This is a genomic window from Paenibacillus lacisoli, assembly GCF_030580655.1.
Classification (GTDB): domain Bacteria; phylum Bacillota; class Bacilli; order Paenibacillales; family Paenibacillaceae; genus Paenibacillus; species Paenibacillus lacisoli.
Map to the genome: position 1 here is coordinate 173,015 of NZ_JAUQTB010000002.1, position 57,671 is coordinate 230,685.

The 57,671-nt window shown below is 49.9% G+C and carries 54 protein-coding genes (3 of these 54 only partly in view); 11 read left to right on the forward strand and 43 right to left on the reverse strand.

All coding sequences use genetic code 11. The features are described 5' to 3' along the window. On the reverse strand, nt 1-12 hold the 5' end (the start) of the coding sequence (locus tag Q5741_RS04580) for a hypothetical protein (RefSeq protein ID WP_305022887.1). The gene continues 192 nt to the left of window position 1, outside the view; only the first 12 of its 204 coding nucleotides appear in the window; its start codon is at nt 10-12; its stop codon lies beyond the left edge, outside the window. Next, nucleotides 1-668, reverse strand: the 5' portion of a protein-coding gene (locus tag Q5741_RS04585) for an SOS response-associated peptidase (RefSeq protein WP_305022888.1). It extends 1 nt beyond the left edge of the window; 668 of the gene's 669 nt are visible here — the first part of the coding sequence; it begins with the start codon at nt 666-668; only part of the stop codon is in view: it crosses the left edge, with 2 bases visible at nt 1-2. The genes Q5741_RS04580 and Q5741_RS04585 overlap by 13 nt, the downstream gene beginning before the upstream one ends. Before the next feature lie 145 nt (nt 669-813). Continuing rightward, nucleotides 814-1,707 (reverse strand): phosphogluconate dehydrogenase (NAD(+)-dependent, decarboxylating), encoded by an 894-nt coding sequence (gnd, locus tag Q5741_RS04590; RefSeq protein WP_305022889.1) that lies wholly within the window; start codon nt 1,705-1,707, stop codon nt 814-816. Nucleotides 1,708-1,796: 89 nt separating this feature from the next. Further along, the gene (zwf, locus tag Q5741_RS04595; RefSeq protein ID WP_305022890.1) at nt 1,797-3,299 is read right to left on the reverse strand and encodes a glucose-6-phosphate dehydrogenase; all 1,503 of its coding nucleotides are present in this window, start codon (nt 3,297-3,299) and stop codon (nt 1,797-1,799) included. Between the two features lie 298 nt (nt 3,300-3,597). On the opposite strand from zwf, the gene Q5741_RS04600 reads away from it, so the two are divergent. From Q5741_RS04600 to Q5741_RS04610, 3 genes are all read left to right on the forward strand, one after another. Next, the gene (locus Q5741_RS04600) at nt 3,598-3,921 is read left to right on the forward strand and encodes a winged helix-turn-helix transcriptional regulator (protein ID WP_305022891.1); all 324 of its coding nucleotides are present in this window, start codon (nt 3,598-3,600) and stop codon (nt 3,919-3,921) included. Nucleotides 3,922-4,120: 199 nt separating this feature from the next. Then, nucleotides 4,121-4,420: a hypothetical protein gene (locus Q5741_RS04605; protein ID WP_305022892.1), complete on the forward strand. Its 300-nt coding sequence runs from the start codon at nt 4,121-4,123 to the stop codon at nt 4,418-4,420. Between the two features lie 226 nt (nt 4,421-4,646). Further along, entirely contained in the window at nt 4,647-4,991 is a 345-nt protein-coding gene (locus tag Q5741_RS04610; RefSeq protein WP_305022893.1) for a DUF3243 domain-containing protein, read from the forward strand. Nucleotides 4,992-5,075: 84 nt separating this feature from the next. Here the strand turns inward: Q5741_RS04610 and Q5741_RS04615 are convergent, their stop codons facing one another. The 13 genes from Q5741_RS04615 to Q5741_RS04675 form a co-directional block, all read right to left on the reverse strand. Further along, nucleotides 5,076-6,659 (reverse strand): sensor domain-containing diguanylate cyclase, encoded by a 1,584-nt coding sequence (locus Q5741_RS04615; protein ID WP_305022894.1) that lies wholly within the window; start codon nt 6,657-6,659, stop codon nt 5,076-5,078. A 156-nt stretch (nt 6,660-6,815) separates the two neighbouring features. Then, on the reverse strand, nt 6,816-7,742 hold the full coding sequence (locus Q5741_RS04620) for an NAD(P)/FAD-dependent oxidoreductase (protein WP_305022895.1): 927 nt from the start codon (nt 7,740-7,742) through the stop codon (nt 6,816-6,818). A gap of 168 nt (nt 7,743-7,910) precedes the next feature. After that, nucleotides 7,911-8,894 carry a quinone oxidoreductase family protein gene (locus Q5741_RS04625; RefSeq protein ID WP_305023326.1) on the reverse strand — a complete coding sequence of 328 codons (984 nt, stop codon included), beginning with the start codon at nt 8,892-8,894 and terminating at the stop codon, nt 7,911-7,913. 154 nt (nt 8,895-9,048) lie between these two features. Continuing rightward, the gene (locus Q5741_RS04630) at nt 9,049-9,651 is read right to left on the reverse strand and encodes a nitroreductase family protein (RefSeq protein WP_305022896.1); all 603 of its coding nucleotides are present in this window, start codon (nt 9,649-9,651) and stop codon (nt 9,049-9,051) included. A gap of 216 nt (nt 9,652-9,867) precedes the next feature. Then, nucleotides 9,868-10,095, reverse strand: a complete 228-nt coding sequence (locus Q5741_RS04635) for a hypothetical protein (protein WP_305022897.1) — start codon at nt 10,093-10,095, stop codon at nt 9,868-9,870. Nucleotides 10,096-10,183: 88 nt separating this feature from the next. Continuing rightward, complete coding sequence (locus Q5741_RS04640; protein ID WP_407074321.1) at nt 10,184-11,146, reverse strand: metal ABC transporter substrate-binding protein; 963 nt, start codon at nt 11,144-11,146, stop codon at nt 10,184-10,186. A 7-nt stretch (nt 11,147-11,153) separates the two neighbouring features. Continuing rightward, nucleotides 11,154-12,029, reverse strand: coding sequence for a metal ABC transporter permease (locus tag Q5741_RS04645; RefSeq protein ID WP_305022899.1), 876 nt, complete (start codon nt 12,027-12,029; stop codon nt 11,154-11,156). After that, a complete protein-coding gene (locus Q5741_RS04650; RefSeq protein ID WP_305022900.1) occupies nt 11,975-12,676 on the reverse strand; it encodes a metal ABC transporter ATP-binding protein in 702 nt (233 codons plus the stop codon). The genes Q5741_RS04645 and Q5741_RS04650 overlap by 55 nt, the downstream gene beginning before the upstream one ends. A gap of 414 nt (nt 12,677-13,090) precedes the next feature. Further along, nucleotides 13,091-14,392 carry an aldehyde dehydrogenase gene (locus Q5741_RS04655; RefSeq protein ID WP_305022901.1) on the reverse strand — a complete coding sequence of 434 codons (1,302 nt, stop codon included), beginning with the start codon at nt 14,390-14,392 and terminating at the stop codon, nt 13,091-13,093. Nucleotides 14,393-14,547: 155 nt separating this feature from the next. Then, nucleotides 14,548-15,396: an acyl-[acyl-carrier-protein] thioesterase gene (locus Q5741_RS04660; protein WP_305022902.1), complete on the reverse strand. Its 849-nt coding sequence runs from the start codon at nt 15,394-15,396 to the stop codon at nt 14,548-14,550. A 33-nt stretch (nt 15,397-15,429) separates the two neighbouring features. Continuing rightward, nucleotides 15,430-15,930, reverse strand: coding sequence for a metallophosphoesterase family protein (locus Q5741_RS04665; RefSeq protein ID WP_305022903.1), 501 nt, complete (start codon nt 15,928-15,930; stop codon nt 15,430-15,432). A gap of 38 nt (nt 15,931-15,968) precedes the next feature. Beyond that, on the reverse strand, nt 15,969-16,412 hold the full coding sequence (locus tag Q5741_RS04670; RefSeq protein ID WP_305022905.1) for an Rrf2 family transcriptional regulator: 444 nt from the start codon (nt 16,410-16,412) through the stop codon (nt 15,969-15,971). Between the two features lie 89 nt (nt 16,413-16,501). After that, nucleotides 16,502-16,888, reverse strand: coding sequence for a DivIVA domain-containing protein (locus tag Q5741_RS04675; RefSeq protein ID WP_305022906.1), 387 nt, complete (start codon nt 16,886-16,888; stop codon nt 16,502-16,504). Nucleotides 16,889-17,177: 289 nt separating this feature from the next. Between Q5741_RS04675 and Q5741_RS04680 the strand changes: the two genes are divergently transcribed. Beyond that, a complete protein-coding gene (locus Q5741_RS04680; protein WP_305022907.1) occupies nt 17,178-17,747 on the forward strand; it encodes a TraR/DksA C4-type zinc finger protein in 570 nt (189 codons plus the stop codon). A gap of 128 nt (nt 17,748-17,875) precedes the next feature. Here Q5741_RS04680 and Q5741_RS04685 read toward each other — a convergent pair whose 3' ends face one another. The 9 genes from Q5741_RS04685 to hrpB form a co-directional block, all read right to left on the reverse strand. Then, the gene (locus tag Q5741_RS04685; RefSeq protein ID WP_305022908.1) at nt 17,876-18,880 is read right to left on the reverse strand and encodes a Gfo/Idh/MocA family protein; all 1,005 of its coding nucleotides are present in this window, start codon (nt 18,878-18,880) and stop codon (nt 17,876-17,878) included. Nucleotides 18,881-18,906: 26 nt separating this feature from the next. Next, entirely contained in the window at nt 18,907-19,269 is a 363-nt protein-coding gene (locus Q5741_RS04690; RefSeq protein ID WP_305022909.1) for a helix-turn-helix transcriptional regulator, read from the reverse strand. A gap of 321 nt (nt 19,270-19,590) precedes the next feature. Beyond that, nucleotides 19,591-20,778: an acyltransferase gene (locus Q5741_RS04695; protein WP_305022910.1), complete on the reverse strand. Its 1,188-nt coding sequence runs from the start codon at nt 20,776-20,778 to the stop codon at nt 19,591-19,593. Nucleotides 20,779-20,986: 208 nt separating this feature from the next. After that, nucleotides 20,987-25,510, reverse strand: a complete 4,524-nt coding sequence (locus tag Q5741_RS04700) for an alpha/beta hydrolase-fold protein (protein WP_305022911.1) — start codon at nt 25,508-25,510, stop codon at nt 20,987-20,989. 204 nt (nt 25,511-25,714) lie between these two features. Further along, a complete protein-coding gene (locus Q5741_RS04705) occupies nt 25,715-26,749 on the reverse strand; it encodes a LacI family DNA-binding transcriptional regulator (RefSeq protein ID WP_305022912.1) in 1,035 nt (344 codons plus the stop codon). Nucleotides 26,750-26,855: 106 nt separating this feature from the next. Further along, the gene (locus tag Q5741_RS04710) at nt 26,856-27,167 is read right to left on the reverse strand and encodes a heavy metal-binding domain-containing protein (protein ID WP_305022913.1); all 312 of its coding nucleotides are present in this window, start codon (nt 27,165-27,167) and stop codon (nt 26,856-26,858) included. A gap of 103 nt (nt 27,168-27,270) precedes the next feature. Further along, nucleotides 27,271-28,047 (reverse strand): pirin family protein, encoded by a 777-nt coding sequence (locus tag Q5741_RS04715; protein ID WP_305022914.1) that lies wholly within the window; start codon nt 28,045-28,047, stop codon nt 27,271-27,273. A gap of 148 nt (nt 28,048-28,195) precedes the next feature. After that, a complete protein-coding gene (locus Q5741_RS04720) occupies nt 28,196-28,834 on the reverse strand; it encodes a general stress protein (protein WP_305022915.1) in 639 nt (212 codons plus the stop codon). A gap of 98 nt (nt 28,835-28,932) precedes the next feature. Beyond that, complete coding sequence (gene hrpB / locus Q5741_RS04725) at nt 28,933-31,434, reverse strand: ATP-dependent helicase HrpB (protein ID WP_305022916.1); 2,502 nt, start codon at nt 31,432-31,434, stop codon at nt 28,933-28,935. A 156-nt stretch (nt 31,435-31,590) separates the two neighbouring features. Between hrpB and gluQRS the strand changes: the two genes are divergently transcribed. Continuing rightward, on the forward strand, nt 31,591-32,577 hold the full coding sequence (gene gluQRS / locus Q5741_RS04730; protein ID WP_305023327.1) for a tRNA glutamyl-Q(34) synthetase GluQRS: 987 nt from the start codon (nt 31,591-31,593) through the stop codon (nt 32,575-32,577). On the opposite strand, the gene Q5741_RS04735 is transcribed toward gluQRS, so the two are convergent. The 11 genes from Q5741_RS04735 to Q5741_RS04785 all read right to left on the reverse strand — a co-directional run bounded on the left by Q5741_RS04735 (nt 32,574) and on the right by Q5741_RS04785 (nt 44,891). Then, the gene (locus Q5741_RS04735) at nt 32,574-32,954 is read right to left on the reverse strand and encodes a DnaJ family domain-containing protein (protein ID WP_305023328.1); all 381 of its coding nucleotides are present in this window, start codon (nt 32,952-32,954) and stop codon (nt 32,574-32,576) included. The genes gluQRS and Q5741_RS04735 overlap by 4 nt on opposite strands. 173 nt (nt 32,955-33,127) lie before the next feature. After that, complete coding sequence (locus tag Q5741_RS04740) at nt 33,128-33,934, reverse strand: SDR family oxidoreductase (protein ID WP_305022917.1); 807 nt, start codon at nt 33,932-33,934, stop codon at nt 33,128-33,130. Nucleotides 33,935-34,137: 203 nt separating this feature from the next. Further along, on the reverse strand, nt 34,138-34,509 hold the full coding sequence (locus Q5741_RS04745) for a winged helix-turn-helix transcriptional regulator (RefSeq protein ID WP_305022918.1): 372 nt from the start codon (nt 34,507-34,509) through the stop codon (nt 34,138-34,140). A gap of 194 nt (nt 34,510-34,703) precedes the next feature. Further along, nucleotides 34,704-35,519 carry a hypothetical protein gene (locus tag Q5741_RS04750; protein ID WP_305022919.1) on the reverse strand — a complete coding sequence of 272 codons (816 nt, stop codon included), beginning with the start codon at nt 35,517-35,519 and terminating at the stop codon, nt 34,704-34,706. After that, complete coding sequence (locus tag Q5741_RS04755; RefSeq protein ID WP_305022920.1) at nt 35,519-36,271, reverse strand: vWA domain-containing protein; 753 nt, start codon at nt 36,269-36,271, stop codon at nt 35,519-35,521. The genes Q5741_RS04750 and Q5741_RS04755 overlap by 1 nt, the downstream gene beginning before the upstream one ends. A gap of 34 nt (nt 36,272-36,305) precedes the next feature. After that, nucleotides 36,306-38,417, reverse strand: coding sequence for a protein kinase family protein (locus Q5741_RS04760; RefSeq protein WP_305022921.1), 2,112 nt, complete (start codon nt 38,415-38,417; stop codon nt 36,306-36,308). A gap of 183 nt (nt 38,418-38,600) precedes the next feature. After that, complete coding sequence (locus tag Q5741_RS04765; protein WP_305022922.1) at nt 38,601-38,876, reverse strand: WXG100 family type VII secretion target; 276 nt, start codon at nt 38,874-38,876, stop codon at nt 38,601-38,603. A gap of 271 nt (nt 38,877-39,147) precedes the next feature. Beyond that, nucleotides 39,148-39,678, reverse strand: a complete 531-nt coding sequence (locus Q5741_RS04770) for a WXG100 family type VII secretion target (RefSeq protein ID WP_305022923.1) — start codon at nt 39,676-39,678, stop codon at nt 39,148-39,150. A 17-nt stretch (nt 39,679-39,695) separates the two neighbouring features. Further along, nucleotides 39,696-40,514, reverse strand: a complete 819-nt coding sequence (locus Q5741_RS04775; protein ID WP_305022924.1) for a hypothetical protein — start codon at nt 40,512-40,514, stop codon at nt 39,696-39,698. Between the two features lie 16 nt (nt 40,515-40,530). Then, a complete protein-coding gene (gene essC / locus Q5741_RS04780; protein ID WP_305022925.1) occupies nt 40,531-44,508 on the reverse strand; it encodes a type VII secretion protein EssC in 3,978 nt (1,325 codons plus the stop codon). A gap of 62 nt (nt 44,509-44,570) precedes the next feature. Beyond that, complete coding sequence (locus Q5741_RS04785) at nt 44,571-44,891, reverse strand: hypothetical protein (RefSeq protein WP_305022926.1); 321 nt, start codon at nt 44,889-44,891, stop codon at nt 44,571-44,573. 500 nt (nt 44,892-45,391) lie between these two features. Between Q5741_RS04785 and Q5741_RS04790 the strand changes: the two genes are divergently transcribed. After that, nucleotides 45,392-45,631, forward strand: a complete 240-nt coding sequence (locus Q5741_RS04790) for a hypothetical protein (RefSeq protein ID WP_305022927.1) — start codon at nt 45,392-45,394, stop codon at nt 45,629-45,631. 515 nt (nt 45,632-46,146) lie between these two features. Here the strand turns inward: Q5741_RS04790 and Q5741_RS04795 are convergent. From Q5741_RS04795 to Q5741_RS04815, 5 genes are all read right to left on the reverse strand, one after another. Next, the gene (locus Q5741_RS04795; protein WP_305022928.1) at nt 46,147-46,605 is read right to left on the reverse strand and encodes a GNAT family N-acetyltransferase; all 459 of its coding nucleotides are present in this window, start codon (nt 46,603-46,605) and stop codon (nt 46,147-46,149) included. Between the two features lie 220 nt (nt 46,606-46,825). Then, nucleotides 46,826-47,164, reverse strand: a complete 339-nt coding sequence (locus Q5741_RS04800) for a L,D-transpeptidase (RefSeq protein ID WP_305022929.1) — start codon at nt 47,162-47,164, stop codon at nt 46,826-46,828. A gap of 65 nt (nt 47,165-47,229) precedes the next feature. Further along, nucleotides 47,230-48,291 (reverse strand): ribosome small subunit-dependent GTPase A, encoded by a 1,062-nt coding sequence (gene rsgA, locus Q5741_RS04805; RefSeq protein ID WP_305022930.1) that lies wholly within the window; start codon nt 48,289-48,291, stop codon nt 47,230-47,232. Between the two features lie 425 nt (nt 48,292-48,716). Then, a complete protein-coding gene (locus Q5741_RS04810) occupies nt 48,717-49,313 on the reverse strand; it encodes a DUF2087 domain-containing protein (RefSeq protein WP_305022931.1) in 597 nt (198 codons plus the stop codon). Nucleotides 49,314-49,489: 176 nt separating this feature from the next. Beyond that, nucleotides 49,490-52,129: a glycosyl hydrolase gene (locus tag Q5741_RS04815; protein WP_305022932.1), complete on the reverse strand. Its 2,640-nt coding sequence runs from the start codon at nt 52,127-52,129 to the stop codon at nt 49,490-49,492. Nucleotides 52,130-52,548: 419 nt separating this feature from the next. On the opposite strand from Q5741_RS04815, the gene Q5741_RS04820 reads away from it, so the two are divergent. The 3 genes from Q5741_RS04820 (at nt 52,549) to Q5741_RS04830 (ending at nt 54,669) form a co-directional block, all read left to right on the forward strand. Next, on the forward strand, nt 52,549-53,532 hold the full coding sequence (locus Q5741_RS04820) for a YpdA family putative bacillithiol disulfide reductase (RefSeq protein WP_305022933.1): 984 nt from the start codon (nt 52,549-52,551) through the stop codon (nt 53,530-53,532). Nucleotides 53,533-53,576: 44 nt separating this feature from the next. Continuing rightward, the gene (locus Q5741_RS04825) at nt 53,577-54,020 is read left to right on the forward strand and encodes a DUF441 domain-containing protein (protein WP_305022934.1); all 444 of its coding nucleotides are present in this window, start codon (nt 53,577-53,579) and stop codon (nt 54,018-54,020) included. Between the two features lie 133 nt (nt 54,021-54,153). Then, nucleotides 54,154-54,669, forward strand: coding sequence for an ADP-heptose synthase (locus Q5741_RS04830; protein WP_305022935.1), 516 nt, complete (start codon nt 54,154-54,156; stop codon nt 54,667-54,669). A 78-nt stretch (nt 54,670-54,747) separates the two neighbouring features. On the opposite strand, the gene Q5741_RS04835 is transcribed toward Q5741_RS04830, so the two are convergent. After that, nucleotides 54,748-55,059 carry a HesB/YadR/YfhF family protein gene (locus Q5741_RS04835; protein ID WP_305022936.1) on the reverse strand — a complete coding sequence of 104 codons (312 nt, stop codon included), beginning with the start codon at nt 55,057-55,059 and terminating at the stop codon, nt 54,748-54,750. Nucleotides 55,060-55,604: 545 nt separating this feature from the next. Here Q5741_RS04835 and Q5741_RS04840 point away from each other — a divergent pair. After that, nucleotides 55,605-57,362, forward strand: coding sequence for an ABC transporter ATP-binding protein (locus tag Q5741_RS04840; protein WP_305022937.1), 1,758 nt, complete (start codon nt 55,605-55,607; stop codon nt 57,360-57,362). Between the two features lies 1 nt (nt 57,363). Next, on the forward strand, nt 57,364-57,671 hold the 5' end (the start) of the coding sequence (locus Q5741_RS04845) for an ABC transporter ATP-binding protein (RefSeq protein ID WP_305022938.1). 1,795 nt of this gene lie beyond the right edge of the window; 308 of the gene's 2,103 nt are visible here — the first part of the coding sequence; its start codon is at nt 57,364-57,366; the stop codon falls past the right edge of the window.

Genomic DNA, 57,671 nt, shown 5'->3' on the forward strand with positions numbered 1-57,671 from the left:
TATTTTACCCAAGCCTGTTTTAAATCCATCTCCTGTACACATTCCTCATGATCATGGCTGTCATTCTCGACGAGCGGTGTTACCGGGTACAGTCTCATCGGTTGTTCATCACTCCGCAGCAGCGGCAGCAGCTCCTCAAGAGAGTCTACAGCAGGATTGAGCCACTGTTCCAGCTCCCTGCCCTGAAGAATGGCCGGCATCCGCGTATTAAATTCCGCAATGACCGGATTAGCCGGCGCCATGAGCATCGTACAGGTCCGCATCGGCTCCTTTCGGCTGTCATACCAGACCTCATAAAGGCCAGCGATGGCGAACATACCGCCGTCAGGCCGAACCGCACGTGTCATATAACTGCGTTTACCCTGCCAGCGCCGGTAATACAAACCGTCACAAGGGATGATGCAGCGGCGCGTCTCCACCATTTTGCGATAGGTCGGATTACGGTGTACGGTCTGCAGGTCTGCATGGACACAATCCTTACCCCAATAGGGCACAAACCCCCAACGGAACTCGTCCAGCACCCGTTCCCCTTCCTGATGCATAATCATCGGAATATGCTGAGTCGGACTCATGTTGTAACGGGTTTTGTAATAATACATGGACCGGCGGATGCCGAACTCCTTGCGGATATCATCCAGATCGGCTGAGAGTGAATAGCGGTTGCACATAAGCACTGCCTCCTTTTTCCACATATTGTGCGTCATGAAAGACGATTTCATACAGGAATGGAGAGCCATGCCAGCGCGCCAGACATGGAAAAATCCCCGGAAGCCTAAGCCAAGCGGGGATTTTCACCTTTTTTACTTATCGTTATTACTTCTTCTCAACAGCGTGTCCACCAAACTCGTTACGCAGAGCTGCTACAACTTTACCGTTGAACGTATCTGTGTCAAGGGAACGATAACGCATCAGCAGGGACATAGCGATAACCGGAGTAGCGGCTTGCAGATCAAGCGCCTCTTCAATTGTCCATTTGCCTTCGCCGGAAGAGTGCATAACCCCTTTGATTTCGTCCAGGTTTGCATCCTTGGAGAATGCACGCTCTGTCAGTTCCATCAGCCAAGAACGAACAACGGAACCGTTGTTCCATACGCGTGCTACTGCTTCGTAGTCGAAGTCGAAGTTACTCTTCTCAAGAACTTCAAATCCTTCCCCGATTGCTGCCATCATGCCGTATTCGACACCGTTGTGAACCATTTTGAGGTAGTGACCGCTGCCGGCTTTACCTGCATACAGGTAACCATTCTCAACAGCTGTGTCGCGGAAGATTGGCTCAACGATAGCCCAAGCTTCAGCATCGCCGCCGATCATGTAGCAAGCGCCGTTACGAGCGCCTTCCATACCGCCGGAAGTACCTACGTCCATGAAACTGATGCCGGATGGTTTCAGTGCTTCATAACGAGCGATGGATTCTTTGTAGTGGGAGTTACCTGCTTCGATGATGATGTCACCTTCAGACAGGAACGGTTTTACTTGCTCAATAACATTATCAACAATTCCGTGAGGAACCATGATCCATACAATTTTAGGAGATTGCAGAGCGCTGGTCATTTCTTCAATGCTGGAAGTTCCTTTAGCGCCGTATGCTGCCATTTCTTCAACAGCGGAAGGGTTCACGTCAAATGCCACCACTTCGTGTTTGTTGTCGATCAGGTTTTTACCAAGGTTCAAGCCCATTTTTCCAAGTCCGATTAGTCCGAGTTGCATGTTGTTATGCCTCCTACTTTGTCTTTGATTCATTTGTTTAAAGCTTTGTATATAATCAGGTTACTACGACGAGCGGTTCCGGCTCTAAATTAAACGTGGATTGCCACGTTCGCAGCAGAGGCCTTCTTCTCGTCAAGCCACCAGGTAAAACCATTTTCAGCAACCAGGTTGTCCGAAGCTTCAGGACCGTTGGAGCCTGCAGGATAGTGATGCAGGGTTACGCGGTTAGCTTCAAAAGCTTCCAGTACAGGTTGTACCCACTGCCAGGACAATTCAACCTCGTTCCAGTGTGCGAAGAAGGTGGAATCACCGCGTAGAGCATCAAAGATCAGACGCTCATAAGCTTCAGGTACGTCTTTCTGGCTGGCGGAGAAGTTCATGTTGATCGTTCCGATTTTACCGTCGTTGAACGGATTTTTGCTGTTCAGTTGAAGACTTACGCCTTCGTCCGGTCCGATATTAATAACCAGCAGGTTAGGAACAATCTCTTCTTGATTGGCTGCATAAGGATTATTCGCCGCATCTTTGAATTGAACTACGATGCGAGTCGACTTCTCATGCATGCGTTTGCCTGTGCGAATGTAGAATGGAACGCCTTTCCATTGCTCGTCATCAATCCACAAGCGTGCTGCTACAAATGTATCGTTATGAGAATCTGGTCCAATACCTGGCTCGGAAGTGTATCCAGGAACCTGAGTTCCTTTCATTTCACCGGCACTGTATTGGCCGCGAATGATGTCAGTCTGGATACTTTTCTCATCCAGCGGACGCAGAGCTTCAATAACCTTGCGCTTGGAAGCGCGGATATCCTTCGCAGTAACCTGCTTCGGTTCGCTCATCGCCGTCATCATCAGCATTTGCAGCATGTGATTCTGAATCATGTCACGGATGGCACCAGAAGTGTCATAGTATCCGGCACGATCTTCAACACCCACCGTTTCGGAAGCTGTAATTTGAACGTTCGCAATGTGTTTGTTGTTCCAGATGCCCTGCATCAGCGGGTTCGCAAATTTCAGAGCTTCCAGGTTCTGTACCATCGGCTTACCGAGATAATGGTCAATACGGAAAATTTCATCTTCCTCAAATGCTTTGCTGAGGTTGGTGTTCAGCTCGCGGGCCGATTCGAGGTCATGGCCAAACGGCTTCTCGATGATCAGACGCTTCCAGCCTGTAGTATCACCAAGCCCGCTCTCATTGATGTTCAATGCAATGACATCGAAAAATTCCGGTGCTACCGACAGGTAGAACAAACGGTTCTGAGGAATGTTCAGTTCTTCTTCACGGGCAGTTACCAGGTCAAGCAGCTTCTTATAATCTTCAGGATGAGCATTGTTCAGCGAGCAATAACGGAAAGCATTAACGAACTGTTCACGCTGTGCAGTGTCATCAGACAGGCGTCTGGAGAAATCAGTCAGTGACTGATCCACATTGCTTTGAAATTGAGCATCAGACAGCTCTCTGCGGCCAAGACCGATTACAGAAAATGAAGCCGGGATTTTTCCATCCACGTACAGGTTATATAGGGCGGGATAAATCTTTCTTTTAGCAAGATCCCCCGTCGCACCAAACAATACAAAAGTCATTGAGTCCATGCGTTATTCCTTCTTCCCAGAGAGTTAAGGTTATTTTTAGTTACCCGATAAAATATCGTAACCATATTACACCCATTGGCACAAATTCGTCAACAAAAAAATGTCTATTTTGTGAAAAAAATATCGAACTTTTCATGATAGCGTTTTATCCTTTAATGATAGCGCTTTATATGTTATTATTTGTGGGGTGAATTCCATTTTCTTGAAAATGATACTGCATGGCAATCTTTTTCGTTTGAAGTTATAATAAGGTAACCTGTTAACAAAAGATAACCAAAATGAATAGAGGGAAAAGACGATGGATGGCGACAAGCAGCAGTCAAAACTCATGTGCCGCAAGGTCGAACAATCGTACCAAATGATCAGCAAAAAATGGGCGCTGCCCATTATCCACAGCCTGATGGACGAACCCAAGCGCTTCAGCGAGATTAACGCCTATATTCCTGATCTTAGTAAGCGTATGCTTAACGAACGGATCAAGGAGCTTGAGGAATTGGGTATCATCATCCGCAATGTGATCGCAGAGCGTCCTGTTCGTACCGAATATTCCTTAACCCGTAAGGGCAAGGAGCTTGGCAATGCTCTGAACAATGTCGTGGAATGGGCCGAGAAATGGTTATGAAACCTGTAATGCAATGACATTTATCACCCGCCTCTTGTTCTACAGCTTGCCGCCGTTTTTTTTCGTGTAAGTTGTCATTATTTCGAGAAACAAATACCGGTTACCGTATTGACAAATGGATTTCACCATATACGGTTGACCATTTGACGGCGGTCTATGCGCCACCAAGCATCTCACCAAAGATTGGAATGAAGACATTATGGCATTTGGAATTAACCGGGAGGAATTAGATACGTGGAAACAAAACGTTGCCTCAGGCCAAATTGCATTTCTGACTCATTACTGGATGGATGAACGGTTTCCGGGTGTTACTTCCGTGACGAAGGTGGGCTGTGCCGATCTGGATAAATTAACGGCCTGGTGCCTCGAGCACAAGCTGGATCCCCGCTATATCCATAAACGTAATGCATACCCTCATTTCGACCTGATGGGCAGCAAGCAGCGGGAGGTTCTGCTGCAGGAAGGCATGATGCATCAAATCGATCGTTTCCGACTCTGATATGGCTTAGTCATGCTGTTCCGATGGATAAATCTTATATCGGTTTGTGAAGCCAAAGTTTCAAGCTCTGCCGCAAGGTTAATAACATAACAGATTGCAATACAGAATGATTGAGTCCAATTGATTCATCAACGAAGAGTACATCGAGACCAATTGGCACATTCTATATCGTAATTTCCGAAAGTGAAACTATCATCTGTCATGATATTAAAGGAGGAGAATGAAAATGGCTGAACAACAACATGTGGTGAATAAAGACGGGGAAGTTGATTTGAACAAGGTGGATAACACCATCGAGCGCATGGATGCCGGTCGCAAAGACGAAATCTTGCAGAGCTTTGACGAATTCAAATCCTATCTGAACAAACGGATCGCGATCGGTGAGAGTATCGGTCTGGGCGAAGAGCAGCTGGCTAAGGTAGCCCAGAAGGTTGCAGGCTATCTTGCTGCTAATGAAGAGCCTCGTAACCGTGAGGAGAAAGTACTTCAGGAACTGTGGAAGGTCGGAACCGAAGAAGAACAGCATAAGCTGGCTCATCTTCTGGTTAAACTGGCTCAAGCTGCTGATTAAGTCGGTTTATATAATAATAAAATTTTGCAGCATTTCAAAAAGGATGTTCCCATGGGAACATCCTTTTTGAGCAGGCTTCTTCAGCTATGCATGGACTTGATGGTCATAGATCGTAGTCCGGTTCCGTCCAGCCGCCTTGGAGGCATACATAGCCTGATCCGCAGCATGAATCAGCGCCTCCATTTCCAGCCCGTCCTGAGGGTACATGGCAACCCCTAATGATATGGTTACGGGTTTACCTGCAGGTCCCTTCTGTTGTTCGATTGCCTTGCGAAGCTTCTCCGCAGCCTTGAGCCCACAGCTTCGCTCCTCGCACGGCAAAAGCAGGGCAAATTCTTCGCCACCATAACGGAACGACAGCTGCCCTTTTACCGAATTTTTCACCATTACCTCGGCCAGCGTACGGAGAACATCATCGCCGATCAGATGACCGTACGTGTCATTGACAATCTTAAAGCGGTCAATATCCAGTAAAATAAGCGCAAACGGCCGGTCTGAGTCCGTCCATTCCTTTAGCACAACGTCAAACGTTTTACGGTTGGCTAAGCCTGTAAGCCCGTCAATCCGGTTCTCGGTCTTCAGCAGTTCGATTTGGGTATCAATTTGTGTAAATGCGGAGCGCATACTCTCGTATAACAAATTCACTTCATAGGTTCTAGAATAGATTTCCGGCATAGAAACCGTATTTTCTTTGCGGCTGCCCGTCGCTTGACTTGAATATTCGGCCAGCTGATGCAGCGGTTTGGAAATGCGGTGTGCTACCCACCAGCCCACAAGCATAATTAAACCCAGGAACGGCAGGGATTGCAAAATAAGGCGGATCCGCAGCTGGTATAAAGGTTTATCAATGACGGATACAGGCGTCTGCGCGATGATCCCCCATCCGGTAACATTCTCAAAGGCATAACCGGCAAAAAAGGGAACCCCTTTGGTATTTAATATCTGTAAATACCCGCTCTGTCCCATCGTTACCCGGCGTACAGCTTCATTGCTGATGACATCTTCGCCGATACGGGAACTGTCAGGGTGGTAGATCAGGCGTCCACTGGAATCCACCACATATACATAAGAACCATTGCCAAAAAAGTGTTCCTCCAGTGTCCGGTTGAGCGAGTTGTTTTCCTCCAGATAGATGGTCCCGCCAACAAACCCTTTGTAGCGATCCTCGTTGTCCAGAATTGGTACCGAAACCAGAATGATCAGACGGCCTGTCTTAGATATATAAGGCTTGGATACATAGGGACGCTTCGACAGGTTTGCTTCCTCACTTGCTTTGGAGTTTAGCTTTCCGCCAACTGACACCCCCGTCGTCCCCGGTGTTATAGCCTTGATAATCCGCTGATTGTCTACGACAAATAATGAATTGAAATACTGCTTGTTACCCATAAAGAGGTCCCCAAGGTATTCTTCCCGGATCTCTCCATCCCGCTTGGCGACGGCAGCGATGGATTCCAGATTCTCCTGCATGGTATCGAGCAGCTCGGCCGTATTGGCCGAAACCTTCTGGGCATATTGGTAATTACTTACCAGATAACTGGATACAAGGGAGTTGCGGTTCCCTTCAATGGCAGCCATCAGGCTGATAATAAGCGCTAATATGACAGCACTGACGACCAGCAGGCTGATAATCAGCCGTAATGTCAGTAACTTCGGCCTATAGGAATGCAAGGTAGCACCTCATCTATCTCATAATCGTAATTGTACACAGCTTCTCTGGCAAAAGATTCGACATCTTATGACAGCTTTCCTTTAGATGTTTCAAAAAAGAACAGTTTCCGGGGAAACTGTTCTCCATTATACCTGATTTGTACGCATTATGGGATACTAAGACTTCATGCTCTCCTTCATTTTGGTTAATGTCTTATGAATCCAGATCGCCGACATATTTCCTTCGCCCATGGCTACAGTCGCCTGCTCGGAGTGAGCCCCGATATCGCCTGCCGCCCATACCCCTTCAACATTTGTCATTTTGCTGCGGGCATTTGTTTCAATATGCTTATTATGAAGCAGATCCACACCCAGCTGCTCTGCCAGCTCGCTGTGGACGTGGTTGTGACCGAAAGCGATGAATCCCTGTTCCGCATCCAATCGGCGTCCTGAAGCCAAGGTCAGCCCGCTGATCTGGCCGTCTCCCTCTGTCAGCACTTCCCGGATGGGGTCTTCGATATACTCAATCCCGGCTTCGTTCAGAGAGTGCATCAAGTCATCAGGGATCTCAGTTCCCTCGTGATTGACATAGATGAGCTCCTGGGTCCGGGCCGAGAGAATGAGGGCCATATGGGCTCCAGCTTTGCCGGATCCCATCACAACGGTACGCTTACCTTCGATCTCATAACCGTCACAGTCCGGGCACACATAGACTGACAAGCCCAGCGTCTCGACCAGGCCGGGAAGCGGCGGAAATCGGTCGGTAAGCCCTGTTGCCAGCAGCAGTGTGGCCGACGTGTACTGTGCACCGGATTCTAGACTGATGACGAAGCCATCACCTTCTTTTGCCGCCTTAACCGCCTTGCCTTCGACGAATTCAATGTTATGCTTCAGCGCCTGCTCTTTCCCTCTGCGCCGCAGCTCAGGTCCGGAAATTCCGTCAGGAAATCCGAGAATATTATGATAATTTCGGCTGAGCGTAGATCTTCCATAACCCGAGTCAATCACGAGCACTTTGTGAACGGTATATCTCCCCAGTTGGATAGCTGCCTGAAGTCCTGCAATTCCTCCGCCGATGATAATGCAATCATATTGGTAAGGCATGGTTTTCCTCCATTCTCTGTACTTACTATTTTCTTGTAACACAATTTATGTAAACATCTGAACGGTTTTCAAACTTTTCCGCGGACTAGTTTCATATTTTTTATTGTGTTCCAGCATTTCATGTGCAATTTATCTCTTCCCGTCTCACACAAGTCTTTCCATCTGGAATTAGGTGTTCTCCATATACAATAAAACCTTTCCCGTGCTATTCCTGCTTTCGATAAATTGATGGGCTAACGGAGCATCTTTCAAGGAAAATTTCTGACTGATTTTAATCGTAACCTGCCCATTTTCTAACATCCGGAATACTTGTAATGAAGTATCCCTAAGTACTTCTGGCTGCTCTTTCCTTGTTGTTCCCAGGCTAAACCCAAGAACAGAACGACAACTTGAATGGAGTTCACTTGTTTGGAATTGTCCATATGCTCCGCTTGAATTCCCGAATACAACCAAGCGTCCATATTTAGATAGACAATTCATGCTTTGCTCTGATATTTTTCCGCCAATGGAGTCCAATATAATATTGACACCCTTACCATGGGTTAATTCATTCACTTTTTGTGAAAAGTTCTCATTGGTATAGCAAATCACTGCATCGGCACCCGCATCTAACGCCACAGAAATTTTTGAATTGTTACCTACAGTTCCAATGACCGTTTTTGCACCTAACGCTTTTGCAACTTGAATAGCTGTTGTTCCTACTCCCCCAGAGGCAGAATGAATAAGAACCTGTTCCCCAACTTGTATTTTAGCTACGTCAGCAAGCAGTTTATAAGACAAAAATGTAACAATACCACATGAACCCGCAACCTCAAAACTAATAGAATCAGGAATCGCAAAAGTTAAATTTTCATCTGCAGCCATGTACTCTGCATAAGAACCGTTTTGAGGAAACGCCAACACTCGTTGACCTACAGACAAGGAAGTTACTTCATCTCCAACTTGTTCAATGATTCCCGATGCCTCCAGTCCAGGAATAAATGGAAGTTTCCCTTGCCCTTTGTTGCCATATCTCGTTTTAACATCAGCAAAATTAACACTGGTCACCATTACACGAATCAAGACTTGTTTTGGACGTATTGAAGGGATCTCAACGTCGACATATTTCATATTTTCGATTGATCCAAACTGTTCGACAATAATGGCTTTAATATCAATCACCCTCTTGTTTCATTCTATAAAACGAAGTTCCATTTCTGTTTCGATTATATACTAATTGTGGAAATCAACAAACTTTTTCTTTTTCGATTTTTAAAGGAGGACAGCAAAAAAACGCCCCGGGCTTGGCCCGAAGCGTTATGATTTGTTACTTCTTGATTTTGACACGCTCTTCAATCGGCTGGAATTCCTTCTCACCTGGTTCGAAGGTAGGTTTACCGAACGGCATTTGAGCGATAAGACGCCAGTTTTCGGGAATGCTCCACTCCAGCTTCACCTTCTCATCAATGAGAGGGTTATAATGCTGCAGGGATGCTCCCAGGCCTTCCTGCTCAAGCAGGGTCCATACAACCAGCTGAAGCATGCCGTTGGACTGATTAGCCCAAATCGGGAAATTATCGGCATAGGAAGCGTAATCCTGCTGAAGCTGGGCAATGACATTGTTGTCTTCAAAGAACAAAATCGTTCCGTAGCCGCTGCGGAAGCTTTCCATTTTATCAGCAGTTGATTTAAAAGCCTCTGCGTTCCCTACAATATCCCGAAGGATGTCTTCTGTAAAGCTCCACAATTTGTCATGCTGTTCACCCAGAAGTACAACCGCACGGGAAGTCTGGGAGTTGAAAGAGGTCGGTGTATATTTCACCGCTTCTTCCACAATTTCCTGAATACGTGCGTCAGATACCGTAATATCCTTGCTGATTCCGTAGTAAGAACGTCTTTCTTTCAGGGCAGTCAAAAAATCTTTAGCCATTATATTTCCTCCTTAAATTTACTAACATACTTTTCGTAACTAAATATATATTACACAGCTTAATTAGTCAAGAACTTCTCTTATCTATTTTATTGATTTAAACAAACTCTATACAGAAATCAGGAATATTTCATAACCAGCAAGCATTTCGTCCGCTTAAGGCAAAAAAACAACCTCCAAAAACATCCGGCTATGCCGGACGTCTTGAAGGCTGCATTATACCTGCGGTTTGTATTTATTTTCACTGGAAGATTGATGTTTCGTCTCTTCGCCGTGTTTCTCTTCGCGCTGCTCCATTTTCAGATCTTCCATCGGGATTGCGTCTACGTTCTGCTCGCTCTCGAACCGGTCAAATAAGCTTTCCTCATCTGTCGGATACTGCTCTGGATGATCCCGGTTGCCGAGCTGATCCAGCTTGCGTGCCTTCTCGTCATTGTGGGCCATGGTAATTCCTCCTTTTACAGAAGTCTTACCTTCTTTATACCTGTTTGACGGCGAGACTAAACATGTATCTGAACATATCCGGGCCTTTTCACTGATTCAAGCCCTTTTTCAAAGCCTCCAGATTTTGCTTCATGACCCCGATATAGTCCAGATTCTGCGCCTTTTCTTCATCGGTTAACCCTTCCAACGGATTCAGCACAGCCGTCTCTGCACCAACCTCCTTGGCAATCGTATCCGCTACCTTGGAAGTCACCAGTGTCTCGAAGTAAATCGTCTTCACTTTATGTTCCCTGGCAAAATTAACAATGCCCGCCATCTGCTCTGCCGAAGGCTCCTGCTCCGGTGACAAGCCCGCAATCGGTACCTGTTCCAGACCGTAATCTTTGGCCAGATAACCAAAAGCAGCATGCTGTGTAATAAAGTCTTTGCGTTTCACTTGGGCAAAAGCGCTCTTGAATTCCTGGTCCAGCTGTCCCAGCTTTGCTGCGTAAGCGTCCGCATTCGCCTTGTACGTCTCCTTGTTGTCCGGATCTGCCTTCCCCAGAGCCGCCTCAATCGCCCGGACCTCCTGTACGGCACGAACCGGTGACAGCCATACATGCGGATCCAGACCGCCATGATCGTGATCATCATGACCGGCTTCTTCCGCTTCATGATCTTCCTCTTCCGTGCCTTCCATCATGTCCTGACCTTTACTGGCCTCCACGACGGTCAAGCTGCTGCCATCGGCTGCGCTGAGCACCTGGTCAACCCAGCCCTCAAGACCGGCCCCGTTATATACGAATACATCCGCATCCTGAATCTTGGCTATATCCTTGGGAGAGGGCTCCCAGTCATGCGGCTCCACGCCGGCGGGAATCAGCGATTCTACATCCGCCAGATCTCCTGCTACCTGCTTGGTAAATTCATACATCGGGTAAAAGCTCGTCTCAATCTTAAGCTTGGCTTCTCCGCTGCCGGATGTCTTTCCCTCTGATTTGTCATTGCCGCAGCCTGTGAGCAAAACAGCTCCTGTCAGGATAAGTGCAGCACTTGCGGTCCACATTCTCAACATTCATTCATCTCCTGTTATCCTTTGTATATTCATGAGAGCGGCTTGGCTCTCGCAAAGGAATGTTATTTTTGCGGCGCAGCCGGTTAACCAGCTTTTGCACCGCGATACCTATAAGGAGGAATGCAAGCAGAATCAGCGCAATCGTACCACCCGGAGGCGTATCGATATAATACGAAGTTGTGAGGCCTCCGAACATACCGACCATCCCCAGAGCAATTGCGATAAGTACGGTGGCTGTAAAGCCGCTGGCAATCCGCAGCGCAAGCGCTGCAGGCAGAACCATCAGCGAAGATACGAGCAGTACACCGACAATCGGCATCGCCGCCGACACGGTCATCCCGGTAAGAATCGCGAACGAGAAGGACAACATTCGCACCTTGATTCCGCTGATCTGGGCAGTCTCCTCATCAAAGGTCAAGCTGTACAGGGGACGACGGAGTACGGAAAAATAAATCAGGCCGATAACCGTTACACAGGCGATCAGAATAAGCTGGGTTGTGCTGACAGCGACAATAGAACCGAATAGGTAAGAGCTGAAGCTGCGGCTGCTGTTTTGTTTAAGACTCATGAACACGACAGCGAAGGCAAGTCCGGATGTCATCATGATGGCAACCGGCACCTCGCTGTATGTCCGGTATGTACGCCGCATCTGTTCAATCACCAGTCCTGCCAGTATGGCGACCAGAAAACCGGTCAATGTAGGATTGATGCCAAAAAAGGTTCCCAGGGCAACACCGGCAAGTGAAACGTGTGACAGTGTGTCCGCCATCAGCACCTGCCGGCGCAGCATGAGGTACACGCCCAGAATCGGGCCGATGACCGCAATCAGGCCTCCGGCCCAAAATGCGCGCTGCATGAATTCGTAATCAAACATTGCCATCCCTCCTGCTCCTTCCGTTCCAGAGTAATTAATCGGTCGAGGAAGGGCCCTGTCTCTTCCAGGCTGTGGGTTACCATGATAACCGTTCTTCCATGCCCAGTCACATTGTGACGGAGCAGCTCATACAGCCCCATCCGGCTCTCTTTGTCCATTCCTGTAGCGGGTTCATCCAGAACCAGTACGTCCGGCTCTTGTGCAAAAGCCCGGGCAAGACAAATCCGCTGCTTCTGTCCGCCGGACAAATCACCGATGCGGCGGTCACGATATTCCCACATCCCCACCTGCTTCAGACTGGTCTCTACCAGTCTATCCATTTCCGGTGTGAATCTGCGGAAAAGCCCCAGTTTCGCATAACAGCCTGAACGAACCAGTTCAATGACCTTGCTGGGAAAACCGCTGTTGAACGAGGCTACCTGCTGCGGCACGTAACCTACTGCAGATTTCCCCTTAAGAGCCTGACCGAGCTGAACACTGCCCGTCCACGGCTTGAGCAATCCCAGCATTAATTTAATCATCGTCGTCTTGGCAGCCCCGTTTGGGCCGGTAATGCCGACAAACTCTCCTGCATGAATATCGAGTGACACCTGTTCAACCACTGGTGTATCGCCGTAGCCGAACGTCACGTCCCTCATGGATGTTACCAACATGTATCGTACGTCCCCTTTGTATGACCGCTATAGATCGTAATAATTACAATTAAGCGGCATAACCGCATTGTAATCCCCCATTTGCAGGAGTGTCAATCCTTTTCCGGAAATTAATCGTAAAAATTACTATTAATCAAGTTGAGACTATGATATTTATTTTGCTGAATTCCGCCCTTTTTTAGACGGTGCAGCAAATCTCTTATATTTCTCCCTTAAGGAAAAGTTCAGCAAATATGTGGTAATACCTCGAATTTCTCGAGTTTAACCCGAACTTAATTAGTAAATTTTACGATTACTATCATATCGATGTCAGGCCTATTTGTCAACGAGCTTTCATTTACACCACTCAAATGCAAAAAAGCCGGACAGTTCAACTACTGTCCGGCTTTTCCAACTGTGATCACTCTGTATCTTTTAGGCCTGGCGTTTCAGGATACTCTTATGATGAGAAAAGACCTCAAAGCTTTGCTGTCCATGATAAGAGCCCATTCCGCTCTCTCCCACCCCGCCAAACGGCAGATAATGTGAGGTCATATGGGACAAAGTATCATTGATGCAGCCTCCGCCGAAGGAGACTTTGCCTAATACATGTTTCTGCAGTTCTTCATCCTCTGTAAACAGATACAGGGCCAGCGGCTTCGGACGGCGAACAATCTCATCCAGGAGCGGGTTGAGATCTGTGTAGCTGATCACAGGGAGAATAGGGCCGAAAATTTCTTCCTGCATAACAGGCGAATTCCAGTCAACGCCACCCAACAGCGTTGGCTCAATCAACAGCTGTTCCCGTACCGAACGTCCGCCAATCAAAGCATCGGAGCCTTCAAGGAAAGCTGATAGCCGGTCGAAATTACGAGTATTAACGATATGCGGGAAGTCTGCGTTCTGCAGCACATCATCCCCAAATTTGTCCTGTATTTCATCTCGGATCAAATGAAGCAGCTCATCCCTCACATCCTTATGCACCAGCAAATAGTCTGGAGCAACACAAGTTTGGCCTGCATTCAGAAATTTACCGCGTACAAGGCGCTGAGCGGCGAGCTGGAGATCTGCATCATGATGAACGATAGCCGGACTTTTCCCCCCGAGCTCCAGCGTTACCGGTGTCAGATGCTCCGCTGCCGCCTTCATGACAATACGGCCGACTCCTGTGCTGCCTGTGAAGAAAATATAATCAAATTTTTCATTCAGCAAGGCGGTACTGGTTTCAACTTCGCCTTCCATCACCGCGATATATTCTTCCGGGAATACCTCATGGATAAGATCATAGGTCAGGCGGGATACCTCCGGCGTCAATTCGGACGGCTTCAAGACTGCCGTGTTGCCGGCTGCTATGGCGCCGATCAGCGGTCCGAATCCCAGCTGGAACGGGTAATTCCAAGGCGCAATAATCAATGCCACGCCATAGGGTTCTGGATAAATTGTACTGATGCCGTCCGGCATGAATGCTGCTGTAGGCACCGAACGAGGCGCTGCCCATTCCTCAAGATGCTCCAGGGCAAAATCGAGTTCACCCAGCACAATCCGGATCTCGGAACCGTAGGCTTCAGCTTCTGATTTATTCAGATCAGCGCGCAGTGCGTTCAGAATACGCTGGTGATAATTTTCAATTCCCTGTCTCAGCTGTTTGAGGGCCTGGATTCGATAAGAAATATTCTTGCTGTAACCGTTATTAAAAAATTCACGCTGTTTGGCAACAAGCTGTTGAGCGTTATCCATATTTAACATCTCCAATTTATGTTTTTAAAAATTATATTGTTTAAAATATAAATAGAATTATAGACTATCATTATGAAACTATCAACATACAAATTCAAACAATTAAAAAAGCCACAGCATCGGCTGTGGCCTTTCTCAAATGAAAGGTGTACTTCTTACGCTTCTTCTTTCATGACCATGAGAGCCTGAAAGAGAATTCGCTGATCTTGACCGGTTCCACGGATCCAGATCTTGTCGTCCTGCGTCTCCGAACGTTCAATCAGGATCACCTCTCCCATCTGTGCTTCGTTCAAATAGGAGATCCGGAATGTTCGAAGCGCCTGTCGGTCCAGTTCTTCAGGTGTTAATGCATCGTAACAGAGATCGCCATAGCGGGCATTGTTGAGGTGTCCGTTCATATCTGTTCCGCTGTATCTGATGGTGAACGTATAGGCTTCCCGCAGCAAAATCCCTTCCGGAATAGATACCTTCTCCGGCTGTGGTCCTTCTGACAGCTCAGGGTTTACAGGCACTTCGAATGGAAGTGCGGAAGGACGAAGGATTCTTCGCTTGTGAATATCGACCAGAGACCATACCGTCTTGGCTGAGATGATGGGCTCATCCTGCTGGCTTCGAATACGATAATCTCTCAACCATGCAACGCCTCTCGTTCCTTTACTCCATGTTTCAAGGCTCAGCTGATCCTGATTGACGGGTGTATACTTTAGGTCAATCTCCATCGTCAGCAGCATCCATCCCAATCCCTGACGGATCAGCTCCTCTGAAGGGTGTCCCATCGATTCCAGATGAGCATCCGCTGCATTTTGCATCCAATCCAGCAGCACAGACAGCTTCAAGCGTGCAGCGTAATCGCTGTCACTGGAACTGACGGTATGCTGTTCATTCCATAACCTGATGGATGCTGTACCCGCTGTCTCCTGCCCCGTAAAGTCTTTGCCGTCCTTTGACAAGTCTCCGCCATCCTTAGTACTGCTTAAGATCTCAGATTCCGTATGATGCTGCATGTATTTACACCTCCTGAGCTGCCTAATCCTGCATTAAGACTTGCTATCATACAGGTGATGAGTTAATTTGAGCCCATCCTGATCCGTCGTTATGATTCCGTAGGAATATTTCTTCTGTCTGCGCCGGTCTGTCGGAGAACCCGGGTTGAACACCCAAACCCCGTTCTGAAGAGACTTGGCGGGTATGTGGGAATGCCCGTAGATGATGCAGTCCACCTGCTCACCGGCGAATGCCGCTACAGCCCTGCCTTCCGTAGTGCCGCGGGTTCCATGTCCATGTACGATGCCGAACCGCCTGCCGGCCGCTTCAATAATGGTCTGATACCCGAGTCGTTCTACGATGCTTCGCGGGTCATTATTACCCGCAATTCCGTGTACAGGTGCATAAGCAGACAGCTGCTCATAAACACTCCATTCGGTCCAATCCCCGGCATGAAGTATCAGGTCCGCACCCTTGAGCCCGCTGATGAGATGGGCAGGCAGCTGTTTGGCCATGCGAGGCATATGGGTGTCCGATACGACCACTATTCTCACAGCATTCTCCTCCTCATCTTTATTCCGGTATTCGTAAGTTACGTCCGTCCCTCCGCACAGTCCTCCTCGTTAATCTGTTCCCGCAAGGACTGCTCCAATTCCTGCAGAGTTACCGTTTCAAAAAATTGAAGCACCTTGTTCTCCGCCAATCCATAGATTCCACTCAGCAGCTGGTCTATGCTCCGTCCCACTTCGCAGTTCTGATTGGTGTCCGAATGAATCGAGAACAAGGGCCCTTGATCTTTGGTTGCCCGATAAACCATAGCCAGATTAATCTGATCGCTAGGCATTGCCAAATAAAAACCGCGGGTTCCCGGCGAAGAGGTCACCATCCCTGCCTTTTTCAGGTATGCCATCGTTCGTCTGACGACAACCGGATTGGTATTGATGCTGGATGCGATAACCGCAGAGGTGATGCGCTCGGGCATCTGCATGCTTAAGAGCAGCAGACAATGAATACTAACTGAAAAATGCGTGCTCACTTCGATCACCTTCTGATTTCCTTGTATGCTCCACGTGCAGACCACCCATCATCCTGGAATGATGGGTGCCGCCTGCTGTATAAACGTGCTTAATCAATAAATGGGTCATTCTCAGGACGAATACGGATTTTAAGCTGCCGAATACTGTATTCCATCTGCTTCACAATATCTTCAATCTGCTTCCGCTCCATCGACCCGCCGCTAACCTGCGGTTTGGGCGCGCTCAGTTCATTCTTCAGATCCCGTATCGTGATTTGCTGTTCCTGCCATTTATCCATCAGATCCGAAATATGAGCGTAGAAACGCTCGTAATCTTTAATGATTTCGTCCAGATAAGCATCAACTTCGTCGGGGTCATAACCCCTCATCTTATTCTTGAATTGTTTCTCGTGAATCGACAATGCGTCCTGGTGGATGCCCAGCTGCTTGAATAGCTGCTTCTGCTTATCCAGTCGGCGCTTCATATGCTCATCCATTAACTCATACCTCCATCACAACACATACTGGGCTAATTACTACCTACATTATATATCACATTCAACGCGGATAATAAAATACTACAGCCATAACACATCCTCTCACCCAGGACTACAGACCTGTTTAGCAGTCAAATCAGCATTACGTGCTGCTGCCTGCAGATAACGTCCGTTTCCTCTTTTTCCTGTGCATGATTGCGATCAAGCTGGTACGGGTAAATATCTGTACAGCCGTTTTTATAAGTAAGACGGACAAGCAACGACACATGACGGGAAGGGAGTCTTAACAATGAATCATTTAACAGAATCACAGCTCCAGGAGCTGAAACATATGCTGGTTGAACGTAAACAGGAATTAGAACGGCACTTTGAAGTTAATGACGAAGAGAATTCCTTGCTGGGTGAATCGGAACGGATGTCCACAGGCGAACTGTCTGCGGTTGATAATCATCCTGCCGATTTGGGTACCGAAACATTTGAACGCGGACGGGATCTTGCAATTAATGAGTCGCTTTCGGAAGAACTGGATCAGGTGAATGCCGCACTGCAGCGCATGGAAGACGGCACTTATGGAATTTGCCAAAAGAGCGGCGAAGAAATTCCGTTTGAGAGACTGCAGGCGATCCCCTTTACAGAGTATACGATTGAGAATACGCCGGAACGTGAAATTTCGAATGACCGTCCAGTCGAAGAGGAAGTCATGACACTGCCGCCGAAGGGAGCAGGGGAAGTGCGTCAGCAGCATGTCGGCCGCTTTGATGATGCGGATGCCTGGGAGACGGTGGAGGAATACGGCACATCGAACACGCCGGCGATGGCGGCCAAACGTGACGTTAAGGACTACAACGAGAATATGTAATTTAGATGATTTGTAGGTTTCCAGGCAGAGTGCTTGGAATATCACAAAAATTAATACATTAAAGACCACAGTGCATATTAAAAACCAGACCGTCGTTCTCGACAGTCTGGTTTTTAATTTTTTGATAATCAGCTTAACTCAACCCGCCTGCGTTCACGTGCTGACTGCTGGCAGGCATCAATCACTTTCATATTCAAAATGGCATCGCTAGGATCATAAGGAAGCGGTTTGCCCTCCAATACAGCTGTCGAGAACGCTTCAACCTGCAGCAGGAAAGAATTCCGTCCTTTCAGGCGTTCTTCCCGTGTCACCGTACCGGTGTGTACGAAGATTTGGGGCACCATGGTCGACTTCTCCCACCCGAACATCTTCGGCATCGCAATCGTCCCTTTCGTCCCCAAAATCTCCATATTGGAACGGCTTGCCGCCCACATTCCACAATCGAAGGTCAGCGTCACATCACCCGGGAATTCCAGCAGACCTGAAGCCATCATGTCGACATCCCCGTGTTCTGGCGAATAGAGAGCATGTACCATAACAGCTTCCGGCTCCCGGTCCAGATACATTCTTGCTGCCGAAATAGGGTAGACACCTACATCATAGATAGACCCGCCCCCCATTTCACGGTTAAAGCGTACATTCCCCTGCTGATCCGCCTGATTAAAAGTAAAGGTACAATGGATTCCACGGATATCTCCAATTTCCCCGCTGTTGATAATTTCCTTGATTCGCTGATGTTTAGGATGGTAGCGGTACATAAAGCCTTCAGCAAAAACGACCCCTGCCTGATTGCAGGCTTCTACCATTTCAGTCGTATCCATAGCATTCAGTGAGGACGGCTTCTCACACAGCACGTGCTTGCCGGCCTGGGCCGCCTTGATCGTCCACTCTTTGTGAAGATGATTCGGGAGTGGTATATAGACAGCCTCTACTTCCTCGTCCTGCAATAATTCCTCGTAACTTCCATAAGACCTGGGAATCTGCATTTGCTCCGCAACCTCAGCCGCATGTTCTGCCCGCCGGCTGGCAATGGCCACGACATCCCCATACTCCGATTCCTGAATGGCTGGAATGATCGCACTTCTCGCAATTTCTGCTGTCCCCAATATTCCCCACTTCAGCTTGCGGCTCATCTGGCATCTTCCCTTTCTGGTTAAAATTAAGCGAAATTATCCTGTTCAGCCTTGCGCAGCATACCGAGACACCGATCGAGATCGGTCTTGACCTGCTTTTTATACAGCTTGGCCTTTTCAGCCCCGTCATCTGTAAAATGATATAAAACGATTTCCTGAAAATCGACTTTGGGGTCATTCCCTTTTAACCGCTTCGTACGGTAAAAAACCCCTTCCTGCACAAGCTCATGGAGTGCCCGGTAGACCTCGCTCTGCGGCGGAACATACCCGAAGGGCCTGAAGTCTTCCTTCATCGCTTCCAGCATTTCATAGCCGTAGCCGCGATGCTCCTCTACCATGGTGATGAGATAGAGCTTGATAAACGCACGCTGTGAAATCATGAACGCCATGTATCATCCCCCTCCCTTTATGCTGTAACCCCTTTCTCCCATTATAAACCACAATTTTGCTATTGACATCCTTCTGCTTTTTCATAGAGTTTTCGGTTGATCTGTGGAGAAGTGTGTTGGAGCGTCTTGTGAAATTGGACAGGATCAGGAGCAAGGGTGTGGAGAAACTTTTGTTGTTTTGAATTTTTCATGTAATGAAATAATCATCAATAAACAGCTCATTAGATACAGATTGCATTGAATATTATGTTGCATTGATTATTCTGAAATTTTCATCTGTTGAAAATAAAAAAACCAACCCTCTTAGGTTGGTTTTTTTATTTATTTTGCTGCCTCGATTCCCGGGCCTTTGATTCCTGGCACTGTTTTGTTCTTCTTCCTGCGCAGGGATAACCCTGCCGTATAACGGCCAAGCGGAAGCACCGATAAAAGCCATGAGGCCGCACCGGATAACAGCAGGCAAAGGAGGAAGCTGATCAGCATGCGGAGAGTGGCATTGAGATTGAAATAGATTGCCGCGTCCAGCACGTAGGCCAATCTCAACATCAGAGGATGGATCAAATAAGCACCGTACGATACCAGTCCCAGCCACCGGATCACCCCGAGAACACGCTGGCTGGCTGCCTTATTCAGCATCATAGCGAGCCGATAGACAACAAGCACGGAAACAACACAAAACACAGCCATAAATGGATGCAGCAGTGCCATGCGGTTAAAGTTAAAACCGCTGCTGACCCCCTCAAACGGGCGGGTTACGTCATAAATCAACCAAAGACTGAGCACCAGCCCCGCACTGAATATATAAACCTGCCTTTTCATTATCCAGCTGCGCCAGCGCTCCAGATTCAACCCAGCTGCAGCACCCAGTACAAAATAGAAATAAAAATAGAGGACATTCCGATCTGCATAGATCGTAAATAACGGCTCAAGTAAGGGAATGCCTGTCCCGCTCATGATTCCTGCAATTCTTCCGATCCATCCTGTTAATCCGACATAGAGCAGACCGGCGGCAATCAGCGCAATGAGGTTCAGCTTGTCTGTATTCCTCTTTACGATGAATCGAATCAGCCTGCGGACAACCGGGAACAGCAGATAGAATTGAATAATCATGACAATATACCAAAGGTGAAAGCTGGTTTTGCCTGTGAACAGCTTCCTGCCGAGCTGCTGCAAATCAGCGGTGATATTCCATACCGGACCATGGTTAAACACATAAAATACTACAGACCATAGCAGGTAAGGCACGATAATATCTTTAAAGCGTTTAACCAGAAACTGTCCATAATGCAGTTCGCCATCATAATTATAGAACAGGACCAGACCGGTGATGAAAATAAACACAGGCACTGCAAACTTCGCCGCTGTCAGGATCATTGTCATAACTACCGCGTCCTCCAGTCCGGCTTGGGGGACCGCGGCGTAGTGGGCGATCGCATGCTGCATGACCACAGCCAGGAAGGCAAGGCCGCGCAGTAGATCAATCTCCTGAATTCTAGTTTTTCTAGGCATAACTCTCTCCGTTTCATTCATTCTGGATCCATAGATTACAGCATGTATCCATAATAAACAAATTAGAGTGACTGTAAACTGGTTATTGTCTGCCATCCCGTATCCGGAAAACTTCCTGGCCCTTAGCAGTACAGGTTTCCAGACTGTACAAAGAACCTCCAATCGCATCTACGCGGTTGAAGGTTCTCTCATAATTTCTATAGATTCTTTACTTGCTCTGATGCTGCAGCAAATTATACAGCACCTGTACCGCTTCAGCGCGGGTGGCCGCGCCCTGCGGCGCGATAGAGCTGCTGTTTTTGCCCTGGATCAGACCAAGCTGCACGAGGGCAGCCATCTGCTGCTTTGCCCATGCATTAATATTTTTGGCGTCTGTGAATCCGGCCAATGGATCATTACCCGTTCCGTTCTCGCCCGGGTTCAGTTTTTGCAGCGCATTATAGGTCATTACAGCCATCTGCTCCCGCGTAATCTGTCTGTTCGGCTCGAAAGCATCCGCAGATACACCCTTGATTATGCCGGCTTGGTAGGCAGCTGAAACGGACGATGCATACCAGCTGTCTTTGGACACATCGGCGAACGATGCAGATGAAGACTCCTCCAGTCCCAGCATACGGGTAACGAGAGCGGCAAATTCAGCTCTGGTCACAGGATGGCTCGGTGCAAACCGTGTATCATTCACACCAGTAACAATATGCTGCGCAACCATAACTTCAACCGCCCGGTTATACCATGAAGATGACTGTACATCGTTGAACGGCTTCGTAAAGGTCAACAAGCTGTAGGTACCAAAATGGTCCACTTGAGCTTCGAACGTTCTCGTCTTGCTGTTCCACTTGCTGCGTGTAAACTCCGCTTCGCCTTTTGCGTTCCAGTAATACACACCGGCAAGCTGCTGGTCTGTACCTGAGTCTGCTGCAAGTTGTATCTTGACCGGCTGCCGGAACGCCGGATTCAGCTTGCGGATGGAGCCGTCAGCAAGGGTGGCTGTCATCTCCAGGTTGATGAACGATCCGGCCGGCTTGAGCTGACCGCCCATGCGCTGTCCGGCAGATTGAGTCATGGACTTCTGGTCAGCGGCTGTCACTGGTGCCGCTGTCCAATTCAGCAGCTTGAAGCCTTGACCAAGTTCTGTCGTGATCTGGTTCAATGCATCATACGGAAGGACAAGCGAGATTCCGCTAGAAAGCTGGATCTGCAGATCGGTTTGTTTCTGCAGGGCCGCTGCTGCTGCTTCTCCCGTTATCGTGAATCCGCCTGCTCCGTTAGAAGTTCCGGCTGTGCCGTCTCCACCCGGTGTAACAACCGGTGTGCCGGAATTCGAACCTCCTGCAGAGCCGCCGCCCGTATTACCGGAAGATCCCCCTGTTGATCCGCCGACAGTGTAATCAGCAGCTGCAAGTGTGAACGTGCGGTCCAACACGGAAGCTTTGAGCTTTATGCTGTAATTGCCATCCGCAAGCACAGGAATGGCCAGTGTCCCATCCTTCGAGACGCTGCCGGAGCGGGTCGCCAGCTCATCCTGCTGAGCGACCAATCGCTCTCCTGTAGCCTGGTTGGTCAGTTCCAGCGTAATCGGAATGTGCAGATCCGGTGTTTGATTTTTCACATAAGGTGAAGCCGGGATGTTATCCAGATAGGCGTTTAGCCCTTCTTTCGTCGTGACCTGGTATAACGCTGCCTTGTTTCCTGCTTCATTACGGATATTCAGGCTTCCTGCCAGAATACCGTCAGCCACATGTGCATCAGCAAAGTGTCTGCTGTGCTGTGCGAACGATAAATCGACAGATTTCGTATAAAAGGCACTATCATGCAGGCCGTCACGAATTTCAGCGTAATGATCCACGCCGTTGTCATTCAGGTATTTATGAAGAGTCGCTACTGGCACATCAAATTTGTAGACATCTTCGTTCCCCGAGTCGAAGTAAATGGAGTATCTTTTCAGTGCCTCAATCGGGTAGGACTTTATAATGCTAACCGGATTCTGACCCGCCTGGGTGAAGCTGAGCGCTCCCATATGACTGACTGCCGAGGAGAACAAATCAGGGTATTGGAAGCCGATGACGAAGGAACCGAATCCGCCCATTGATACCCCCGAGGTTCCCCTGTAACGGGCATCATCAATGGTTCTGTATTTCTGGTCTACATGAGGGACCAAGTCCTTAACGACCATATCCTGCCACTTCACACCATCCGGACCGGCACCGTTCACCCACCAGCTTAAGCCGGAGGAATCGGGCATGACGACAATCATATCTTTGGACCTTCCTGCGGCAATCTCCCTGTTCAGGATCTGATCAATTTTGTCAATCTCATAGGACTCGCTGTCACTGTTAAACTGATGAAGTAAATAAACACTTGGATAACGTTTGTCCGGATGAGTCAAATAACTCTGCGGCAGATAAACCCTGTACTTAACCGTCCGCTTCGCACTTTCCGAATAAAACTGAGTCACGAAGAACAGCTTCTGGTCGCCTGTTTCCCGCAGTTTCCCGCTCTCCTGCTGGTAGTATTGAGATACAGCTCCCTGCTGCAGCACCGTCTCGGTTCCGTCTGCTGTGGTCCCCGTTATCTTCACCTCAGCCGTATATAAATAGCGATTGTTGAGGGTGAATACATAGGGATTGTCGATCGTTGTCTTGATGGTTGCGTAATCTTTGGACCACTGCCGGCGCTGGTCAAGCAGTTTCAGCTTGTCGATGCCCTTCTCGAAATATTGGGCCGACAGCGTATCTGCGTAAGCGCTCAAATCTTTCTGATCGACAGCCTGGTACTGCTTTGCAGCAAGCTCCTTCACTGCGGTTACGATGTTCTGACTAGGAACTTCAGAAGGCAGGTTCTTTATTTTCTGCATCGCAGCCTTTGTATAGATACCGATCGGTCCGGAGTACCAGCCGCCGCCGCCGTTATCGTTCACCATATACACGGCAATCGTATTGACTTGCCCCCGCTTCAGCAGATTGCTTGGAATTTTATATTGACGTGATGCTGCCCAGAAGGAAGACTTGTAGACTCCGTTCTCAAATCCGGTTTCGCCGACTTTAACACCATTAATATAAGTGATGTCCGCGTCATCAATTTTACCGGCCATTAAGGTAAGGTCCTGATCGGGGAAATCCTCCGGCACAAAAAATGTTCTCTGATACCAGGCAGCACCATAGTAATTATTTAATCCGCTATAACCGCCAAAACCATCAGTCCACCAGTCCAGGCCAGGCTGCACAGTGGCCCAATCGGTCGTGTCCACGTTGTCAGCTTCTCCATGAAGTGATGGCTGGGATTGTGAGTCTTTCTTAAATTTCCAATCCCCCAAGAGATCAATCTGAATATCTTCAGGCAGAGTTCCCGTTGGTGTAACACGGATCAATGGCTTGGAGCCCAGAGATACTGTCGAGCCAAGCAGTGAGGCTTCCAGAGAAACGGTTGTACTTTTGCTGGCACCCAGCTGTTCGACAGGGATGTTAAAGCTTCCCGTGAATTCCGAATCTCCCGAACCCGCGATAACATCTCCTGCATTCTTAACCTCGGTGTACAACACGTTACCTTCTGGATCTGTGACCTTCAACGATACAGACAATTTAAAATCCTCGTCTTCATTGCCGTTCTGGAACAGCTCCGCTGCAGCACGGTCAAGCCGTGTCGTATACGACACGCTGACTTCTTCTGTACCAATACTCAAGGCCTGCGGCGTAGCAGTAAAGCTGCCCGTCAAAATTCCTTTGGCAAATTTGGAACTGAATGCGCCGAAAGAGCGATTGAGATCCGCGAGTGCATCCGCAGGGGCGTGATCGCCAGGACGCATCTGGTATCCATGTGAAATGGACTTGGAGCGCAGATAGGCGTGAATATCATTCGTGGAGTTATCCGCATATGTATAAGGATCATCCGTGCCTCCGTCCAGATAAATAGAATACGCTTTCAATTGACTGTCTGTTTTACTTTTGAGCAACGTCATCGGATTGTAATTCGCAACCGTCATGCCGAGCGGGGCGCGATGGCTGCCGATGGAGCCGAACAGCTCAGGATGATCAAGACCGATAACAAAAGCACCAAAACCGCCCATTGAAATACCGGTAATTCCTCTGTACTGCGGCTTCGCAATGGTCCTGAATTTTCCGTCAACCGCAGGTACCAGATCGTTCACGATCATCTCTTCCCAGTTGCCCTTGTCGTCACCTTCAGTTTGATTCACAAAGTAACTGCCACCGCTGGAGTCCGGCATAACAACGATCATCTTCTGGAGCGTACCAGCCTTCATCCATTGATCAAGCTTGTCGGCAATACCGCTCTTCTCAAACGATTCGCTGCTATTATTCTCTCCATGAAGCAGGTAGACGACGGGATAGTTTCTTGAACTTTCGTAATATCCTTCCGGAAGATAAACCCGGTAACTCATTTCCTTCTGATCCATATGCTCCGACACATAAGTTGAAGTGTAGAACCTGGACTTCTGTGCCTCAGGCGAGTTTTCCGGATCATTAGAGCTCAGCTGGCTGTTAGGTGCGATATTCGATGGAGTGCCCGGCAGGGAAGACTCCTGTGGAGCCTGCGTCGTTACATTTGGATCATCGACTGTACTCCCATCCTGTCCGTCCTGCACCGTCTCTTCCTGCGCAGTACCCGTTGACTCTGCATAAACAAAGCCTTGTGAAGATGTTAAAATCATAGCTGCCGATAACGCGGCAATGGGAATGGATTTTCTTTTTGCTTTCTTTGTTCTGGATTCTTTCACTGTAAAACCTCCCTGGCCTTTATATGAAAGCGATTACAATTTAACATTATCAATTTATCATTATTTTAGTAAAATATCAATAAAATTTTACTATTGTTAAGTAATTTTTTTTTACAACGCGTTTAATTTGGTATTCCATCATTATTTTCCTCAGGCAAACAGCCTGCCGCATCTATGCGGCAGGCTGTTTTAAATGACTTATGTTTAAGGCGCTTCAAGACTCGCGCAGCTTTCCCTCACAATGAGCTTCGTTGGAAGAACTACTTTTTTCGCAATGTCGCGTTTAGAATTCAGTCGGTCGGCAATCAGCTCTACGGCTGTCTCCCCCATGTACTCCATATGTACTTTGACTGTGGTTAGAGGCGGCTGCATAAATTCCGACATAGCGATGTCATTGAAGCCGATAATGGACATTTCTTCAGGGACCTTTATTCCTGCTTCATGAAGCGCACGGAGAGCGCCCACGGCCATGGAATCATTCTGGACCAAAAAAGCCGTCGGCCGGGAGGATGATTCCAGGGCTCTTTTCATCAGCTGATATCCGTCCTCCGGATACCAGTTACTGCCCGTGTACATAAACGCAGTCTCATCCTGGTTTCTCTCTTTGAACCAGTCACCAAATGCTAGCTCCCTTTCATCCCGCGTGGTTCTGTCATAAGACTCATTATGTCCCCCAATATAGCCAATCCTGGTGTGGCCCAAGCTTTCCAGATAATCCAGCACTTCCCTGACCGCACGGCGCAGATCAAAGACAACGGAATCGAAGTGTTCGTCATCCGGCGATGAATCGACGAACACCACCGTATCGAGATGAGGTGGAAAACAATCAAGATCCTGCTGCTCGAACCTTCCGATGGCGATCACTCCATCCAGCGCTTCTCCGTTCCAGTCCACGCTCTCTCCGGTGCTGTGCTTGTACATCTTCACGAGTTCAAACTGATGTTTGAAGCATTCTCTCTCAATTCCGAGCCGAATAGCCAGGTAATATGGATCCAGCATTTCTTCCTGATCCGTATACCAGTTCATCAGTCCGATCCGCCGGGATTCTTTATGAACCAGGGCTGCAGGACCGCTTCCGTTGCGTTCCCTCGGCGTTCGATAATTCAGTTCTTGTGCAATTTCGAGTATTCGTTTACGCGTCTCATCTGATACAGACAGGGTCGGGTCATAATTGAGAACCCTTGAGACGGTAGCAATGGAAACCCCTGCCTGGCCTGCTATATCCTTAATTGTTGCCATAGTCCATAACGTCCCTTTCTTCCTACCGCAGTGCTTTTTTCCGTTTCATCCCCCCGGGATGAAACGGAAAGGGGATATTGCGTATGCACAGCTCGCAGATTAGGAATTATACCCGCACCGCTGTGCCGCTGACAGCAACCATCAGCATACCCTCACGCACCACTTCGTAATCGATGTCTATTCCGACGATGGCATTCGCGCCTATGCGCGCCGCCTGCTGCTTCATCTCTTCCATTGCTACATCGCGCGCTTCTTTCAGCTTGCTCTCATAGGCGCCAGATCTTCCGCCCACGATGTCTGTTATGGAAGCGAAAAAATCCCGTACTACGTTTGCCCCCATAATGGCCTCACCATTAACTATTCCGGTATACTCCTGAATGGGTCTTCCTTCAATCGTTGGTGTCGTCGTAATGATCATGTTTGATTTTCTCCCTTCGGCCGAAAGAATGAACTGCTTCTTTGGTTAGTGTATCAGATGTAAGCACAGATGCCCAATTTCTTCTAAATGGAAGCCAAGATAGTCAGTATTTCTTCGGTGTGAGACGATAATTTACCTTGTTCGGGACCTCTATCACCAGCAGTCTTAAAGCATCCTCCGCTGCAGTGACAGCCCATCCAGATGAAGCGGGTGAGGTCAGCATCACAAAGTCCCCGGTTCCGGCGTGTGCCTGCATTTCTCCGGAGCCAGGAATAAGAAACCGGGCTGCGCCTTCCAGAATAAGTACGGCCGCAGTTCTTCCGCTGTCCAGCTCTTTTACGAACGATTTCCCGGATTTGAGTTCAATGTCCTGCAGCTGGGCATCCACTGTTAATGCTGCAGGTGATCCCGTACCGATTAACGTTCGAATTACAACTCCATCTTCGTACGCCAGCGGGAATTCGTTGGCCTCGTATTTCATATATTTTGGCGTCCGTTCCCATGCTTCAGTCAGATCCGGCTCTAACCAGATCTGGAATGATTCCATGTCAGGTCCGGTCCATTCCTCTTCATGGCTGACTCCAGAGCCGGTGTGCATAATCTGCAGCCCGCCTTGAGCTACTCTGCTGTCTGAGCCTAATGAATCCCGGTGTACGGCCGTACCCTGCGTCACATAAGTCACAATTTCATAACCTTCATGCTGATGAGGCGCGATATGTCCTCCCACCGGCGCTTTGGCCCATGCCCAGTAATATAAAGGACCGATCCGGTTAATTACAGAACCTTCTCCCGGAAAACCGATGGGCTTCTGCTCTGTGATCTTTCCTCCGTCGAACTCTCCTTTTCCCTGCATAAAAGCGGGATAGACACGTATACTCATCTGTAATCCTCCTTCAATCAAACGAGCTGCGTAATATCTTTATTTAAAGATAATTGATCGCCTTCCTCTTGTCAACGCCGCTGCTTCCTGCTTCTTTGTTTCAACAGTAAAAAAGCCCGATCCTCAAGGGACCAGGCTTTATTGTCATTCATCGTCTCATCGGGCGGTTGTTATCCAGTGTATCCGGCATTACATCTTCGACCACAGCATCTGTGCGGCGGCTGTGATTTACATCTTCATCCAACCTATTCGTACGGGCAAGATCGTCCGTCATGACACCGGAATGAGCAGCGTACCGATCAGCGTTAAGCGACCGGTTCGTGCGGAATACATCGTATACATCATTGCCGCGGTCCGCTGCTGCGTCTACTAATACGAGGATTTTACCCTGATCAACGTAACCTTCATATTCCTTCGCTTCATCCTCAGGAATACCGAGTCCTACGAGACCGCCGACCAGACCGCCAGCGCCGGCGCCTACAGCGGCTCCGGTCAGCGTCGCAGCAATTGGACCTGCTGCCAGAATCGGACCAATCCCCGGAATCGCCAACGCTCCGATACCCGCCAGCAATCCGGCTACGCCGCCCAGCACACCTCCGGTTGCTGCTCCTGTCGCCACACCTTCCGGCGCCTTGGTCCCTGTCTCTTCATTAATGGTTCTCATGTCTTCTTTATCGCGAGTAATGACGGATATTTCGTCGTTGCGAAAACCTTGCTGCTGCAATGACTCGATCGCGCGAGAAGCTTCCTGCTCGGTATCAAATACGCCAACAATTTTCTTTTCCATCATTATTACCTCCCTGATTAGTGGTTCGTAGCATCATTACCCTTGCAGGCATCATTCCAAACCTAAGTCAGGCACAGGTGTTAAAAATGGATTGCTTGTCAGGATCTGGGCTTAACCCGGCGGGTCGGCATTGCTTCCAGCGGATTATCCGGCCAATAATGCTTGGGATAACGCCCCTTGAGATCCTTCTTCACTTCAAAATAGGCATGCTCCCAGAAGCTCTCCAGATCAGAGGTCACCTGAACCGGCCGCTGTGCCGGTGACAGCAGGTGAAGAAGCACGGGCACACTCCCCAGCCCAAGACGCGGTGTCTCACGCATCCCGAACAGCTCCTGCAGTCTTACCGCTAGAGTAGGCGCGTCGGGCCGGCTGTAGTCGACAGGGATTCGTGACCCGCTTGGCACCTGCACATGGGTCGGCGCTTCCTGATCGAGCTGCTGCCGCTGCTCCCAGCTGAGCAGGCCCAGCAGCAGATCCTGGATATGCAGACGCTGCAGATCCGCTGCGCTGCGCTGATTGCTCAGATAAGGAAGCAGCCATTCTTCCAGCGTATCGAGCAGCCCCTGATCCGAAGCATCCGGCCATTCCGGCAGATGCTGATGCATGAATATCATGCGTTCCTGAAGCTGCCGGCTCTGCTTGGACCAGGGCAGAAGCTGGATGCCCTGACGCCTTATTCCCTCCAGCAGGGCTGCAGCAACCAGTTCATAGGACGGCCGTTCATACGGCAGCTCCTTCAGCGTGACGGCTCCCACCTTCAGCTTTTTCTCGGCACGGACGCCCCGGCGGCTCTGATCCCAGTAGACGAGCTCCTCCTCCTTCATCAGGCTCCGGTGATGACTGTACAGCTCCTGTTCCGTTAAAGGGGCTGCCAGGCGGATGCGGCCGTCGCTGCCCTGATCATCAGCTTCCGCCACAACTACATAAGCTGCACCTGACATGAGTTCCTGACCCGGCAGAAATGCCCCGCGGCCGCTGCTGAGCAGAAATTTCCCGCCGCCGCGCGATTGTCCGATTCGGTCAGGATAAGCAAAGGCCAGCAGTATACCGCAGTCGTCTGAGCCCCTGCCACCCGCTGTTCGGCGAGGACTGTCCGCGGTGACAGTGTTCAGCCAGTGCCGGCTCTCACGAATGAGCCGCTCTAATGCTTCGCGGTCAGGTATATCGCTGCTCCTCACCAGGTTTCCCGATGCCTGCTCTTCCAGTATGTCCATGCGCAGACGAAGGTCAGTTCCCAGGGAAGCACGGAATAAATCGCGCTCCTGCAGCAGTGCGGCCAGGCGAGACGCTGGCTCCTCCAAGCCCAGTTTCCGGCTCTCCAGCAGCATATGGCCGAGTCGGGGATGAATCCCGAGCTCATGTACACGGCGGCCATGTTCTGTGATTCCTCTATAGTCTATACACCCAAGCAGCTCCAGAAGCTGCACAGCCTGCTCGTAAGCGGCCGCTGGCGGCTGGTCGAGCCACTGCAGCTCCGAAGGCGTCTTCGCTCCCCAGGCTGCCAGCTCCAGAGCGAGCGGTACCAGGTCTGCTGCCTGTATTTCAGGGCGGGAGAACTCCGGAAGCGCCGCCTGCTCTTCCGCACTCCACAAGCGATAACCTACACCCGGACGCAGTCTGCCTGCCCGGCCCTGCCGCTGTACGGCAGATGCTTTGGATATGCGGACTGTTATAAGGCGGCTCATCCCGGTACGTGCTGAGAAGGAAGGCTCCCGCTGCAGGCCGCTGTCTACCACGATCGAAATTCCCTCAATGGTTAAGCTGCTCTCTGCGATAGAGGTAGCCAGAACAATCTTGCGCTCCGAGACCGCGGATGGTCTTATCGCCTCATCCTGCTGATCGAGCGGCATTGTTCCGTAGATGGCCGCGACCCGGATATGACCAGGCAGCCCAAGCTGACCAAGCTCCCGTTCCGTACGCCGAATCTCACGAATACCGGGCAGGAATGCCAGCACATCCCCCTCATAGGCCCTCATCGCTTCCTGGATAGTGCGAGCCATGGCCTGCTCCAATTCTTCTTCCGGTCGCTTGGGAGCATACACCGTCTCAACCGGATAGGTACGTCCTGGACTTTCAAGAATGGGTGCCCCGTTCAGGAGACGGCTCAGCGGCTCTGCATCCAGGGTGGCTGACATGACGAGTATTTTCAGATCCGGACGCAGCACCTCTTGACACTGACGGGTTAAGGCCAGTCCAAGATCTGCATGCAGATTCCGTTCATGATATTCATCAAAGATAACCAGGCCGACACCTTCCAGTGCCGGGTCATGCTGCAGCATCCGGGTCAGCACCCCTTCGGTCACGACTTCAACCTTCGTCATTTCACTGACCCGGGTATCCATCCGTACCCGGTAACCGACAGTCCCGCCGGCGGATTCACCCAGTGTTCTGGCCATATAGGCTGCGGCCGAACGTGCTGCCAGACGCCGGGGCTCCAGCATAATGATTTTGTTGCCTTTCAGCCATGGTTCGCTGCGCAGGGCTAAGGGAATAACGGTTGTTTTACCTGCGCCCGGCTGGGCAGTCAAGATGGCTGCGTGGTGTTCCTCAAGCGCCTGCCTCAGCCGGGGAAGTATTGTTTTAACGGGTAATTCAGTCATTTCGTTCATCGCTCCAATAATTGCCGAATTGCACGGTTTCCCATCCATCCCATTGTAAGCATCCATTGGACGGCCCGTGAAATCTTGTTTACAATATAGAATTAGTAAATATACAACTACTGATTATGTTACGGAAAGAAGGGTCGATCCTTGAGCATGTATCCTACACCAAGAGGGCGTTTTGCACCAACCCCTTCAGGTTCAATGCACATTGGAAATGCCCGGACAGCGCTGCTGTCCTGGCTTCAGATCCGCTCCCAGGGAGGAGCCTTTGTTCTCCGGATGGAGGATATAGATATGACCCGGTCCAGATCCCATCTGGCTGAAGGCATTCTGGCTGACCTGCACTGGCTGGGGCTGGACTGGGACGAGGGACCTGACGTGGGCGGACATTTTGCTCCGTACACCCAGAGCGAACGGCTGGAGTATTACGAGACGGCACTTCAAGAGCTTCAGCATCAAGGACTGCTCTATCCCTGCTTCTGCAGCAGGGCCGATATCCTGCAGGCAGCCAGCGCCCCTCACGGCCTGTCTGCCGAAGGACCAGCTTATCCCGGAACCTGCCGGTGCTTAAGTGCCGATGAAATCCAGGCGAAGAGCCGGCACAAAACCCCTTCCCTCCGTCTGCGTGTACCTGCTCGAATGATGACCTTCGAAGACGGAATCGCGGGCAGTCAATCCGCCAATATCATTCAAGGCGGTGATTTTATCGTCAAGCGCGCAGACGGCATGTTCTCTTATCAGCTTGCTGTCATCGTGGATGACGCAGCCATGGGCATTACCGAGGTGCTGCGCGGCTGGGATTTATTAGACTCCACACCGCGTCAGCTGCTGCTCTATGACCTGCTCGGCTGGAAGGCGCCTCACTTTACACATGTTCCGCTCGTCTGCGGGCCGGACGGCAGACGTCTAGCCAAAAGGCACGGCGGCACAGGCCTGTCCCAGCTTCGGCTGAAAAAGGCGTCGCCGGAAGCAGTCATCGGCTGGCTTGCCTATCTCAGCGGCCTTCAGGATCGTCCGGAAGCGATGAAGGCGGCCGACTTGGTCCCTTCTTTTCGGCTATCTGCCATTCCAACACAGCCTGTTATTCTGGACGAAGCTGCATTGTCGCGGATGCAAAAGGATATCCTCTGCGGTGTCTAGTTCTCTGTGCCCGACTCCAGACGGCTGCGGACCGCATTCCCATACTGCCGGAATGTCTGCAGACTGCCGATGCCCCGATCCTCCAGCAGCATTCGCAGCCGCAATGACTTTTCAGTCAGCCTGCGGCTGATCTTCTCCTTCTCGCCCGCATCCCTGCAAGCATCCAACAGATCCTGCAATTGCACACACTCCTTCTGGAGAGCCAGCTCTTCGGGAAGGATGCCTGCATTTTTCATTAATTTATAGGACATTCTCAGGTCTTCAGGCACATGCGACAAATCTTCAAGCTGCAGCGGCTTGCCGGCGCCAGGCAGATTATCCAGTTCTCCTCGCGCCACGGCTTCCGCCAGTTTTTGCTCTACTATTCTGGAGAACATTCCTCCCATACAAGACACTCCTCTTCCTGTCAAATGTGCTAACGCCGATCAGCCAAGCTTTTTCTCTATTGTAATGGGTTCAGACCGTAAAAAACAGCCGCAATTCAAAAAGGGCATTTCCCGGCACAAGCCGGGAAAATACCCATCAGAATCAGAATCATAGACATATTAAATTAGCTGAGCAATGATTCGGCCCCGTCGATAACAATTTGTGCGCCTGTAATGTGACGCGATTCATCCGACGCCAGGAAAGCGACTAGATCAGCGACATGCTCCGGTTGACCGGGACCATTCGCAAGCGGCTGACTGCCTTCCGGAAATTTGATCGGGATAATGATTTCCTTTAAACCGTCCGTCTTCTCTGTGCTCTCATCAATATTGGTTGAAATCGCACCGGGGCAGATCACATTTACACGGATTTTGAATTTGGCAAGCTCGAGGGAAGCCATCTTCGCAAAGGCAACCTGTCCTGCCTTGGTTGTGCTGTAAGCCGACATGCCAAAGCTGGTAAAACGGCGGTTCCCGTTAATGGAGCTGGTAATAATGACACTGCCTCCACCCTGCTTCTTTAGATGGGGAACGGCATATTTAACGGTCAGGAACGTACCGTCCAGATTGGTTGCCAACGTACGGCGCCATTCTTCAATTTTGAGATCCTCAATCGGTGCAACGACACCGTTAATGCCTGCATTGGCGAAAACGATATCGATACCGCCGAACAGCTCCGCGGTTTCCAGCACCGCTTTCTCCATCCGTGCCGGATCAGACACATCGACGTCAAACGCCCGTGCCGCGCCAGAACGGATCGCATTAACCTCCTGCTCCGTTTCACTCGTACGGTCATTCAGCAGATCGAACAGTGCTACATTGGCGCCTTCCTGCGCCAGACGAAGCGCCGCCGCTTTGCCAATCCCCGACCCTGCTCCGGTAATAATGGCTGTTTGTCCTGCAAAACGCTGCGGATTGAAAGATTCGCCCATATATGTACAACTCCTTTAGAATAGGTTCTTGTCTGCCAAGCTATAAAGTAAGTACCATTACAAGATTACCCAAAAAGAAGTGTTTTTAAATCATCTATTTGCTTTTAGCGGATCTATCCCTCATTTACAGCCCCTTACACCCTCATCGTATTAAATGCTCCGGTTTTTACCGTTTTAGGCGGCCATACACCGGAAATTTGTGATTATTCTGCCTCTGCGGCGCAGGGTTTGTTTCCGATATTACCCTTCTCGAATTGGATACCCCACTCATGCATCTGCATAATGATTGGTTCCAGTGTGTTGCCGAATGGGGTCAGGGAATACTCCACTTTAGGAGGAACTACAGGGTATACTTCACGGTGAACCACTCCATCCTCTTCCAGTTCACGCAGCTGCAAGGTCAGCATCCGCTGAGTCAGCGCGGGCATCAAGCGCCGAAATTCGTTAAAACGCTTTGTTCCCGAGGACAGATGGTACAGAATGATCCCCTTCCATTTGCCGCCAATTACATCCAGCGTAACTTCTACCGGACAGCCTGCAGGACTGCCTCCATAACCGCTTTTTCGATTTCTCATCCTGCTCACTCCTTTACGGTATATATTATGCATGTTCATGCTTTTTCGTCTTCATATGAACTCTGTTATTATATCGAGACCGTTCCGCTTCTGCCAATCCATTTATAATATACAGCCTGCCAGTAATATAAAAAGACAGCCGGTTTCTCTTCAAGAAGAAAGAAGTCGGCTGTCCGGACGATCCAAGTCCTATTTTACCATTTCAGTTCTATGAAGGCCGCATCATCTTCCAGTCCACCGACGTGTTCCGCCTGCAGCAGCAGCTGCAGCTCATCATCCGGAACCTCTTCCTGAACCGCATCCAGATCACTCAGACCATCACTGTATAGCTGGAGTCTCATGGGCTGACCAGGTGGCAGCGACGTTTCATAGATATGCGGACCTTTGCCAATAATGCCTTTCTGTGTGGACCAGCGGTCCGATACCCCTGAAACTTCAGGGGATTGAATGGAACATTCACGGGATTGGCTCCACAGACGCACCCGGGAGTCTCCCTGCCAAGCCAGCCACATCCGGCCGCGGCGTTTGCGTGAGGGCAGCTTAAGCTGACCGCATACATACATTGTCTGGCTGCCAAGCTTCTTCTTGTCTTCCAGAACATGACGCAAAAGAGCAGGAACATGCTCTAATGCAGTCTCGCGCTCCAGCTGTTCCGTTGCCGTTCCGGTCCACAACTCAAGCTTCCGCTGCAGCCGGGGCAGTGAAGGAGCTGTCTCTGCTGCGAGCCAGTCCAGCAGAGAGGTACCCAGATATCTGGCTGCAAAATCCCCCTGGAAGCTCTGACCAACCCCATCGCAAAGGACAAAGGAACACAGGTCTCTTTGCATCCAAATCCCAAGAAAATCCTGCCCCGGTTCTTCGGCATCAGCGGTCTCAGACGCCCTTCCGTAGGCGAAGCGGCATGTGAGTGCTCCCCCTAACCGGGTAACAGGCTGATCGGCAGTTTGTTCGCAGATATACCGCATCACACGGTCCGGAATATGCTGTTCCGTCTTGATCACATCCTTCATCAGCGCACCGGTGTAGCTGCAGACATTTGGAAGCCGATGGACACCAGTTCTGCACACGTGCCCGGCAGCATCATCAGCGCGTTGGAGGCCAGCTGATAGTCCGATTCCACGAGCATTTCGCGGTAAGTATCCGGCAGCGGAGAAGACATCCTTCTCAGCTTCTCCGCATGCTCATCCAGCAGCACCGTATCCGGTGTAATTCCTTTCCATCGCCGCGGCTCGGGAATAGGAGAACCCAGCAGATGATCGGATATAAAAATGTTCTCAACCAGCACGTTACCATCCGGAACACTCATATTCATGATCCTTTTGGCAATGGGTTCTGGGTCATCACCGGTCGATACTCCGTCTGTCATATGACAAACTAAGGGAGCAGGGCAATCCTGCATATGGGGAAGCTCTGCTTCGAGAATTCGTTCTGCCTGCAGAAAAGCTTTAGCTGAATCGGAGAAGCGCATCGGTGTCAGGTCAGGCAGTGAACCAACTGCTGCGATTTCGTCTATGCCCTTGATCCCGTTCAGCAGATCAAAGACATCGTCACTGTAGGCCAGAATGGCGATACGGTAGCGCGGGGTGAGCCGGCTCCCCTTGGTTGAACGATAGACCATCTGGCGTATAGCCAGCGACAGAGCTTCATACACCACATCCATACGCCGGGTGTTCTCCATCAGCATATTCATGGAGGCGCTGATATCGATCAGATAAATGATTAACGCCGGTGTTCGCTGCGACGCTTGAATGGTGTAATTCAATGGGTGTCACCTCTTTGCAGTATGCTGCAGTCTATTAGATGTTAGGAAGGCTGTAGCTGCTGTTTGATATAAATTTATTAATTGCATTTGCACGTTTGCGAAGATTTCCCACCGTGCTGTAATAGGCGGCATCCTTCGCATACAAGCCTGTAAATACACTTGCATACTCCCGCGCGCGGCTGATATTACCGCTCTTCTGAGCGTTATAAGCCCGGTTATAATAGCTGATCAGCTCGACGACCCCTTGCGCTCTCTTCTTCTTAAGCACCTGGGCCGCCGCGGCTTCACGGGCCTGGCGCTCCTTCGCGGCCGCCGCACGGGCTGCCGCCTCCTTGCGTGCCTGCTCAGCGGCCGCACGCTGCCTGGCCTCTTCGCGCTCACGCGCAAGCTGGGCCTGGCGTTCTGCTTCCTGTTGGGCCTTCAATCGGTCGGCCTCTCTCTGCTTCGCGGCCGCCTGCTTGATCTTGGCCTGGGCTGCCAGATAAGCTTCATATTTCTCCTGTGCAGCGTACTTCTCCTGCAGTTTCTTGCGCTCCGCTTCCTTCTTCTGCTGTGCAGCCGCTTGCTGCTGCTTCAGAAGGGCTGCTTGTTTCAGTTTTTGCTCAGCCTGCTGCTTCTTGAGCTGTTCGTCCTTTGCCTTTTTCTCCGCAGCTTCCTTCGCTGCGGCGGCGTCCTTGGCTGCCGTCTGCCTGGCTTCCTCTGCTGCCTTTGCAGCCGCAGCCTCCTGCTCTTGGGCTGCCAGCTTGGCTGCCGCTTCCTTCTTTGCCTCCAATTGCTCTGCCCGCAGATTAACTGCAGGAATGGCCCCTGCTGCAAGGATGAGGGCAGCAGCAGTGGAGATCAGCAGCTTCTTGGAACGGTACCAGGGCTGTGGTCCTGCAGGTTCCTTCTTTGGAGCCAGCTTCTCCTCAAGACCGGCAATTGCCGTTTCCACTTCCACTTGGAGAGCAGAGCCCTCCTCCACAAAATGATGAAGGGAGCGGTAGACTTCAAGTGCAGCCGCCCATTTCTCCTGCCGCTCCAGCTCCCTGGCCTGCCGGAAGAGCTGATCCTTCACATCGCCGCCTTCGGGTACCGAGGCTAGCGCCGCGGCTGCTTCAGCCTGCGTCAGGCCGCTCAAAGCAGCAGACTGGGCTGGACCTTCGGCCATGGCTGCTGAAGGCTCTGCTTCCTGCTCCTCAGGATCGCCTGTCTCCAGCCTAACTAGATGCTCTTCTGTAATGGAATTCAGGGCAACAAGCCATTCGCCGAACGTCGGACAGCCGCTCAAGTCCTGACTTTCCCACGTCCGAACGAACAGTTCCAGAAGTCTTGAACCCCAGTTGGATTCAAGCGACTGGCGTAGAGCCCGGTATCTCTCACTTGGCGTCTGCATTTCATGAGGGTCAAAATAACTGTCTCCCCAGCCTCTGCGCACGATATCCTCATCACACCAGCCAAGCATCTCACTAATAATTACAGCACCGGCAAAACGGTCCGCATATGAGCTCCATAGACCGCTTTGCACCGTACGGTGTGCTGCATATCCTGGAGAGCCGGCGAGCAGAACATCCGGGCGGTCCATGCTTTTGCCATACATCTGTTCCACATCTACCCATTCGACGGCAGAGCCCCCTGTCGGCGGATCAACTTCAGAAAAAAACGGAAGCATCACATTGGGAGCCGACAGATCACAGTGAGCCAGTCCCCGCTGCTCCATGGCTGAACCCGTTGCGGCCATGGAGCGGGCGAGCTCCAGGCTCTGCCGGGGGGTTAGTGCTTCCTCCCCGGTCAGACAGTCGAACCATGTCTTCCCATGCACCCAAGGCATCAGAACCGCGTACAGCAAATCCGGATGTTCGGCGATCAGGTTTCCGTTTCTTTCTGGAGTGAGCACGTCCCGTTCACAGACCTGCAACCCGGGGATGCTGCTGTATGAACGCATATGCTCCGACTGATAGACCATGGCCGGGATACGATATTTAGGGAAAAAGACCTTAAGTGCCTTGGCCCCCTTCAACCCTTCGTCTACTGGAATAAGCTGATATACTATCCCCTGTCTTCCAGCCTGGGCATATGCCAAGCCGGGTGCTGCAGGATGTTGTCCGATCCGGTATACCCGTTCATTGATGACAATCTCATCACTCGGACTAGGCTGAAATGACATCCAGATCCCTCTTTTCCACCTGTAATAACCATCAAGTATCTATATTCTACCACGAAGCTGTCCCGCAGAAATAAATAAAACCGGGAGTGATTGCACTCCCGGTTCCCTAATGCCGCCTGGGCATTACTTGCGGAATTGGTATATAGAATAAATCCGAGATTCATTCTATGTATGAAAGATATCTTACCGGGCTTGGTCAACCGTACGGAATTTGTTAGCAATGGCTGTCAATTCCTGGCTGATGCTGTTCAACGTTGTTACAAATTGCTGCATTTGCTTGCTAGCTTCCTGAAACTCCTGGAAAAAGCGCTGCTTCGTCATACCTTCCCATTGACCTTCCATACCTTGAATGGAGCTAGTCAGTTGGGAAACAATTTGCTGGCTTTGCTCACCACTGGATTTAAATTGGTTAGCTACCTGATCTACCTGTTCTGGGGTAATTAAAATGCGTCCTGCCATAAAAAGAAGCCTCCTCTAGACAATTGTTGTAAGTTTTAGCTCTGCGTTTAACATGCAGTGAATTGATTTCTGCCACTTGCAGAATCACTGAAAATCATTCAATTCACATTTCATGGTACAGTCCAAATTGTACAATAGGATTTTCCTTCCCAACAAATGGCAAAGGTCCTGATTTTAAATTCACCCTAAAAACCTACAAAACAAGACGTTCACGTGCACATTCACCGTCGACTTTTGTCAAATTTTCAAAAATATAAGCCTATCTGACTGTTTATGCTGCTCCGGACGGATCTTTGAAAACCCAGGGCTGCGGCGTCTGCAGAGTCGCATGCTGCAAAATTTCCCGCTGGTCGCCCCAAACCGGATGGGATTCGCCATCCTTATGAATTGCAATCACATTCATGACCGAACTTGGGTCGCTCACGGTACCGCCTCCCATCATCCCACTGTTCTGAAAGATAGAAAGTGTCCGTTCAGTAACCATCCCCAGCATGCTGGCAGGACGCGCCATGCCAGCAGCTGTGGCTGTCATGAAAGAATGATAATCCTGATCGGCCTGTTGGAACTGGTCGGCCTTATGATGAATATGAATGCCCAGGGAGCGAAGCTGGGAATGAATGTACTCCGACAGCCGTTTGCATTGCTGCCATTCATTCCAGATTACTTCACGAACATTGACGTCCCATTCCAATGACTGGAGGGCTCTTTCCAGTCCAGCTGTCACCTGCTGAATTTGCTCCGCCGCATGCTGCAGCTGACTGCCCAGCGTCCGAAGCACATCCGGTTCAATACGAATGCGCATGTACATCACCTTTCTTCTTACTCTGATGGCTGCCGCAGCCAGTTCAGAAGCAAATCTTCAATTTGTGTCCGTGTTGCCAGTGCTGCAACCAGCCAGTCATCTTGTCCTCTGGCACTCATCCGGAACAGCCAGTTCATGGCATGTCCGATGACAAATGCAGCCCTTTGCGTTTCCCACTCGCTGCCGTTCCAGGACAGCAGCTGAAGCTCCCCGGAAGATACATTGTTCTTAAGCGCACTGGTTAGTGCCAAAGCCCCTTCTTCATCACCGCTGGCCAGCACAAGCCGTTCAGACAGCTCACCGAACGCCAGCGAATCCCGATGCTGGTACATCTCCAGAAATGACTTCTTCGAGAACATGAGTGCAGGTGCATCTGATGGCGACTGCTCCATCCAACCCATTCTGCCTATCAAAGCGCTGCAGGCATCCTCAACGTTCCCTAATTCACAGAGGCGGTAGCAGTCGTCTTGACCTTCGAGCCGTGATACCTCCACCACGCGCTCATTCGTACAGTGGAGGTAGCCTTCAAAAGACTTGCCCTCGCGGTCGTATCTGATCCAGCATGCCTTGTCCGAAAGACCGGCTATCGCTACCCTGGAGAACACGGTTGGCAGCATAGCCAGCTCCTTCCCCTGTTCAACTTGCTTGAGGTAACCTTTCTGAAGCAGAGACTCTCTCACCCTGCTCCACTCTTCGGCCAGCTCCTCAGCCAGATAACCACTGAAGGGATCCTCTATGCCCAGCAGACGATTAGAACCCAGAACCCCTGCCAGAAAAAACAATTCCTTAGCATGGAGTGTAATCATTTTTTGCTTGGATACATTAACCGTCAACATTATGAGCCACCTCCCTTCAAACTACAACATGCCATCGGTCGCGAATTTGATCTATCCAATATAAAGCCGTCCATTCATCATGGAAGGAAATTGCTGTTTTGATTCGAGTAAATTTGCGTCTCACGTAATATCCTTGGCCAGGCGGCAGGACTTTGAGCCCATTGCTGGCTGCCGATGACTCACTGTAGGGAATACGGAAGAACGAAAGATCGTTAGGGTCTATACTCCCCAGGAGAATACCTGTTTGCGAAGCTTTGACATCATTAATCCAGTCCACTCCGAACGTCGGAAACTCGGAAGGCACGCCTGTCACAATGACATGAACTTTACGGTCCCGGCCAAGCCGGACAATCGAGGCCAACTGATCCTTGATCGTAAAGTCGTTTAACTGCTTGCCCAGCGCATCTGCGTCATCTATAAAAAGAACAATATGCGGCACTTCATCATCTGGACGACGGACGGCAACCTGATCGTAGATCCGCTGAACTAACGGCCCCAGTTCTTCTTCTCTGGAACAGCTGCCGCGAACATGAGGGAGACCCTGCAGCTTGGACAACTCTCCGCCATACCGGGTATCTATGGTATACAACTCCAGCTCCTCCGGAGAAGCATGGTAAGCCAGAGACAGCATCCAGGACACCAGCATGGATGTCTTCCCGCCCTCCATCGGACTGCCGATCATTGCATGACTGAATTCCCTAAGATCCATGTGGAAGGGCTGCAGATCGTCGCTCATCAAACCAATCGGCACACGGAGCGTCGTCGTGGTTCTCGCAGCAGCATCCTTCTTCAGAAGAGTATTCAAGTGCACTATCTCAGGGAGCGGTTTGATCGGTGGTGCTTCCGCACCCGGCCATTCGTCCCGCATCCGGGAAATGGCATGCCGCATCGCGTCCGAGCGTACACCCTCGTCTATACCTGAAGCCGGCAGTGCCGCATGAAACTCAAGCGGAGGTATTTGCCCTTTGATTATACCACGACCCGGCGGCAGCTGCCCCGGAATTCTGGAAGGACGTCCAACCGCATAATAGTAGTCACTTGGATCAGATAGTTCAAAGGTAAGTGCATTAGGTATATTGCTTCTGAACTTCTCAAAAATATCAGTAACCCGATTCGCTGTAATCAGGAATGTAATCCCCATCCCCGCTCCTTCTCGGAGCAGATATTCCAGCATTTCGTTCTCGTCATTGTACGTGTTCCGGAAATTCAGATATCCGTCGATAATTACAACAATTTGCGGAAGCGCCGCGTAGGATCTGCGGTAGGCCTGCACAGTCTTGAGACCCGCTTCAGCCAGCATCTCCTTGCGCTCTGCCGCCGCCTGCATAAGGAATCGGAAGAGCCGTTTGATCCGATCTTCTTCTTCCAGCATCATGACCCCGCCGACATGCGGCAAACCTTGATAATCCCGAAGCATGCGTCCCATGTCAAGTATATAACCGTTCCAGGACTCGGGATTATAGTTGCGTGCCAGCGACATCAACAATGTCTGTAGCAGCGTCGTTTTGCCTGTTCCAGGCATACCATAAATCATCCAATGCCCGTTATCTATGCGCATCTGCAGCACATTTTGCTGCTGATTCAGCAGATCATCTGTCAACCCGACCGGCACTTCCAGGGTCTGTTCGACCATCCCGCTCCACTTATCTGCAGATAACTGATCCAGCTCATCCAGCTCCAGATTTTCGGGAAGGGGAGGCAGCCAAGGACCGGCGAGCCGCTCAATGCCTGCCTGTTCTGCCGCTCCCGCCACCGTATCAATAAAGACACGCAGCTGTTTGGGGGCTTCTGCTGATGTGCTGCCCGAATCTCTTGTCTCCAGAAAGAGTCGCTCCCGCCTTCCATTCATATGCAGCTCGGCGATCGTAAACTCTTCCCGAACCTGACCGTCAGGGATGAAAGGCGCTCCGCTCCAGGCGAACTGCATTTCCTCGAACAGCTCATCACTGCCGACCTGGAAGTAACCCCGGCCTGGTTTGGTGATCCAGGCTGCGTTCGGTATCTTCAGCATATCGCGGCTGTCGCCTTCACTCTGAACACGAAGGCAGATCCGGAAACGCGAGTTGCTCCAGATTTTGTCATCGACCACTCCCGCCGGCTTCTGGGTCGCCAGAATCAGGTGAACGCCCAGCGTACGGCCGATCGCTGCGATGCTGATCAGCTCGTCCATAAACTCGGGGTGCTCTTTCTTCAGCTGTGCAAATTCATCAATAATGATAACAAGATGCGGCAGCGGTTCTCCCGGAACCGTCCGCAACCGGCTGTAATACTCGTCAATATGCTGCAGATTACCCGCATCATTTAATATTTTTTGCCTCCGTACCAATTCTGCGCGCAGCGATACCTTGGCACGTTCAATCATATTGTTATCAAGATTGGTAATGGTTGCAACCACATGCGGCAGATCCACGAATGTATTGGACATGCCTCCGCCCTTATAGTCAATCAGCATGAATACCAGATCATGAGGATGAAATTCCGAAGCCAGTGAAGCTACAATCGATTGGATAACCTCACTCTTTCCTGATCCGGTAGTCCCGGCGATCAGACCGTGCGGGCCGTGACCATTGCGTTCAATTTTGTCATGCAGATTCAGAGCTACCTTCTTCCCGCCGGCTCGAACCCCCATCGGCACAGGCAGGCTATCCGGATAACGCCTGTGATTCCAGCGTTTAATTAGTTGTTCCTGTTCAGGCTGCCGGATCTCCATCATCTCGAACAAGGTCAACACATCCGGAATTTCAAGTGCAGAGGCTTTCTTTAGCCGGATTGGCGCCATATAACGCGCTAGCGACTCAGCCTGATCTCTGCTAATGGTATCCATTCTAAAAGACTGCCGGACGAGCTCTACCTGACTGGTCTTGAAGGTGGATACACCGCCGTCAGGCCCCACTTCCACTATAAGCTGGCACTGCATGGGCAGTGACTCCTTGTTCGTGGCAAGCACAATGGTGCACGTATCCATGTCCTCGCCCCGTTCCAGCGCAAGCGGCAGCAGCGGTTCTTCCTCCAGCAGCCGGCTGTTCCCCATAATAAGGACATAAGCCGGAATTTCACGCTTTCGGCGGCCTTCCTGCTTGCGGGACTGCAGCCGCCGGTTAAGCAGCATAAACAGACTGTCTGCCAGTCGGTGAACTCCGCTGCTTGAATCCGCCAGGAAGCGTTCCTCATGCTCATCATTCCACACATGTGGAAGCCAGCGCATCCAAGACCATTCGTTCTGTTCTTCCTGATCGTAAAATGCGCCCAGCTTTAATTCATCCGGCGAATGTCTTACCGTCAATTGAGTTATGACCACACGAAGCGCTGCCAACACCGTATCTCGATCACCAACAATTCCAGTCACTTTCGATTCGAATAAAGGAAGGGGAATTGAAGCATCTTCCACCGTCTGAAAATCTTCTCGAAGCTCTTCAGCAGCGGCAATAAGCGGGTCCTTCTCATACCCGTCTGGACGCGGGACCTGAATATCCATATAAAAAGGGACTTCTCCCTTACCAATGCGGACCTGCAGAAAATCGTCATCAGCAATCGACCGCTCCCACAAGGAGCTGGACCGATTCTTGACAATCTGGAAGCAGTCATCCGGCGTTCCATGGATTTCGTTCAGAACTTCAAGCTGCTCCGTACGTTTGGCCTCCAGCTCTTCCCGGTGCAGCTCCAGCTGTTCGCGGTACATCCGGTCCCGTTCAGCTTTCTTCTGATTGAATGCTTTCTTATTGCTCAGATATACAAAAAACGGCAGCGTATAAGAGGTCATCATCATAAAGATGGTAACCATCTGAAACATCATATAATTGCTGTTGCCTGTCTTGCCTGTTCTGCTCATATAAATGTAAAAACCGAGTGTGCCCATCGTCATGATGACAGGTATGATGATAGATATGAGAGAAAAAGTAGGTTTGGATGGCTCCGCGGGAGGCCTCAATATTTCGAGTTTCTCCTTCTTAAGCACTGGTCGGATTCGCGGGGACCTCTGATACATTAACTTCACCCTGGTTATCCCCCTTATAAAATCGTGAAATGGTCCTAGTTTTACCTGTTAATATCGGTGTATTACCCGTTCTGTTCCTGCTGAAACAAAGGACGGCTGCCGAACACCGGCATCTCGCTGCGGGTGGTAGAGAACGTTCTCTGCACCCTGATACTGCAGCCTTCTCGCATACCGGTTTCGGTCAGAAGCTTTCTGTCATCCAGAACGAACCACAGCCCCTCTGGAAACTTGCCCTCTATTATATATCGCACTCCCTCGCGAGGGCGTTCGTTAAATACGCGAAGGCCAAGCATATCCTGCAGCTTCTCTACAGGGCATTCATCATCACATTCAATATCGAACCATTCTTCCTCTTGATTGCCCAACCGAACGGTAAGAATCATCGCATTACCTCCATGAATTGCACTGGGTCCTAGTTCCAGCTTCCTTAATAGAAAAAGGCTATCCTTTACTGTAGCATCGCTTATTTCATCCTGTCAATTTGTTACATTATACCCAGGATGCAAATCAAGCCGTTTCTATTCTTGCGTTTTTACGCAGCAGAAGGGTCGGTAGAATCAAGTCTATGAAACACGATGACCACTTCGCTACGGGTTGATCATTGCAGATTCAATATCGCTACGGGTTGATAAACATCATACATAGCTTATGCATGATGTTTTTTGATCAATGCCGCTCACGGGGCCAATCTGCAGCCAAAGTGGACCGCTTTGCCTTCAGATTGCAGATTCAATATCGCTACGGGTTGATAAACATCATACATAGATGTGAACAAATTGCAAATTTTTGCTGCCTTTATGTTTTCATAAGCTGATTTTAAGGTAATTTTAAGCATTGGAACTTAAACTACTAATATGAAATAACTCTAGTGAGGTGATTTCAAATGAGAATGCTCATTACATTTCAAAACAAAAAGATTCCTGTGTACTTTAACGCCGAAAACAAACAACCTGTTCAAAAAACATTAAAGCTGCTCAGCAGCACTTTGGAAAAGAAAATCAGCCATGGCAAGCGTGCACTTAAAACATGCCTGTCGTCCCTGATCAGCATCGAAATCGTCGGCTGTGAGGCGATTCTTCACACCGTGCGTGAGAACGACACTCTTGCTCTCTCGTTATACTGAGTGAATATGTTTACAAAAAAGAGGCCCTGTCATGATGACAGGGCCTCTTAACGTATTTTCAAAAAATATCCGTGCTGTTATCTTGCCGCTAAATTACTTTTCATTAAATTACTCTTCTATAGTAGACTCTTCTGTATGGTCGCTCAGCGTTTTCAGCTTTTTCAATACGGATCTTGAATAGTTGCAGCAGATTGGCTCGTGTATGTTCCTCCCGGCAGTTGTCCAGTTTATTCAGAATAAAACGGTCAATGGACATGTCACTCAGGCTCCTTTACAGCGTGCTGTCCGAGGGCAGGAATGATTTTCCTCTTCTCGGGTATCTCATATTTAACCGGGTCGCCCCGGCTTCAAACAGCCTTTAGGCACGCCTGAAACACCAATAACGGAAACGTACATTCCCCTTGCGTCAGCTCTATTCCATATTTAGGGGCTGGACCCTGCTCTGTGAGGCCTCGCTCTTCCAGATCTTGTTTTATTTCATGTCACGAACAATCCGAAATTTTCCGCAAAAAAATTCAGCTGCCCAGTCCTAAACGCATACGGATCATATCCACACAGAGAATACCATTTTCCGCAATGGGCTCCTCGTAATGATTCGTAAAGAAATCCGTCTCAACTCCGACGATTCGAAAACCAAGCTTCTGATACCACCCCAGCTGGTCCAGACTTGAATTGCCCGTTCCCAGTTCGACGTACTTACAGTGCAGCTCTTGAGCCTTCCGGATCACTCCGTTCATAAGAGCCCTGCCTATTCCCTGACCCTGGTGATTCTCGTCCACCGCAATATTGAATACTTCTAAAGTCTGCGGTTTCGTGAGGGACATAGCAGCAATGCCAATGAAGCCGTGATCCGTCTCAGCAGCCAGCAGCATACTGCGATGAATATAAGAACCTATCATGTTTTCTGAGGGATCCGCCAGCAGCAGCAGATTCATTGGTATCGGTTCATCAGTCCGCAGCTCCCGTATGTTCATCGCGGCAGGTCCACCTCTTTCAACAAAGGATGAATGCTTGCCCCGACACTGTCATAGCGAGTGATAGAATTTCGCTGTTTTTTTGCAGCTGTATAAATATTCATTCTCTCCCTCTCTCTTCTTCTATTATTATGAGTCTATCCCCCAAAAATCCTATGTAACCAGCCGGCGTCATGCATCAATGGCCTGACTGGCGTTTCAGTTCATCCTATCCGCCGATCTACGGCCGAATGGTTACTCGCGTACCAACCGGTACCTTGGATGACAAATCGACAACATCATCGTTATACATGCGGATACATCCATGGGATACCGACTTGCCGATCGAGGACGGATCATTTGTTCCATGAATTCCATAGTGCGGCTTGGATAACCCCATCCATAGAACACCGAACGGCCCGCCCGGATTCTCCTGTTTATTAATAATTGTAAATTCCCCGTTCGGGGTTTCGGTTGCGAGCTTTCCAATGGCGACAGGATATCCCTGCACAACCTGATCTCCATCCAGCAGGTACAGCATATGATCTGACAAATCAATAATAATCCGATATTCCGGCACATTCTCTCCCTCCTTAGGAGCATCTTATGCCGCCGGATTGCTGTCGGTTTTTAATCCTGCCGAATCTATCTCTGTTTCCCTTGGCGGGTTTTTCCTGAAAAGGATTTCCCCTGCTGCTTGCGGCGCAGACTCTCGGCTTCCTTACGCGCTTGATACTGCAGCTTGAGATAGCTGGTCAGCCGTTCTGACGGCAGTACGCCTTCGTCCATGGCCTTACGGACTGCACAGCCGGTCTCTGACTGGTGTCTGCAATCACTGAATTTACAGTCCTGAGCGAGATCCTCGATATCCCCGAATGCCGAAGACAGTCCGGTTCCTTCTTCCCACAGTGTCAATTCACGCATTCCCGGCGTATCAATCATAATTGCCCCCTGCGGCAGCACAAACATTTGTCTGGCTGTGGTCGTATGCCGTCCACGGCTGTCCTCTTCCCGGACTCCCTGTGTTTGTTGTATGCTGGCGCCCGACAACCAGTTGAGCATCGTAGATTTTCCGCAGCCTGAGGTACCTGTCATTGCAATTGTGTTTCCTGGAACAAGGATCTGTTCAAGCTGTTCTTTTCCTAACTCCTGGAGCGCCGAGACCGCAACTACAGGAACCCCGGGTGCAATCCGCTCCACCTCTGCCAGCTGCTGTTCAACACAGTCCGAGAGATCCCTTTTACTAAGTACAATGATCGGATTAGCACCGCTGTTCCAGGCCATAATCAGATAACGTTCAAGACGGCGGGGGTTAAAATCATGATTAAGCGCCGTCACAAGCAGCAGTGTATCCACGTTGGCTGCAATGAGCTGTTCCCGGATCTGGTTGCCTGCAGCCTGACGGGATATGCGGCTGGACCTCTCCAAGACACCATGGATAACCGCCGTGTCCTCTCCGTCTGATATGATGACCCAATCCCCAACTGCCGGCAGATCTCCCTCCAACAGGGTGTGGTGGCGCAGCCTCCCTGATACTTGCCCCCAGACTTCACCTTTATCACTTACCAGCTTTAATCCCATTCCATAATCACCGGTCACCCTGGCAGGGACATAGTCTTTACCAGCTCTCCGTTCCTGATTGGCCTCTAACCAGGTTTCCCACTTTTTGTTCCGATCGGCATTCCAGCCATAATGTTCTATTGTCATCCAATTCCTCCACGTTTCATTTGATATCTCACATTACTTTCCGACTGACGCGGACCGGCTGATATACAGACGGCCGCCGACTCCCGAACCAAACAACATGCAAAAAAGACCGCAGCGTATCCTGCGGCTTTGATCGTCCCGTCAGCTCAGCTTTCTAGGCAAAAACACAGCCCAAATAAGCATTCTGAGGGACACAAAAAAGCCGCAGGATTCAAGTTCCCTGCGGCTTCACTCATGGTATAGACATACAGACTGGATCACTGGATCCAGAACCATACAGAATGAGTTAGTTGTCCGTTAGGGAGACCATATCAACAGATGATTGACGCACACTCAAATCCAGTACAATGCTCATCATTGAAATCGCCTCCTCTTCAAAATTTCCTTCATTATACAAATATGAATAAATTCCAGTCAAGCTTTTTTTATTTGAGCTGTTCCCATTTCGCCCACATCTCGCGTGGATTCAGCTCGTACACTTCCTTCTCCCGGTACATAAACTGGTGCATGATCAGCTCACGGCGTATGGTGGCAAAATCCTCGTGGTACTGCTTAATAAATTCATTCACTTCGCACTCCGGATAAGCTTTACCGGGTTCGAGCTGTTCAGCCAGATATTCCATGACAATCAGCTTCTTTTTGAGCTGGGAAGGAATTTGCTTCAAACAGCCGTCTTTTGTGAAAAAATTGCGCAGCACAGAAGCTTTGATCGGCACTTCCACTTCTTGAATGTCCATTCGGGTCTCTCCCTTCTGAAAAATAAAATCAAGCGTAGCCTGCGCGTGTTCCCGAATAAACGGGGGATACAGTGAAAAATAAACGGTATTCTTCTCTCTCCGTTCCTGGATCAGCGCTGCTTCCCGGAGCTTGGCGGCATGATGGGTGACTGTAGGCTGCGAAAGATTGAGCCGGGCCGCCAGCTCCTGGCCATTCATTTCTCCCTGGGATAACAGCAGCAGCATGCGCAGCCGGTTCGGATCGGCCAGCGCTTTGTGATAAGCAACGATTTTGTCCAGCTGCAAGCACAGGTCCCTCCTTACAAAATGTATTCAATAAATTATTTAGATGTTTTTCTAATTAGATAATAATCAAATTAGTTGACTACGTCAATCTTTAGCACTTTAATCCGCATAACAAACAAACCTGCCGCTCTTGATTAACGGACAGGTTTGTTGGTTTCACAGTGCATGGTTGGAGATTAAGGCTTGACTACTGCTTCGATCTGGTCGACATACAATGTTCCCTTATATGGATTGTCCTTGCTGTACGCATCTCCGTCCTGGGCATTTACATAGATGGAGAACGCCTGGACCTTGGCGGCATGCCCAACATCCAATGTTTTACCGGCATTCTGGGTATCCCAGGCTGCAACTTTAAAATCCGAGAATGGCATCTCCACTACCCCTGGCTCTGTACCTGCAAGAGAAGGATAATACTCGAAGGAAACACCATTTGCTTTGACCTGAATCACCAGCTTTTTACCGCTCCCATCCGGTTTGAGCCACAGTCTTAAGCGGCCTGCCTTGGACCAATCCCGGCTCCCGAGGTCTTTTGTAATCCCGGTATAACCTTGTCCTGCCAGTGTATAGTCGAACTTCAGACCAAATTCGCCGTCTTCCTTGTTCATCGGGTCGAGGGCGAAGGTGTTGGTGTCACCATTTACACTGTATGAGGTTCGAAGCAGGTCACTGCTGCCTTTGTACAATTCATAGTTATCTACCAGCAGCGGATTACTGCTGCCGTCGGAGTATGAGTTCATCAGCTTCACGTTATCGATGTACAATGTGCCGTCCAGCTTCAGTCCGCTTCCGATAAGTGCTAGCTGCAGACCTTCCGCGGAGGCTGCCAATGACGGATCGTTCAAATCGATCACCGGTGTATAACGGGCATAGACTGTATTACCGATCTTCACGGTCGGCAGCTCGTTCAGCTTTGCGGCTGCTGTCGTCTGGAATTTGCTGCTGCTCGGCGGCAGCTCTGCAGCCGCACGCAGGTTCGCTTCCGGATTTCCGTTTCCTGCTGCTATCGGGATCAGTACCTCCATGGAGACCCGGTTAACCAGCTTCAGATTTACCTGTTTGGCAATATCCTTCAATCCAATTTTAAGCTCCTGCCATGTCTCGTTAGTCTGCATACCTTTTACATTGACCGCCAGCTTTCCATCTCCTTTGACTTTCTCATGGCGGAAGGAAGAGGAGATGGTATCCGGGTAAGTGCCATTATTGCTGGCGTTAAGAATGTCCTTGTCAAAGGTCAGCCTCTTCACTAATGAATCCTTCATTCCAAAATACACTATTATGCTCTGCTTTTGGATGCTCTGCTTTTGCCCCTTCTTGTCCTTGCCGTATACCAGAACGGTTAGCGTCGTACTCTTGCCGTTCAGGCTGGCCGCAGGCTGCCATTCTGCAGAATAATAGCCGTCTTTATCCAGCTTAAGCGGATATTCCTTGTCTGATCCGCCAGTTGTATATACCACTTTGGCTGGCTTTTCATTCAGCACACGCGCACGAATCGTTGTTGTCCCCGAAGTCATTGTCTCCTGTCCTGTTGGAGATACGATGTGCATGGAAGGTCCCTGCTGGGCTGCAGATGTCTTTTGATCATATACATGCCGGAGTTCCCTGCTGAAAGATGTGTACGAGTCCTTGTAATAGTTCACAAAGTCCGGAAGCAGCTCATGATCGCCATGCTCCGCAGAATTGCGGTAAGGTACATAAATATTATCATAGCTGAAGTTAGCCCAGGTCAGCATATAGGCCAGCCGCTTGGCATCCGGGTCAGACTGCAGCGCGGTAAGAAGCTTTGTATAGAACTGCTTGTCCTCCGTACCTGCAGGTTTTACATTCTGATAACCGAACTCAGTAAAGGCTGCCACTTTGTCTCGTTTGTCGGCAATGCGGGATACAAGCTTACCGTCTTCTACCGCGGTATCGAACCACCCCTGGGTCTTTCCGTCATAATACGTATCAAAACCTAAAACATCTGCATAATCGTCTCCTGGGTAGGTGCGGAGATAGGATTCTTCTAGGCCGTTAAACGGACTGCCTGGGGAAAACGCGTACAGGAAATTATGAACCCCTTTGACATCACGAAGATACTCCACGGTATACCGGTAAATTTCAATGTACTGCTCTTTAGTGGCGTAGGGGGCTCCCCACCAGAACCAACCGCCATTCTGCTCATGGAAAGGTCTGAAGATGACTGGAATTGAATCACCCTTTCTGTCTTTTAGATGTAAAGCGAAGTCCGCAATCCGGTCCAGAAACTGGTTGTACTTGGCGTGCTTGTCGCCACCAGGCAGAATATGAGATACCACGTTACCGCTCGTATCATAAAAGTCTTTGCCCGATACGAAGTTAGGCATATGAGCACTAAGCGTCAGTACCCCGCCTTTCTCATAAGCCTGTCTCATGGAATAAATGAGGTTGTCCCGATTCTGCTTTGTTGTATTCGAAGTGGAGCCCGGTTTCTCGTAGCCCTCCAGACTTAACGTATCCCAGCCGAATACAGCAGGTTCGTCGCCTACAGCACTGTATGTATCGGACTTAACCCCGTTGACCGGAGCAGACAACGCTTCATCCGTCGCATGCTGCTGTCCGAACAGAATTTCCTTTCCTCTGGCCAGCTGCAAATAAAGAAACAGGGAACGGGTTGCAGCTGTTGCTTTAGGATCTGCCAGTTTAAGAACAGGAACCTGCTGCTTGCTCGAAAGACTGGAAACCAGCGATTTACTGCTCTCAGCTGCAGAAGCTGCCTGCACCTGTGATGCGGCGAGCGATGAACCTAACAGCAATACCCCTGCCAGCGGTAACGCCAGCCATTGACGTAAAGACGACATCGAATAACCTCCATTCAAATTAAAAACTTCACGATTCAGAAAACAATAACAGGTTGTTATTTTGTTAGCTAAACACCTTCTCTCTACTTGGGATTCATACAGGTGTGAGCTAATACTAAATGAAAACGATTACATCGGTGATTATAGCAGATATCTTCCTAACAAAATAGATACTAACTGACCAAAAACACTACATATTGTTATTTTGTTATCCTAACAAAGATCTTTGGCATCCGGTATTCCATGTCATTTGTGTCCTGTTCATTCTGCTTCTTTCAAAGTTATAAGCTCACGAGTGGAATTTGCATGCATGTTGCGGTAGGATTGAAATACTTGCCCTGAACTCGTGAGCCCGGCCGCGGGCCTTTCTACAGCAGGACATCGGTTTACAACAGATTGTTTCAAGGAGGACGTTTTACATGGAAGATGTCATTATTATCGGGGGCGGTCCATGCGGACTGTCTGCAGCGATCGAATGCAGCAAAGCGGGTCTGAGTACACTAATTATTGAGAAATATAATATAGTGCATTCGATTTATCTCTACCCGACCCATATGCAGTTTTTCAGTACGGCAGAGCTGCTGGAGATCGGCGAGGTTCCATTCAGCTCAGCGAACGACAAGCCTTACCGCTATGAAGCACTGGCCTACTACCGTAAAGTCGCCGATCACTTCAAACTACGTGTATCTTCCTATGAGGAAGCCACGGAGATCGTGAAGCAGGCGGACGGAACTTTCCGCATTCTCACGACAGGACGTGACGGAACACAAAAAAGCTATGTAGCCAAAAACATCGTGGTAGCTACCGGTTATTTCGATCATCCCAACTATCTTGGCATTCCGGGAGAGGAGATGGAGAAGGTTACCCATTACTTCAGAGAGGCCCATCCGTATACCAATACGAGGGTAGCAATTATCGGCGGCAGCAATTCTGCCGTTGATGCAGCCATGGAACTCGTTCGTGTCGGGGCACATATTGATATGGTATACAGAGGCAGCGGCCTGTCCGAGCATGTAAAGCCGTGGGTACGGCCGCTGTTCGAAGGCCAGGTACGCAAAGGTGTGATTACTCTCCATTTGGAATCCAGAATTACGGAAATTCATGCTAATCACGTTACCGTTACCCGCAATGATGGTTCAACCTTTATGCTGGAGAACGATTTTGTTCTTGCTATGACTGGCTTTCGACCGGACCGCAAGCTGCTTGCCAGTGCCGGTGTAGCAATGGCGGATGACCTCGACAAACCGCGCTTTAATCCGGAAACGATGGAAAGCAATATTCCGGGCATCTATATTGCAGGTGTCATCGCCTCGGGACGTAACGCCAATGAAGTCTTCATCGAAAGCGGGCGCTGGCATGGACGTTCGATCGCGGAGCATATCATGGGTAAACAAACGTCCTGAGATTTTGGTTATAATTACAGCATCCGGCAAAGGAGAAATCCAGAATGGATTATACGTCCCTGCTCCTGCTGATGATGGCCGGACTGGGCATTGTCAGCAGCAATGCGCCCATCACGATCGCATTGATTGTTTTACTTTTTCTAAGAGTCACCCATCTTCAGCAGGCCTTCCCCTGGCTTGAGAAGTACGGATTGACCGTCGGGATTATCATTCTTACCATCGGCGTCATGACTCCGCTCGCCAGCGGGAAAATTTCGCTGCAGACCTTGGGAAGCTCTTTTCTGCACTGGAAGTCCCTGCTGGCCATCGTCGTCGGGATCGCTGTCGCCTATCTAGGCGGAAGAGGAGCGGCTCTGATGTCCAGTCAGCCTACAGTCGTGGCCGGGCTGCTGATCGGAACTGTACTTGGTGTAGCCTTCTTCAAGGGTGTACCGGTCGGTCCTCTGATTGCAGCAGGACTTCTCTCGTTGCTGATTGGACGCTCCTGATTAGCACTGACAGCCCCTCACTAAAGAAAAAAGACTGAAGCCCGGCATAAGCCGGGCTTCTATATCATTCTGAAGAACCTGCCGATATGTTATGATAGGATGCATAAGATTTACCTTTCAGGAGGACTGAACCATGTCACGACAATTTGTCATTGAGGCCGTGATGGTGGCGATATACGGTCAACTACTTGTTCCTCCGGAACCTGTCGAATATATCGTTCCATATACCACGATTCTGGAATTATATGAATTTCAGGCCAGCCCGGATCCGCTGATGGATAACGAAGCTGACGACAGCTACGTGAAACGCCGGATCACCGAGCTGCTCGCTTATCTGGAAGAGCCGCTGAATCAGAAGAGGCTTAGAAAAGCTCTTCAGGTACCCTGGGCTAAAAGCCGGCCGATCCTTTTCTCGGAGAACACCTTTTTCACAATCATTAACGCAGTGGATTCAGCACCTTATGGCGAGAAATTTGATCCCATCGAGACTGAGCTTCTGCTGACCGCCCAGCGGGAGAAGCTTCCGCTTCTGACCGATCAATTCGAGCTGATTCAGCGTATTCTTATTGAATCTGTCCCGGTGCAAGTCTATGATATCGACGATTTTCATTTTGCCATGGAAGACCGGACCTTGGATAACCCGTTATAATCCGCATACCAAAAAGGCAGATGGTGGAGCATGATGCTCCCCGTCTGCCTTTTGTATTCGTACATTCTAGTCACGCGATCAGGATGACTGCTCAGTGTCTTCTTCCGAGTAGTTGTAAACAATATCATCATGCTCTTCCAAATATTTGACTTCCAGGGTATGGCCTTTCAAATACCAGTGATCCTGCTCTTCCATATAGAAGATTAACCCGCCGCTCTCCTCGGTCAAGACCGGCTTCTGCGGCTGCTCCACCGCGATCCCGAGAGAAAAACCCGGATGAAGCCCGCCGCCGGAGCTGTATCGGGCGAAAAAACGGACATAATCCCCGTCGTGTAGTCCTAATTCTTTTTTATACCAGGCGGCTGCCGGCTCTGTTACATGTATGCTCATCTCTTCAACTCCTTATCTATTGGCTGCTCTCCCCCTATCATACCATCGTTATGGATGAGGACAAAGGCGCCCCATCTGAATCATTTAAATTTGAAATTTAAATGAACTTTTTTGGAAAAAGGTTTGACACATCGCAAAATAGGGTGTTAAGATTCAACCATACGAGATCCATTTGCAAGTAATTGCCAAATCAGACTGAAGAAAGGGGTGAATCCGGTGTTAGTAATCGTACATAACCATCAACCAGCAGTACAACAATTACATACCGGCGGTAGCCCAACTGAGATGTCACACGCCAGCCCTGAATGAATCAGGTGTTTGCTGGCTATCCTTAACTTCTGCGTTCAGGAGACTTCGGTTGATTCCGTAGCTCGCTGCACGCAGCATATGAATTGATGAATCAAGGCATATCGTCTGCGACGGTATGTCTTTTTTTGTGCATTTGTATGGACTGAACGGACAGGGTTCCGCGGCATCCCTTTGGGATTTATGGTACACGGTTAGGCTGATTCGGCAGGATTTCAACAGGAAAGAAGGGATATTCATTGTTCTCCGTACTTAAAAATTTGGGATGGTTCTTCCGCCGTGAACAGAAACGTTACCTGATCGGATTATCGTTTCTAATCATTGTAGGTGTGTTTGAACTGATTCCGCCGAGACTGCTCGGCAATGCCATCGACGATATTGTCAGGGGCTCTATTAACTGGACCTCACTTACCCGCTATATCCTGATGATCCTTGGCATGCTTGCACTGATTTATGTCATTACTTATGTCTGGATGCACAAATTGTTCGGCGGCGCCAATCTGGTGGAACGGATCCTCCGCTCCCGCTTCATGTCGCATCTGCTGCGCATGACACCCGCCTTCTTCGAACGCAACCGTACCGGTGACCTGATGGCGCGCGCGACCAACGATCTGCGCTCTGTCGCGGCAACGGCAGGCTTCGGCATGCTTACGCTGACCGACTCCACTGTCTATCTGTCCGTCATTCTGGTGGCCATGGGAACGCTGATCAGCTGGAAGCTGACACTCGCTGCCATTATCCCGCTTCCCTTTATCGCTCTGGCCATGAGCATCTACGGCAAGCATGTTCACAAGCGCTATACCTTGGCACAGGACGCCTTCGGCGATATGAATGATCAGGTGCTGGAGTCCGTAGCAGGGATCCGGGTTGTGCGTGCTTACGTCCAGGAGAGACAGGACGAGAAACGTTTTGAACATATTACCGACGACGTTTACCGCAAGAATCTGGACGTTGCCAAAATGGACGCCCTGTTCGAACCTACGATCCGGCTCTGTGTCGGTCTCAGTTACCTGATCGGATTGGCCTACGGGATTTACCTGGTTTTCCATAACGAAATCACCCTGGGGGATCTCGTATCGTTTAATATGTACCTGGGGATGATGATCTGGCCCATGTTCGCGATTGGCGAGCTGATCAATCTGATGCAGCGCGGCAGCGCTTCACTGGATCGGGTCAATGAAACGCTTTCGGTTATTCCTGATGTCCAGGACGCCGAGCAGAGCATCCAAGTGAAGCGGCCGGAAACCATTCAAATGCGTGACGTAACCTTCCGCTATCCGAGCTCAACGGTCGATAACCTCAGCCACCTGAATATTACAATCCGCCGCGGTGAAACCCTTGGTGTTGTAGGACGCACAGGCAGCGGTAAATCGACGCTGCTGAAGCAGATGATCCATGAATATCCGATGGGTGCCGGTGACATTCTTGTCACGGATGTCCCTTTGCAGAAGATCCCGCTTGAACAGCTTCACAGCTGGATCGGTTATGTGCCGCAGGAACAGATTCTCTTCTCCAAGTCGGTGCGCGAGAATATCCAGTTCGGCAAACCGGGCGCCGATGATTCCGTCATTATGGAAGCGATCAAGACCGCTGCCTTTGACCAGGATCTTGGCACATTATCCGACGGGCTGGACACACTCGTTGGAGAGAAAGGCATCGCCTTGTCGGGCGGACAGAAGCAGCGCGTATCACTGGCCCGTGCCTTCATCGGGGATCCGGACATCCTGATCCTGGACGATGCGCTGTCGGCTGTCGATGCCCGCACGGAAGCAAGAATTATTGAGAACATCCGGCAGCAGCGTGCCGGCAAAACAACCCTTATCTCCACACACCGCCTTTCTGCGATCGAGCATGCAGACCATATTGTGGTGCTGGAGAACGGGACCATTGTCGAGGAAGGAACCCACCAGGAACTGATCAACAATCAAGGCTGGTACCATGAACAGTATGAACGTCAGCAGGTGGAATCCAACTTGACCAACGAGGAGGTTTCCTAAATTGAAAACGAATGTAGGCCGCCGATTATTTCAATATGCATTAACGGCCAAAGGAACATTTATTGCGGCCCTGATCGTCCTGGCCATCGGCGTTGCCGCCGAACTGGCCGGTCCGTTCATTGCCAAAACGATGATTGACGGTCATATGCTGGCCATCGAGAAGCCTTATTTTGAAACTGACAGCCCCAAGAATGCCGCCGTCTATCAGGATCATTATTATAAACGCGGTGACCGCTTTACAGCAGATGAACCCAAAGGACAGGAGGTTCGCATCCTGCAGGCGGGTACGAAGTTTGTGTTTGTTGACAA

Excerpts from the sequence above, each read along its gene's own strand:
- gnd (WP_305022889.1), bottom strand. The coding sequence starts at position 1,707 with ATGCAACTCGGACTAATCGGACTTGGAAAAATGGGCTTGAACCTTGGT.
- zwf (WP_305022890.1), bottom strand. The coding sequence starts at position 3,299 with ATGGACTCAATGACTTTTGTATTGTTTGGTGCGACGGGGGATCTTGCT.
- Q5741_RS04600 (WP_305022891.1), top strand. The coding sequence starts at position 3,598 with ATGGATGGCGACAAGCAGCAGTCAAAACTCATGTGCCGCAAGGTCGAA.
- Q5741_RS04605 (WP_305022892.1), top strand. The coding sequence starts at position 4,121 with ATGGCATTTGGAATTAACCGGGAGGAATTAGATACGTGGAAACAAAAC.
- Q5741_RS04610 (WP_305022893.1), top strand. The coding sequence starts at position 4,647 with ATGGCTGAACAACAACATGTGGTGAATAAAGACGGGGAAGTTGATTTG.
- Q5741_RS04620 (WP_305022895.1), bottom strand. The coding sequence starts at position 7,742 with ATGCCTTACCAATATGATTGCATTATCATCGGCGGAGGAATTGCAGGA.
- Q5741_RS04630 (WP_305022896.1), bottom strand. The coding sequence starts at position 9,651 with ATGGCTAAAGATTTTTTGACTGCCCTGAAAGAAAGACGTTCTTACTAC.
- Q5741_RS04635 (WP_305022897.1), bottom strand. The coding sequence starts at position 10,095 with ATGGCCCACAATGACGAGAAGGCACGCAAGCTGGATCAGCTCGGCAAC.
- Q5741_RS04645 (WP_305022899.1), bottom strand. The coding sequence starts at position 12,029 with ATGGCAATGTTTGATTACGAATTCATGCAGCGCGCATTTTGGGCCGGA.
- Q5741_RS04650 (WP_305022900.1), bottom strand. The coding sequence starts at position 12,676 with ATGTTGGTAACATCCATGAGGGACGTGACGTTCGGCTACGGCGATACA.
- Q5741_RS04655 (WP_305022901.1), bottom strand. The coding sequence starts at position 14,392 with ATGGATAACGCTCAACAGCTTGTTGCCAAACAGCGTGAATTTTTTAAT.
- Q5741_RS04660 (WP_305022902.1), bottom strand. The coding sequence starts at position 15,396 with ATGCAGCATCATACGGAATCTGAGATCTTAAGCAGTACTAAGGATGGC.
- Q5741_RS04675 (WP_305022906.1), bottom strand. The coding sequence starts at position 16,888 with ATGGATGAGCATATGAAGCGCCGACTGGATAAGCAGAAGCAGCTATTC.
- Q5741_RS04680 (WP_305022907.1), top strand. The coding sequence starts at position 17,178 with ATGAATCATTTAACAGAATCACAGCTCCAGGAGCTGAAACATATGCTG.
- Q5741_RS04685 (WP_305022908.1), bottom strand. The coding sequence starts at position 18,880 with ATGAGCCGCAAGCTGAAGTGGGGAATATTGGGGACAGCAGAAATTGCG.
- Q5741_RS04690 (WP_305022909.1), bottom strand. The coding sequence starts at position 19,269 with ATGGCGTTCATGATTTCACAGCGTGCGTTTATCAAGCTCTATCTCATC.
- Q5741_RS04695 (WP_305022910.1), bottom strand. The coding sequence starts at position 20,778 with ATGCCTAGAAAAACTAGAATTCAGGAGATTGATCTACTGCGCGGCCTT.
- Q5741_RS04705 (WP_305022912.1), bottom strand. The coding sequence starts at position 26,749 with ATGGCAACAATTAAGGATATAGCAGGCCAGGCAGGGGTTTCCATTGCT.
- Q5741_RS04710 (WP_305022913.1), bottom strand. The coding sequence starts at position 27,167 with ATGATCATTACGACGACACCAACGATTGAAGGAAGACCCATTCAGGAG.
- Q5741_RS04715 (WP_305022914.1), bottom strand. The coding sequence starts at position 28,047 with ATGAGTATACGTGTCTATCCCGCTTTTATGCAGGGAAAAGGAGAGTTC.
- Q5741_RS04720 (WP_305022915.1), bottom strand. The coding sequence starts at position 28,834 with ATGGAAAAGAAAATTGTTGGCGTATTTGATACCGAGCAGGAAGCTTCT.
- hrpB (WP_305022916.1), bottom strand. The coding sequence starts at position 31,434 with ATGACTGAATTACCCGTTAAAACAATACTTCCCCGGCTGAGGCAGGCG.
- gluQRS (WP_305023327.1), top strand. The coding sequence starts at position 31,591 with ATGTATCCTACACCAAGAGGGCGTTTTGCACCAACCCCTTCAGGTTCA.
- Q5741_RS04735 (WP_305023328.1), bottom strand. The coding sequence starts at position 32,954 with ATGTTCTCCAGAATAGTAGAGCAAAAACTGGCGGAAGCCGTGGCGCGA.
- Q5741_RS04740 (WP_305022917.1), bottom strand. The coding sequence starts at position 33,934 with ATGGGCGAATCTTTCAATCCGCAGCGTTTTGCAGGACAAACAGCCATT.
- Q5741_RS04745 (WP_305022918.1), bottom strand. The coding sequence starts at position 34,509 with ATGAGAAATCGAAAAAGCGGTTATGGAGGCAGTCCTGCAGGCTGTCCG.
- Q5741_RS04750 (WP_305022919.1), bottom strand. The coding sequence starts at position 35,519 with ATGAAGGATGTGATCAAGACGGAACAGCATATTCCGGACCGTGTGATG.
- Q5741_RS04760 (WP_305022921.1), bottom strand. The coding sequence starts at position 38,417 with ATGTCATTTCAGCCTAGTCCGAGTGATGAGATTGTCATCAATGAACGG.
- Q5741_RS04765 (WP_305022922.1), bottom strand. The coding sequence starts at position 38,876 with ATGGCAGGACGCATTTTAATTACCCCAGAACAGGTAGATCAGGTAGCT.
- Q5741_RS04770 (WP_305022923.1), bottom strand. The coding sequence starts at position 39,678 with ATGCGCATTCGTATTGAACCGGATGTGCTTCGGACGCTGGGCAGTCAG.
- Q5741_RS04775 (WP_305022924.1), bottom strand. The coding sequence starts at position 40,514 with ATGTTGACGGTTAATGTATCCAAGCAAAAAATGATTACACTCCATGCT.
- Q5741_RS04785 (WP_305022926.1), bottom strand. The coding sequence starts at position 44,891 with ATGATTCTTACCGTTCGGTTGGGCAATCAAGAGGAAGAATGGTTCGAT.
- Q5741_RS04790 (WP_305022927.1), top strand. The coding sequence starts at position 45,392 with ATGAGAATGCTCATTACATTTCAAAACAAAAAGATTCCTGTGTACTTT.
- Q5741_RS04795 (WP_305022928.1), bottom strand. The coding sequence starts at position 46,605 with ATGAACATACGGGAGCTGCGGACTGATGAACCGATACCAATGAATCTG.
- rsgA (WP_305022930.1), bottom strand. The coding sequence starts at position 48,291 with ATGACAATAGAACATTATGGCTGGAATGCCGATCGGAACAAAAAGTGG.
- Q5741_RS04815 (WP_305022932.1), bottom strand. The coding sequence starts at position 52,129 with ATGTCGTCTTTACGTCAATGGCTGGCGTTACCGCTGGCAGGGGTATTG.
- Q5741_RS04820 (WP_305022933.1), top strand. The coding sequence starts at position 52,549 with ATGGAAGATGTCATTATTATCGGGGGCGGTCCATGCGGACTGTCTGCA.
- Q5741_RS04825 (WP_305022934.1), top strand. The coding sequence starts at position 53,577 with ATGGATTATACGTCCCTGCTCCTGCTGATGATGGCCGGACTGGGCATT.
- Q5741_RS04830 (WP_305022935.1), top strand. The coding sequence starts at position 54,154 with ATGTCACGACAATTTGTCATTGAGGCCGTGATGGTGGCGATATACGGT.
- Q5741_RS04835 (WP_305022936.1), bottom strand. The coding sequence starts at position 55,059 with ATGAGCATACATGTAACAGAGCCGGCAGCCGCCTGGTATAAAAAAGAA.